Origin of the sequence: Micromonospora sp. M71_S20, assembly GCF_003664255.1 — a bacterium.
Classification (GTDB): Bacteria; Actinomycetota; Actinomycetes; order Mycobacteriales; family Micromonosporaceae; genus Micromonospora.
Window position 1 is genome coordinate 1 of the sequence record NZ_RCCV01000003.1, and the last position, 57,671, is coordinate 57,671.

General features: G+C 73.1%; 49 protein-coding genes, 2 rRNA genes and 1 pseudogene (1 of these 52 running past the window's edge). 39 read left to right on the forward strand and 13 right to left on the reverse strand.

The features are described from left to right. Window positions 1–1,533, forward strand: a 23S ribosomal RNA gene (locus tag DER29_RS25205); the annotation flags it as partial. A gap of 87 nt (window positions 1,534–1,620) precedes the next feature. Next, window positions 1,621–1,737: ribosomal RNA gene (gene rrf, locus DER29_RS25210) — 5S ribosomal RNA — on the forward strand. 146 nt (window positions 1,738–1,883) lie between these two features. Here rrf and DER29_RS25215 read toward each other — a convergent pair. Then, window positions 1,884–2,567: a hypothetical protein gene (locus tag DER29_RS25215; RefSeq protein WP_121400180.1), complete on the reverse strand. Its 684-nt coding sequence runs from the start codon at window positions 2,565–2,567 to the stop codon at window positions 1,884–1,886. Window positions 2,568–2,636: 69 nt separating this feature from the next. Here DER29_RS25215 and DER29_RS25220 point away from each other — a divergent pair, with 69 nt between their 5' ends. From DER29_RS25220 to DER29_RS25230, 3 genes are read left to right on the forward strand one after another with little or no spacing between them, the layout of a single operon-like run. Further along, entirely contained in the window at window positions 2,637–5,255 is a 2,619-nt protein-coding gene (locus tag DER29_RS25220; protein WP_121400181.1) for a valine--tRNA ligase, read from the forward strand. Continuing rightward, a complete protein-coding gene (locus DER29_RS25225) occupies window positions 5,252–6,586 on the forward strand; it encodes a folylpolyglutamate synthase/dihydrofolate synthase family protein (RefSeq protein WP_121400182.1) in 1,335 nt (444 codons plus the stop codon). Before DER29_RS25220 ends, DER29_RS25225 begins: the two co-directional genes overlap by 4 nt. Next, entirely contained in the window at window positions 6,583–7,002 is a 420-nt protein-coding gene (locus DER29_RS25230) for a DUF4233 domain-containing protein (protein WP_121400183.1), read from the forward strand. Before DER29_RS25225 ends, DER29_RS25230 begins: the two co-directional genes overlap by 4 nt. A 4-nt stretch (window positions 7,003–7,006) precedes the next feature. On the opposite strand, the gene DER29_RS25235 is transcribed toward DER29_RS25230, so the two are convergent. Beyond that, window positions 7,007–8,377 carry a VOC family protein gene (locus tag DER29_RS25235; RefSeq protein WP_121400184.1) on the reverse strand — a complete coding sequence of 457 codons (1,371 nt, stop codon included), beginning with the start codon at window positions 8,375–8,377 and terminating at the stop codon, window positions 7,007–7,009. Between the two features lie 143 nt (window positions 8,378–8,520). On the opposite strand from DER29_RS25235, the gene ndk reads away from it, so the two are divergent. Continuing rightward, window positions 8,521–8,946, forward strand: a complete 426-nt coding sequence (gene ndk / locus DER29_RS25240; RefSeq protein WP_121400185.1) for a nucleoside-diphosphate kinase — start codon at window positions 8,521–8,523, stop codon at window positions 8,944–8,946. Between the two features lie 65 nt (window positions 8,947–9,011). Here the strand turns inward: ndk and DER29_RS25245 are convergent, their stop codons facing one another. Together DER29_RS25245 and DER29_RS34265 are read right to left on the reverse strand one after the other, a co-directional pair. Next, a complete protein-coding gene (locus tag DER29_RS25245; protein ID WP_121400186.1) occupies window positions 9,012–9,452 on the reverse strand; it encodes a carboxymuconolactone decarboxylase family protein in 441 nt (146 codons plus the stop codon). Between the two features lie 295 nt (window positions 9,453–9,747). After that, window positions 9,748–9,924, reverse strand: coding sequence for a hypothetical protein (locus DER29_RS34265; RefSeq protein ID WP_158619080.1), 177 nt, complete (start codon window positions 9,922–9,924; stop codon window positions 9,748–9,750). A gap of 316 nt (window positions 9,925–10,240) precedes the next feature. Here DER29_RS34265 and ileS point away from each other — a divergent pair, with 316 nt between their 5' ends. Together ileS and DER29_RS25255 are read left to right on the forward strand one after the other, a co-directional pair. After that, window positions 10,241–13,387, forward strand: a complete 3,147-nt coding sequence (gene ileS, locus DER29_RS25250) for an isoleucine--tRNA ligase (RefSeq protein ID WP_121400187.1) — start codon at window positions 10,241–10,243, stop codon at window positions 13,385–13,387. A 160-nt stretch (window positions 13,388–13,547) separates the two neighbouring features. Beyond that, a complete protein-coding gene (locus DER29_RS25255; RefSeq protein WP_121400188.1) occupies window positions 13,548–14,243 on the forward strand; it encodes a 1-acyl-sn-glycerol-3-phosphate acyltransferase in 696 nt (231 codons plus the stop codon). Window positions 14,244–14,318: 75 nt separating this feature from the next. On the opposite strand, the gene DER29_RS35580 is transcribed toward DER29_RS25255, so the two are convergent. After that, window positions 14,319–15,503, reverse strand: coding sequence for a hypothetical protein (locus tag DER29_RS35580; protein ID WP_370040763.1), 1,185 nt, complete (start codon window positions 15,501–15,503; stop codon window positions 14,319–14,321). Between the two features lie 669 nt (window positions 15,504–16,172). Between DER29_RS35580 and DER29_RS25265 the strand changes: the two genes are divergently transcribed. The 8 genes and pseudogenes from DER29_RS25265 (at window position 16,173) to DER29_RS25300 (ending at window position 25,828) form a co-directional block, all read left to right on the forward strand. After that, entirely contained in the window at window positions 16,173–18,158 is a 1,986-nt protein-coding gene (locus DER29_RS25265) for a TIGR03960 family B12-binding radical SAM protein (RefSeq protein ID WP_121400189.1), read from the forward strand. 165 nt (window positions 18,159–18,323) lie between these two features. Beyond that, window positions 18,324–19,058 carry a TIGR03936 family radical SAM-associated protein gene (locus DER29_RS25270; RefSeq protein WP_199729546.1) on the forward strand — a complete coding sequence of 245 codons (735 nt, stop codon included), beginning with the start codon at window positions 18,324–18,326 and terminating at the stop codon, window positions 19,056–19,058. Window positions 19,059–19,189: 131 nt separating this feature from the next. After that, window positions 19,190–22,276 carry an Rne/Rng family ribonuclease gene (locus DER29_RS25275; protein WP_121400190.1) on the forward strand — a complete coding sequence of 1,029 codons (3,087 nt, stop codon included), beginning with the start codon at window positions 19,190–19,192 and terminating at the stop codon, window positions 22,274–22,276. A gap of 117 nt (window positions 22,277–22,393) precedes the next feature. Beyond that, window positions 22,394–22,894, forward strand: coding sequence for a hypothetical protein (locus DER29_RS25280; RefSeq protein WP_121400191.1), 501 nt, complete (start codon window positions 22,394–22,396; stop codon window positions 22,892–22,894). Window positions 22,895–23,060: 166 nt separating this feature from the next. Further along, a complete protein-coding gene (rplU, locus tag DER29_RS25285; protein WP_088975625.1) occupies window positions 23,061–23,375 on the forward strand; it encodes a 50S ribosomal protein L21 in 315 nt (104 codons plus the stop codon). Window positions 23,376–23,386: 11 nt separating this feature from the next. Continuing rightward, window positions 23,387–23,641, forward strand: coding sequence for a 50S ribosomal protein L27 (gene rpmA / locus DER29_RS25290; protein WP_088975624.1), 255 nt, complete (start codon window positions 23,387–23,389; stop codon window positions 23,639–23,641). Window positions 23,642–23,733: 92 nt separating this feature from the next. Continuing rightward, window positions 23,734–25,176: pseudogene (obgE, locus tag DER29_RS25295) on the forward strand (GTPase ObgE); the annotation flags it as partial. A 202-nt stretch (window positions 25,177–25,378) separates the two neighbouring features. After that, window positions 25,379–25,828 (forward strand): GNAT family N-acetyltransferase, encoded by a 450-nt coding sequence (locus DER29_RS25300; RefSeq protein ID WP_121400192.1) that lies wholly within the window; start codon window positions 25,379–25,381, stop codon window positions 25,826–25,828. Window positions 25,829–25,842: 14 nt separating this feature from the next. Here the strand turns inward: DER29_RS25300 and DER29_RS25305 are convergent, their stop codons facing one another. Next, the gene (locus DER29_RS25305; RefSeq protein ID WP_121400193.1) at window positions 25,843–26,502 is read right to left on the reverse strand and encodes a DUF6766 family protein; all 660 of its coding nucleotides are present in this window, start codon (window positions 26,500–26,502) and stop codon (window positions 25,843–25,845) included. Window positions 26,503–26,579: 77 nt separating this feature from the next. Continuing rightward, window positions 26,580–27,059 (reverse strand): DUF4383 domain-containing protein, encoded by a 480-nt coding sequence (locus DER29_RS25310; RefSeq protein ID WP_121400194.1) that lies wholly within the window; start codon window positions 27,057–27,059, stop codon window positions 26,580–26,582. Between the two features lie 260 nt (window positions 27,060–27,319). Between DER29_RS25310 and DER29_RS25315 the strand changes: the two genes are divergently transcribed. Genes DER29_RS25315 through DER29_RS25325 form a run of 3 tightly spaced genes read left to right on the forward strand, consistent with a single transcriptional unit; the run spans window position 27,320 to window position 29,263 of the window. Continuing rightward, complete coding sequence (locus DER29_RS25315; protein ID WP_121400195.1) at window positions 27,320–28,099, forward strand: hypothetical protein; 780 nt, start codon at window positions 27,320–27,322, stop codon at window positions 28,097–28,099. Window positions 28,100–28,130: 31 nt separating this feature from the next. Next, window positions 28,131–28,583 (forward strand): phage holin family protein, encoded by a 453-nt coding sequence (locus DER29_RS25320; RefSeq protein WP_088998863.1) that lies wholly within the window; start codon window positions 28,131–28,133, stop codon window positions 28,581–28,583. Then, window positions 28,580–29,263: a DUF3618 domain-containing protein gene (locus tag DER29_RS25325; RefSeq protein ID WP_121400196.1), complete on the forward strand. Its 684-nt coding sequence runs from the start codon at window positions 28,580–28,582 to the stop codon at window positions 29,261–29,263. Before DER29_RS25320 ends, DER29_RS25325 begins: the two co-directional genes overlap by 4 nt. A 118-nt stretch (window positions 29,264–29,381) precedes the next feature. On the opposite strand, the gene DER29_RS25330 is transcribed toward DER29_RS25325, so the two are convergent. Both DER29_RS25330 and DER29_RS25335 read right to left on the reverse strand, forming a co-directional pair. After that, on the reverse strand, window positions 29,382–30,428 hold the full coding sequence (locus DER29_RS25330; protein ID WP_233600152.1) for a glycosyltransferase family 2 protein: 1,047 nt from the start codon (window positions 30,426–30,428) through the stop codon (window positions 29,382–29,384). Then, on the reverse strand, window positions 30,425–31,162 hold the full coding sequence (locus tag DER29_RS25335; RefSeq protein WP_121400197.1) for a class I SAM-dependent methyltransferase: 738 nt from the start codon (window positions 31,160–31,162) through the stop codon (window positions 30,425–30,427). The genes DER29_RS25330 and DER29_RS25335 overlap by 4 nt, the downstream gene beginning before the upstream one ends. A gap of 144 nt (window positions 31,163–31,306) precedes the next feature. Between DER29_RS25335 and DER29_RS25340 the strand changes: the two genes are divergently transcribed. Both DER29_RS25340 and DER29_RS25345 read left to right on the forward strand, forming a co-directional pair. Then, complete coding sequence (locus DER29_RS25340) at window positions 31,307–31,942, forward strand: cyclase (RefSeq protein ID WP_121400198.1); 636 nt, start codon at window positions 31,307–31,309, stop codon at window positions 31,940–31,942. Further along, a complete protein-coding gene (locus tag DER29_RS25345) occupies window positions 31,939–33,111 on the forward strand; it encodes a zinc-dependent alcohol dehydrogenase (protein ID WP_121400199.1) in 1,173 nt (390 codons plus the stop codon). Before DER29_RS25340 ends, DER29_RS25345 begins: the two co-directional genes overlap by 4 nt. A 56-nt stretch (window positions 33,112–33,167) precedes the next feature. Here the strand turns inward: DER29_RS25345 and DER29_RS25350 are convergent, their stop codons facing one another. After that, a complete protein-coding gene (locus DER29_RS25350) occupies window positions 33,168–34,415 on the reverse strand; it encodes a cytochrome P450 (protein ID WP_121400200.1) in 1,248 nt (415 codons plus the stop codon). 293 nt (window positions 34,416–34,708) lie between these two features. Here DER29_RS25350 and DER29_RS25355 point away from each other — a divergent pair, with 293 nt between their 5' ends. The 3 genes from DER29_RS25355 to DER29_RS25365 all read left to right on the forward strand — a co-directional run bounded on the left by DER29_RS25355 (window position 34,709) and on the right by DER29_RS25365 (window position 38,994). Continuing rightward, the gene (locus tag DER29_RS25355; RefSeq protein WP_121400201.1) at window positions 34,709–35,122 is read left to right on the forward strand and encodes a hypothetical protein; all 414 of its coding nucleotides are present in this window, start codon (window positions 34,709–34,711) and stop codon (window positions 35,120–35,122) included. Window positions 35,123–35,518: 396 nt separating this feature from the next. Continuing rightward, window positions 35,519–37,417, forward strand: coding sequence for a hypothetical protein (locus tag DER29_RS25360; protein WP_121400202.1), 1,899 nt, complete (start codon window positions 35,519–35,521; stop codon window positions 37,415–37,417). A gap of 206 nt (window positions 37,418–37,623) precedes the next feature. Further along, window positions 37,624–38,994: a cellulase family glycosylhydrolase gene (locus DER29_RS25365; protein ID WP_121400203.1), complete on the forward strand. Its 1,371-nt coding sequence runs from the start codon at window positions 37,624–37,626 to the stop codon at window positions 38,992–38,994. Window positions 38,995–39,064: 70 nt separating this feature from the next. Here the strand turns inward: DER29_RS25365 and DER29_RS25370 are convergent, their stop codons facing one another. Beyond that, on the reverse strand, window positions 39,065–39,283 hold the full coding sequence (locus DER29_RS25370) for a DUF397 domain-containing protein (protein WP_088992395.1): 219 nt from the start codon (window positions 39,281–39,283) through the stop codon (window positions 39,065–39,067). A gap of 69 nt (window positions 39,284–39,352) precedes the next feature. Between DER29_RS25370 and pepN the strand changes: the two genes are divergently transcribed. From pepN to DER29_RS25415, 9 genes are all read left to right on the forward strand, one after another. Beyond that, on the forward strand, window positions 39,353–41,869 hold the full coding sequence (gene pepN / locus DER29_RS25375; RefSeq protein ID WP_121400204.1) for an aminopeptidase N: 2,517 nt from the start codon (window positions 39,353–39,355) through the stop codon (window positions 41,867–41,869). A gap of 71 nt (window positions 41,870–41,940) precedes the next feature. Next, the gene (nadD, locus tag DER29_RS25380; RefSeq protein WP_121400205.1) at window positions 41,941–42,537 is read left to right on the forward strand and encodes a nicotinate-nucleotide adenylyltransferase; all 597 of its coding nucleotides are present in this window, start codon (window positions 41,941–41,943) and stop codon (window positions 42,535–42,537) included. Between the two features lie 110 nt (window positions 42,538–42,647). Continuing rightward, a complete protein-coding gene (rsfS, locus tag DER29_RS25385; protein WP_121400206.1) occupies window positions 42,648–43,058 on the forward strand; it encodes a ribosome silencing factor in 411 nt (136 codons plus the stop codon). Continuing rightward, entirely contained in the window at window positions 43,055–43,681 is a 627-nt protein-coding gene (locus DER29_RS25390) for a histidine phosphatase family protein (protein ID WP_121400207.1), read from the forward strand. The genes rsfS and DER29_RS25390 overlap by 4 nt, the downstream gene beginning before the upstream one ends. Before the next feature lie 39 nt (window positions 43,682–43,720). Beyond that, window positions 43,721–44,581, forward strand: coding sequence for a DegV family protein (locus tag DER29_RS25395; RefSeq protein ID WP_121400208.1), 861 nt, complete (start codon window positions 43,721–43,723; stop codon window positions 44,579–44,581). A 281-nt stretch (window positions 44,582–44,862) separates the two neighbouring features. After that, on the forward strand, window positions 44,863–45,783 hold the full coding sequence (locus tag DER29_RS25400; RefSeq protein ID WP_121400209.1) for a ComEA family DNA-binding protein: 921 nt from the start codon (window positions 44,863–44,865) through the stop codon (window positions 45,781–45,783). Then, complete coding sequence (locus DER29_RS25405; protein WP_233600153.1) at window positions 45,780–48,209, forward strand: ComEC/Rec2 family competence protein; 2,430 nt, start codon at window positions 45,780–45,782, stop codon at window positions 48,207–48,209. The genes DER29_RS25400 and DER29_RS25405 overlap by 4 nt, the downstream gene beginning before the upstream one ends. A gap of 123 nt (window positions 48,210–48,332) precedes the next feature. Next, window positions 48,333–49,313, forward strand: a complete 981-nt coding sequence (gene holA / locus DER29_RS25410; protein ID WP_121400210.1) for a DNA polymerase III subunit delta — start codon at window positions 48,333–48,335, stop codon at window positions 49,311–49,313. Further along, a complete protein-coding gene (locus tag DER29_RS25415; RefSeq protein WP_233600154.1) occupies window positions 49,310–49,831 on the forward strand; it encodes a hypothetical protein in 522 nt (173 codons plus the stop codon). Before holA ends, DER29_RS25415 begins: the two co-directional genes overlap by 4 nt. Window positions 49,832–50,323: 492 nt before the next feature. Here the strand turns inward: DER29_RS25415 and rpsT are convergent, their stop codons facing one another. Further along, entirely contained in the window at window positions 50,324–50,590 is a 267-nt protein-coding gene (gene rpsT, locus DER29_RS25420) for a 30S ribosomal protein S20 (protein WP_088998874.1), read from the reverse strand. A 134-nt stretch (window positions 50,591–50,724) separates the two neighbouring features. Further along, window positions 50,725–51,711: a phosphotransferase gene (locus tag DER29_RS25425; RefSeq protein WP_233600155.1), complete on the reverse strand. Its 987-nt coding sequence runs from the start codon at window positions 51,709–51,711 to the stop codon at window positions 50,725–50,727. Between the two features lie 125 nt (window positions 51,712–51,836). On the opposite strand from DER29_RS25425, the gene DER29_RS25430 reads away from it, so the two are divergent. The 6 genes from DER29_RS25430 to DER29_RS25455 all read left to right on the forward strand — a co-directional run. Beyond that, window positions 51,837–52,373, forward strand: a complete 537-nt coding sequence (locus DER29_RS25430) for a DUF4240 domain-containing protein (RefSeq protein WP_121400212.1) — start codon at window positions 51,837–51,839, stop codon at window positions 52,371–52,373. Window positions 52,374–52,543: 170 nt separating this feature from the next. After that, window positions 52,544–54,421, forward strand: a complete 1,878-nt coding sequence (gene lepA, locus DER29_RS25435) for a translation elongation factor 4 (protein WP_121400213.1) — start codon at window positions 52,544–52,546, stop codon at window positions 54,419–54,421. Window positions 54,422–54,755: 334 nt separating this feature from the next. Next, on the forward strand, window positions 54,756–55,043 hold the full coding sequence (locus tag DER29_RS25440) for a GlsB/YeaQ/YmgE family stress response membrane protein (protein ID WP_121400214.1): 288 nt from the start codon (window positions 54,756–54,758) through the stop codon (window positions 55,041–55,043). Window positions 55,044–55,313: 270 nt separating this feature from the next. Further along, window positions 55,314–55,601: a GlsB/YeaQ/YmgE family stress response membrane protein gene (locus tag DER29_RS25445; RefSeq protein WP_121400215.1), complete on the forward strand. Its 288-nt coding sequence runs from the start codon at window positions 55,314–55,316 to the stop codon at window positions 55,599–55,601. A 227-nt stretch (window positions 55,602–55,828) separates the two neighbouring features. After that, entirely contained in the window at window positions 55,829–57,118 is a 1,290-nt protein-coding gene (locus DER29_RS25450; protein WP_121400216.1) for a sugar ABC transporter substrate-binding protein, read from the forward strand. Then, window positions 57,115–57,671 carry the 5' portion of a carbohydrate ABC transporter permease gene (locus DER29_RS25455; RefSeq protein WP_121400217.1) on the forward strand. 430 nt of this gene lie beyond the right edge of the window, so only the first 557 of its 987 coding nucleotides appear in the window; the start codon lies at window positions 57,115–57,117; the stop codon falls past the right edge of the window. Before DER29_RS25450 ends, DER29_RS25455 begins: the two co-directional genes overlap by 4 nt.

Here is a 57,671-nt window from a genome sequence, read left to right on the forward strand (position 1 = left end):
TCTTCGGACCAAACTGGGGGAGCGTGGGAACCTGGCGGGTAGTAGTCAAGCGATGGGGTGACGCAGGAAGGTAGCTGAGCCCGGCCGGTGGTTGTGCCGGGGTAAGCGTGTAGGCCGTGTTGTAGGCAAATCCGCAACACATGAAGGCTGAGACGTGATGCCGAGCCGATTCAGGTGAAGTCAGTGATCCTATGCTGCCGAGAAAAGCCTCTAGCGAGTTCTTAGCGGCCCGTACCCCAAACCGACACAGGTGGTCAGGTAGAGAATACCGAGGCGATCGGGCGAACTGTGGTTAAGGAACTCGGCAAATTGCCCCCGTAACTTAGGGAGAAGGGGGGCCGGAGACGTGAAGCCCCACGCGGGTGGAGCGTTGTATGGCCGCAGAGAGCAGGGGGAAGCGACTGTTTACTAAAAACACAGGTCCATGCGAAGAAGTAATTCGATGTATATGGACTGACGCCTGCCCGGTGCTGGAACGTTAAGGGGACCTGTTAGCTCTTCGGGGCGAAGCGGAGAACTTAAGCGCCAGTAAACGGCGGTGGTAACTATAACCATCCTAAGGTAGCGAAATTCCTTGTCGGGTAAGTTCCGACCTGCACGAATGGCGTAACGACTTCCCCACTGTCTCAACCACAGGCCCGGCGAAATTGCATTACGAGTAAAGATGCTCGTTACGCGCGGCAGGACGGAAAGACCCCGGGACCTTTACTATAGCTTGACATTGGTATCCGAATTAGCTTGTGTAGGATAGGTGGGAGCCGGTGAAGTCCATACGCCAGTATGGGTGGAGGCAATCTTGAAATACCACTCTGGTTGATTTGGGTATCTAACTTCGGACCGTTATCCGGTTCAGGGACAGTGTCTGGTGGGTAGTTTAACTGGGGCGGTTGCCTCCTAAAGGGTAACGGAGGCGCCCAAAGGTTCCCTCAGCCTGGTTGGCAATCAGGTGTTGAGTGCAAGTACACAAGGGAGCTTGACTGTGAGACTGACAGGTCGAGCAGGGACGAAAGTCGGGACTAGTGATCCGGCACTTGCGAGTGGAAGCGGTGTCGCTCAACGGATAAAAGGTACCCCGGGGATAACAGGCTGATCTTCCCCAAGAGTCCATATCGACGGGATGGTTTGGCACCTCGATGTCGGCTCGTCGCATCCTGGGGCTGTAGCAGGTCCCAAGGGTTGGGCTGTTCGCCCATTAAAGCGGTACGCGAGCTGGGTTTAGAACGTCGTGAGACAGTTCGGTCCCTATCCGCCGTGCGCGTAGGATACTTGAGAAGGGCTGTCCCTAGTACGAGAGGACCGGGACGGACGAACCTCTGGTGTGCCAGTTGTCCCGCCAGGGGCACGGCTGGTTAGCTACGTTCGGAAGGGATAACCGCTGAAAGCATCTAAGCGGGAAGCTCGCTTCAAGATGAGGTATCCCACCCACCTTGGTGGGGTAAGGCCCCCAGCTAGACGACTGGGTTGATAGGCCGGAAATGTAAGCCCGGTAACGGGTTCAGTTGACCGGTACTAATAGGCCGAGGACTTGACTACTAAGCTGCTACGCGTCCACTGTGCAACTCTCGATGAACGAACAACAGACCACGCGTGTTGTGGTGTTGTTTGACATGTCGATAGAGTTACGGCGGTCATGGCGGAGGGGAAACGCCCGGTTACATTCCGAACCCGGAAGCTAAGCCCTCCAGCGCCGATGGTACTGCACTCGGGAGGGTGTGGGAGAGTAGGACACCGCCGGACAATCTTTCGGTTCAGGGCCACCCTTCGGGGTGGCCCTGAACTGCGTTACGGACCTTTTCGCGGCCCGGCCGGCAGTGTCGAAGTCTCACGTTCGGCTGCCGGCCGGCCCGCAGCGGGAGCGGCGCGGGCGGGCTCGGCGGAAGGCGTCAGCCGCGGGTCTGGATCTCCTCGCGCATGGCGCGGAACAGGCCGCCGGCGTCGTCGACGGAGCGGCCCGGGAACATCGCCATCACCACGCTGCCGTGGTCGGCCCACCCGCAGACCGCGAAGTCGCCGCCGTCGCCGCTGGTGATGCCGCACTTCATCACGCCGCCCAAGCGTCCGGCGGGCACCCCGCGCAGCCCCGTCACCTTGCCGGTCTCGTCGGTCAGCAGGCCGAAGAGGCTGTCCAGGTCCCGTTCCGGCTGCCAGAGCAGGGTCGTGCCGCCGAAGACGAGCACCGAGCGCTTGCCGTCGGCGGGATCCCGGTAGACGGTGCCGAAGCTGCTGTCCAGGTCGATGTCGGCGGCGAATCCGCTGCGCAGGTAGTCGGAGGTGCTGCGGGCCCGGTCGCTGTCGTCGCGTACGAGGCCCGCCACCCGGTCCGGGGTGGCCAGGTCGGCGTCCTTCTGCTGGGCGACCCGCCAGCCGGCAGTGCCCAGCACCGCGGCCCCCGCGAGCCCTACCACCGCCGCCACGGCCCACGCCACCCGCCGGCGACGCGACCGCGTGGCCCGCCGCTCCGGGGCGTTCTCCGGCTCCCGGTTGCTGAGCTGGATGGGCTCGTCGGTCAGGTCGATCGGTTCGGGCCCGTCGTCGACCGGGCGATCGGTGAGATGTGCGTCGGACATAGCCGACACCGTACGCGAACGGCAGGTGGCGCACGTCGGGTCCCGGGAAGCGCTCCGTAGACTTTCAGGGTGACCGAGAGACTGGATGCCCGACGCCCCGACGCCCCGACCCTTGCCGGCCAGTACCAGCCCGGCGAGGTGGAGCAGCGACGGTACGAGCAGTGGGTAGCCGCCGGCCACTTCCGGGCGTCGGCGGACAGCGACAAGCCCCCCTTCACCATCGTCATCCCGCCGCCCAACGTCACCGGCTCCCTGCACATGGGCCACGCGTTGGACCACACCGTCCAGGACGCGCTGGTGCGGCGCAAGAGGATGCAGGGCCACGAGGCGCTGTGGCTGCCGGGCATGGACCACGCCGGGATCGCCACCCAGAACGTGGTGGAGCGGCAGCTCGCCCGCCAGGGCCTGTCCCGGCACGACCTGGGCCGGGAGGAGTTCGTCGAGCGGGTGTGGCAGTGGAAGGCCGAATCCGGCGGCGCGATCCTCGGCCAGATGCGCCGCCTCGGCGACTCCGTCGACTGGGACCGTGAGCGCTTCACCATGGACGAGGGCCTGTCCCGGGCCGTCCAGACCATGTTCAAGAAGCTCTACGACGACGGGCTGATCTACCGGGCCAACCGGATCATCAACTGGTGTCCGCGCTGCCTGACCGCGCTGTCGGACATCGAGGTGGAGCACACCGACGACGACGGCGAGCTGGTCTCGATCCGCTACAGCGACGACGTCGTGGTCGCCACCACCCGGGCCGAGACGATGCTCGGTGACACCGCGGTCGCCGTCCACCCGGACGACGAGCGCTACCGGCACCTGATCGGCACCGAGGTGGCCGTGCCGTTGACCGACCGGCGGATCCCGATCGTGGCCGACGAGCACGTCGACCCGAGCTTCGGCACCGGCATGGTCAAGGTGACCCCCGCGCACGACCCGAACGACTTCGAGATCGGCCAGCGGCACGGCCTGCCGTCGCTGACGATCATGGACGAGCGGGGCGTCGTCACCGCGCACGGCCCGTTCCAGGGCCTGGACCGGTACGAGGCCCGTCCCGCGATCGTCGCCGCGCTGCGCGAGCAGGGCCGGATCGTCGCCGAGAAGCGGCCGTACGTGCACGCGGTGGGGCACTGCTCCCGGTGCAGGACGACCGTCGAGCCGCGGCTGTCGCTCCAGTGGTTCGTCAACACCACCCCGCTGGCCGAGGCGGCCGGCGACGCGGTGCGCGACGGCCGGGTGAAGATCGAGCCCGCGGAGCTGGCCAAGCGGTACTTCGCCTGGGTCGACAACATGCACGACTGGTGCATCTCCCGGCAGCTCTGGTGGGGCCACCGCATCCCCGTCTGGTACGGCCCCGAGGGCGAGATCGTCTGCGTCGGCCCGGACGAGGAGCCGCCGACCGGCGAGGGCTGGCACCAGGACGAGGACGTGCTGGACACCTGGTTCTCCAGCGGCCTGTGGCCGTTCTCCACGCTCGGCTGGCCGGAGCAGACCCCCGACCTGGCGAAGTTCTACCCGACCAGCGTGCTGGTCACCGGCTACGACATCCTCTTCTTCTGGGTCGCCCGGATGATGATGTTCGGCCTGTACGCCATGGACGGCCGGCCGCCGTTCGAGACGGTGGCCCTGCACGGCATGGTCCGCGACCAGCACGGCAAGAAGATGTCGAAGTCGTTCGGCAACGTGGTCGACCCGCTGGACTGGATCGACCGGTACGGCGCCGACGCCACCCGGTTCACCCTCGCCCGGGGCGCCAACCCGGGCGGGGACGTGCCGGTCAGCGAGGACTGGTGCCAGGGCTCCCGCAACTTCTGCAACAAGCTGTGGAACGCCACCCGCTTCGCGCTGCTCAACGGCGCGCACACCGAGGGGCCGCTGCCGGCGGCCGACACGCTGTCGACGGTCGACCGGTGGATCCTGTCCCGACTGGCGCACGTCACCGCCGCGGTGGACGAGCAGTTCGAGGCGTACGAGTTCGCGAAGGTCTGCGACCTGCTCTACCACTTCGCCTGGGACGACGTCTGCGACTGGTACGTGGAGCTGACCAAGCCGGTGCTCGCCGAGGACGGGCCGGCCGCCGAGGCCAGCCGCCGGGTGCTCGGGCACGTGCTGGACCAGCTGCTGCGGCTGCTGCACCCGGTGATCCCGTTCGTCACCGAGGAGCTGTGGACCGCGCTCACCGGCGGCGAGACGGTGATGACTGCCGCCTGGCCGGTCGCCGACCGTACCGGAGTCGACGACGCCGCGGAGGTCGAGGTCGGCACCCTCCAGCGGGTGGTGACCGAGATCCGGCGGTTCCGTTCGGACCAGGGGCTGCGCCCGACGCAGCGGGTCGCCGCGCGGCTCGACGGCCTCGCCGCCGCCGGCATCGCCGCGCACGAGCCGCTCATCCGGTCGCTGGTGCGGCTGGACCCGGCCGGCGACGGTTTCCAGGCCAGCGCGACGCTCGCCATGCCCGGCGAGGTGAGCGTGGCCCTGGACACCCGAGGGTCGATCGACGTGGCCGCCGAGCGGGCCCGGCTGACCAAGGACCGGGCCGCCGCCGAGAAGGAGGCCGCGCAGGCCCGGGCGAAGCTCGGCAACCCGGCGTTCGTCGGCAAGGCGCCGGAGCCGGTGGTCGCCAAGATCCGCGACCGGCTCGCCGTCGCCGAGGCCGACCTCGTCCGCATCGACGCTGCTCTGGAGGCGCTGCCCTCGTGACCGACCGCACCGATTTCGCCGCCGTCGAGGCCGAGCTGGCCGGCCGCGGGTTCACCCGCATGGCCTTCGAGCTGGACAAGATCGAGTCGCTGCTGGACCTGCTCGGCAGCCCGCAGCGGGCGTACCCGTCGATCCACCTGACCGGCACCAACGGCAAGACCTCGACGGCCCGGATGATCGACTCGCTGCTGCGGGCGTTCGGGCTGCACACCGGCCGCTACACCAGCCCGCACCTGGAGAGCGTCCGGGAGCGGATCAGCCTGGACGGCGAGCCGGTGGACGAGGGGCGGTTCGTCGCCACGTACCGGGAGATCGAGCCGCTGGCCCGGCTGGTCGACGAGCGCTCGGCGGAGCCGCTGACGTACTTCGACATGACGACCGCGCTGGCCTTCGCCACCTTCGCCGACGCCCCGGTGGACGTGGCGGTGGTCGAGGTGGGCCTGGGCGGCGCCGAGGACGCCACCAACGTGATCCAGGCCGGGGTGTGCGTGCTCACCCCGGTCGGGCTGGACCACACCGAGTGGCTCGGCGACACCATCCAGGACATCGCGCTGGCCAAGGCGGGCATCATCCACAAGGGCGCGACGGTGATCTCCGCGGCGCAGGAGGAGGAGGCCGCCGGGCCGATCCTGGAGCGCTGCGCCGAGGTCGGCGCGACCATCGCCCGGGAGGGCGCCGAGTTCGGGGTGCTGCGGCGGGCGGTCGCCGTCGGCGGGCAGGTGCTCACCCTCCAGGGTCTCGGCGGCGTCTACGAGGAGGTGTTCATCCCGCTGCACGGCGCCCACCAGGCGCAGAACGCGGCGGTGGCGCTGGCGGCGGTCGAGGCGTTCCTCGGCGCCGGGGCGAAGCGGCAGCTCGACGTCGAGGCGGTCCGGGAGGGCTTCGCCACCGCCAGCTCGCCCGGCCGGCTGGAGCGCGTACGTAGCGCGCCGACCATCCTGCTCGACGGGGCGCACAACCCGCACGGGATGGCGGCCACGGTCGCGGCCCTCCAGGAGGAGTTCGCCTTCAGCAAGCTGGTCGCGGTGGTCGGCGTCCTCGCGGACAAGGACGCGGGCAGCCTGCTGGAGCTGCTGGAGCCGGTGGTCGACCAGGTCGTGGTGACCCGCAACAGCTCGCCCCGGGCGCTGCCGGCCCGGGAGCTGGCCGCGCTGGCGGCGGAGGTCTTCGGACCCGAGCGGGTGGAGGTGGCCGAGGAGATGCCGGACGCGATCGAGGCGGCGGTGGCGATGGCCGAGGAGGACGTACCGGGGGAGCTGAGCGGGGTCGGGGTGCTGGTCACCGGGTCGGTGGTGACGGTGGCCGACGCCCGTCGGCTGCTGAAGCGATGACCGGGCCGGAGCGGGTCACCGAGGGCGACGACCGCCCGGCCGGGGCGGCCGACGGCACCCCCGGCGGGCGACCGCCGCGCCGTTCCGGGCTGCGCAACCCGGAACGGGCGGTACGTGGCCTCGGCGCCGGCACCCTCAGCCTGGAGGCGCTGGTGCTGGTGCTGGCCATCCAGCCGATCCGGGTGGTCGGCGGCGACCTCGGTGGTGCGGCGATCGGAGCGGTGGTGGCGCTGGCCGTGGCGGCGGTGCTGCTGGCCGGCATGATGCGCCGGCCGTGGGCCTGGCACGCCGGCACCGCCCTGCAGGGGCTGCTGATGCTGGCCGGCCTGCTGCACTGGTCGCTGCTGGTGCTGGGCGTCGTCTTTGCCCTGGTGTGGGCCTACGCCCTGCACGTCCGCCGGGTCATCCTGGGCTGACGGGTCAGGCCTCGGCGCGTTCCCGCCACTGGGTGAGGGCGATGCCGTGGCCGTCCGGGTCGCGGAACGCCGCCGCCCACACCTCCAGCTTCGTGCCCCGGTTGACCACCCGGGGGGCGTACGTGAACCGGACGCCCGTCCCGCGCAGTCGCTCGTACGCGGAACCGATGTCGTCGACCTCGAGGTTGACGTGCACCAGCCGGCGGCTGATCGGCGCCGCCTCGGTCACCTCGCGCAGCACCAGACGGGTCGTGCCGGAGGCGAGCACCGCGTTGCCGGAGCCCCGGTCGACCTCGGTGAAGCCCAGGTCGCGATAGAAGTTGAGCGAGCGGGGCAGGTCGGTGACCAGCAGGGTCAACCCCACTCCGGCGATCGGCGCCCCGAACTCGTCGCCGGCCGCCGCGGTCTCCCCGGCCTCCTCGTCGACGTCGGTCGCCGGGCCCGGACCGAAGATCGCCTCGTCCAGTTCCTCCGGGCTGATCCGCTCGTCGCGGACCCGGTCGCGCGGCGGGGCGGGATCGTCCAGGGGCAGGTCGAGCGGATCCGCCGGCGCGGGCGCGTCGAACCGCTCCTCGGCGGGCGGGCGGGGCGTCGGCGTGGCCCGGCGCGGCAGGGTGCCGGTGGCGGGCTGCTCGACGAGCGTGCCCTCCAGCACGACCGGCCCACCCGGACGCTGGTGCATCACGACGGGCTCGCGCTCCTCGGGCCGCCCGACCCGGTCCCCACCGAGCGGATCGCCCAGCGGATCCCCGACGGGGTCGCCCAGCGGATCGCCCACCGGCGCCCGGAAGTCGTCCCGGAAGTCGTCGCGGTAGTCCTCCCGGAAGTCGTCGTCCGGCGCCCGGTCCGCCCACGGCGGGGCCTCCTGCTGGATCAGCACGTCGTCCAGCGGCTCGGCACCCGCGTACTCGGGCGGCAGGTCGGCCGCGACGGCGGCGGCGGTCTCCGCGTGGGTGGGCACGTCGTCCCAGAGCACCCGGACGTGGCGCTGGTCGTCGAGGGCCACCCGGATCGGCAGCGTCTGACCCAGCGACGGCCACTTCGCCACCGGCACCCGCGGCTCGATGATCTTCTTCGACCGGGGTGGCAGCCCCGGGGCGTCGATCACCAGCTGGAGCTCGCAGCGGCCGAAGGCGTACTGGGTGGGGGGCTCGGAGGCGCTGTGCACGTGCCCGACGCCGACCACCCAGGTGCGACCGCCCCCGCGCACCGTGGCCAGCGCGATGGCCAGCACCAGCAGGGCGACCCCGAGCGCCACGATCGCCCAGCTGGTCATGCCGAGGCCGAAGAGGACGACGAAGGTGGCCACGGTGCCCAGCACCGCGGCGATCAGCTTGCGTACCGGTGCGATGGGCCGGTTCCCGCCATTCGCCACAGTGGACCTCCCGAGGGTCAAGGGCCAGGCTAGGCCGGATCGGCCGCCGGAGGAAGGACCGGCCGCCGCGCCGGTGCCGGGACCGGGTCGCTAGGCTGACCGTACCCAGCCCGGCCGCCTTCCGCGCACAGGAGGAACCCAGCGTGTCCAGCAGCAGCCCCGATGAGCGCACCCTCGTACTGATCAAGCCCGACGCGGTCCGCCGCGGGCTGGTCGGCGAGGTGATCTCCCGCTTCGAGCGCAAGGGGCTGCGGATCGACGCGATGGTGTCCCGGACGATGGACGGCGCGCTGGCCGACGAGCACTACGCCGAGCACGTCGACAAGCCGTTCTATCCGCCGCTGAAGGACTTCATGACCGGCGGCCCGCTGGTGGCGCTGGTGCTCTCCGGCGACCAGGTCATCGACGTGGTGCGCGGGCTCGTCGGCGCGACCGACGGGCGGCGCGCGGCGGCCGGCACGATCCGCGGCGACCTGTCGCTGTCCAACCGCGAGAACCTGGTGCACGCCTCCGACTCGCCGGACAGCGCGAAGCGCGAGATCGCGCTCTGGTTCCCCGAGCTGGTCTGACACACCCGCCGCCGCGGGCCGGTGCGCGTCGAGCGCACCGGCCGCCTGCGTCGCGTGGCGGATTGTCACGCCTCCGTCGGGAGGTCGGTGCGGCAGGTCACGGCGATCCGGTTCCACACGTTGATGGTGGCGATCGCCATCAGCAGGTCGGCGAGTTCCTTCTCGGACCACACCTTCGCCGCCGCGTCCCAGACGTCGTCGGGCACGCCGTGCTCGCCGAGCCGGGTCACCGCGTCGGTGAGCGCCAGCGCGGTCCGCTCCCGCTCGTCGAAGAACGGCGCCTCCCGCCAGGTGGCGACGGCGAAGAGCCGCCGGTCCGACTCGCCCGTCGCCAGCGCGTCGCGGCTGTGCATGTCGACGCAGAACGCGCAGCCGTTCAGCATCGACGCCCGCAGCTTCACCAGCGCCAGCACGGTGTGCCCGACGTTCGCCCGGACGTACTTCTCCAGCCCCAGCACGGCCTGGTACGCCTGCGGTGCCACCTCGGCCACGTTGATCCGTTGCATGACGGCCCTCCTCGGTCCGGTCGGTGTTGACACCCACACGACGGTGCGCGCTGGCGCGGCGTGACACCGGCGGACGTGAGCCCGGTCACGCCGGGTCGGCCTCGCCGGACGGCCAGGGGAGTCCCGCGGTGGCACCGGGCGCGACGGACCGGCCCCGAGCCGCCGACGGACCTCGTGGGCCTGCCTTACGACATCGGGCAGGCTCACGAGGTCCGCCGGCGGTTGGGACGAGCGCCGCGCGGGTCCAGCGGTGTCAAGGTGGTCTCGTCGGTGCCGGTCGGTCCGAGCGGGCCGATCAGCCTCCCGAGGCGACGACAGGCTCGTCGCCCACCAGCTGGACGAGCGCCAGGCCGGCCGGTTCGAGGCTGTACAGCAACCGACGGCGGTAGAGGCTGGTCCACACCTCCCGGAGCGGGCTGATCGCGATCCGGGTGCGCGCGAGCGTCGGCTCGTCCAACCTGATCCGGATCACCCGTCACCCTAGGCACCGGTCGCCGGGCGCGGGTTTACTCGGCGGCGATCTTTCCAGGTGGTCGGGTAACCTTGACGGTCGTAAGGCGATGACCCGGCCATCACCGGTGAGCCTCCGGAAGAACAGCCGGTTCGCCGGCCCAGTAGAACCGGACGGGTCCGGCCCGTCACAGCCGGCCAACGAGCGGGCGGTCAATCCTGGCCGCCAAGCGGGGTGGTACCGCGGGCCTGCCCGGGGGCGCCGTCGAGGCGTACCCGAGAAGGCTCGTCCTCGCAGACCCACACGACAGTGAGCTGCGCGAGGAGAGCGACCCCCGATGGTCTATCCGTTGCACGACCCGACCGCCGCCGGCGTCCCGGCGAGCCCGGACCTGCCCGCGGTCGAGCGCCGGGTCCTGGAGCACTGGACGGCCGACAAGACCTTCGAGGCCTCCGTCGAGGCCAGGCCGGCCGGCGACCAGGGCAAGAACGAGTACGTCTTCTACGACGGCCCGCCGTTCGCCAACGGCCTGCCGCACTACGGCCACCTCTTCACCGGCTACGTGAAGGACGTGGTGCCGCGCTACCAGACGATGCGCGGTCGCCGGGTGGAGCGGCGCTTCGGCTGGGACTGCCACGGCCTGCCCGCCGAGGTGGTCGCCGAGAAGCAGCTCGGCATCACCAGCAAGGCGGAGATCCTCGACCTCGGCGTGGCCCGGTTCAACGAGGCGTGCCGCTCCTCGGTGCTGGAGTTCACCCACGACTGGGAGCGCTACGTCACCCGGCAGGCCCGCTGGGTCGACTTCGCCGACGACTACAAGACCCTCGACCTGGACTATATGGAAAGCGTCATGTGGGCCTTCAAGACCCTGCACGACAAGGGCCTGGTCTACGAGGGCTTCCGGGTGCTGGCGTACTGCTGGCGCTGCGAGACGCCGCTGTCGAACACCGAGACCCGGATGGACGACGTCTACCGGGACCGGCACGACCCGACGCTGTCGGTCTGGTTCGCGCTGACCCCCGACGAGAGCGCCCCGGAGCTGGTGCGCGGGCCGGTGCGGCTCGGCGTCTGGACGACCACGCCGTGGACCCTGCCGTCCAACCTGGCGCTCGCCGTCGGCCCCGACATCGAGTACGCGGTGCTGGAGCGCGACGGTCAGCGGTACGTCGTCGGTGCGGCGCGGCTGGCCGCGTACGCCAAGGAGCTGGAGGGGTACGAGCAGGTCGGCACCGTATCCGGCCGCGACCTCACCGGGCGCCGCTACACCCCGCTGTTCGACTTCCTCGTCGAGCAGGCCGGCCCGAACGCCTACCAGGTGCTCGGCGCGGAGTTCGTCACCACCGAGGACGGCACCGGGATCGTCCACCTGGCCCCGGCCTTCGGCGAGGACGACCAGAACGTCTGCAACGCGGCCGGCATCCCCACCATCGTGACGGTGGACGACCACACCCGGTTCACCGGGCTGGTGCCGCCGTACCAGGGCGAGCAGGTCTTCGACGTCAACAAGCCGGTGATCCGGGAGCTCAAGGAGCGGGGGGTCGTCCTCAGGCAGGACACCTACACCCACTCGTACCCGCACTGCTGGCGCTGCGACACCCCGCTGGTCTACAAGGCGGTGTCGTCGTGGTTCGTCGCGGTGACGAAGTTCAAGGACCGGATGGTCGAACTGAACCAGCAGATCAACTGGACGCCGGGGCACATCAAGGACGGCTCGTTCGGCAAGTGGCTGGCCAACGCCCGGGACTGGTCGATCAGCCGGAACCGGTTCTGGGGCTCGCCGATCCCGGTGTGGAAGTCCGACGACCCGAACTACCCGCGGGTGGACGTCTACGGCTCGCTGGAGGAGATCGAGCGCGACTTCGGCGTACGCCTGAGCGACCTGCACCGGCCGGCGGTGGACGACCTGGTCCGCCCCAACCCGGACGACCCGACGGGGAAGTCGACGATGCGCCGGGTGCCGGAGGTGCTGGACTGCTGGTTCGAGTCCGGCTCGATGCCGTTCGCCCAGGTGCACTACCCGTTCGAGAACCGTGACTGGTTCGAGCACCACTACCCGGGCGACTTCATCGTCGAGTACATCGGCCAGACCCGCGGCTGGTTCTACACCATGCACGTGCTGGCCACCGCGCTGTTCGACCGGCCGGCGTTCCGCAACTGCCTCAGTCACGGCATCCTGCTCGGCTCCGACGGGCGCAAGATGTCCAAGAGCCTGCGCAACTACCCGGACGTCTACCACGTGTTCGACGCCTACGGCTCGGACGCGATGCGCTGGATGCTGATGTCCTCGCCGGTGCTGCGCGGCGGCGACATGGCCGTGACCGAGCCGGGCATCCGCGACGCCGTCCGGCAGGTGCTGCTGCCCCTGTGGAACGTCTGGTACTTCTTCTCGCTCTACGCCAACGCCGACGGGCACACCGCACGGCGTAGGACGGACAGTACCCACCTGCTCGACCGGTACGTGCTGGCGAAGACCAACGAGCTGGTGTCGACGGTCCAGGAGCAGATGGACGCGTACGACATCTCCGGCGCCTGCGCCACCGTGCGGTCCTACCTGGACGCGCTGACCAACTGGTACGTGCGCCGCTCCCGGGACCGGTTCTGGTCCGGCGACGCCGACGCCTTCGACACCCTGTGGACGGTGCTGGAGACGCTGTGCCGGGTGGTGGCGCCGCTGGCGCCGCTGACCGCCGAGGAGATCTGGCGCGGCCTCACCGGCGAGCGGTCGGTGCACCTGACCGACTGGCCGTCCGCCGGGGAGTTCCCGGCCGACCACGACCTGGTCGCCGCGATGGACGCCACCCGGGAGGTCTGCTCGGCGGCGCTGTCGCTGCGCAAGGCCAAGGGCCTGCGGGTGCGCCTGCCGCTGTCGACGCTGACCGTGGCCTCGCCCGTCGCGGCGCAGCTGCGGCCCTTCGGCGACCTGGTCGCCGACGAGGTCAACGTGAAGGCGGTGCAGTTCACCGACGAGGTGTCCGCGTACTGCCAGCAGGTGCTGACCGTGGTGCCGCGCGCGCTCGGCCCGCGGGTCGGCAAGCAGGTGCAGCAGGTCATCAAGGCGGTCAAGGCGGGGGAGTGGGAGCTGGTCGACGGCGCCCCCGTCGCCGCCGGCGTGACCCTCGCCGAGGGCGAGTACGAGCTGCGCCTGGTCGCCGCCGACGCCGAGCACTCCGCGCCGCTGCCCGGCGGCGAGGGCGTGGTGGTGCTGGACACCGAGGTCACCCCCGAGCTGGCCGCGGAGGGGCTGGCCCGGGACGTCGTGCGGGTGGTGCAGCAGGCCCGCCGCGACGCCGACCTGGACGTCTCGGACCGGATCGTGGTGACGGTGTCGGCCGCCGAGGAGGTGCGCGCGGCGGTGGCCGCGTACACCGACTTCGTGGCCCGGGAGGTGCTGGCCGACTCCGTCGACTTCGCCGACGGGGTGGACGGCTTCACCGGGGAGGTCGGCGAGGGCGAACGGGTGACCGTGGCCGTCCGCAGGGTATGAGTCGGTGAGACGGGGTGGTCCGGCGGTGCGCCGCCGGACCACCCCCACCGGCCCCGACACGCCCGCTCACCAGGCGGTCGACCCGCCACCCCGACGACGCCCCGTGGACCCGTCGGTTACCGTGACACCGCCTGTTCGCACACACTCCGCCGGAGGACCAGTGCCCCTGCTCTACACCATCGGCAAGCTCACCGTGGCGCCCGCGCTCCGGCTGGCCTTCCGTCCGACCGTGGAGGGGCTGGAGCACATTCCGGACGCGGGGGGCGCGATCTTCGCGGGCAACCACCTCTCGGTCGCCGATGAGCTGTTCCTCGGCACCGTGGTTCCCCGGCACCTGGCGTTCTGGGCCAAGTCGGAGTACTTCAAGGGCACCGGCCCGAAGGGCGCCCTTTCCAAGTACGTGCTCACCGGCCTGGGCGCCATCCCGGTCGAACGGGCCGGCGGTCGCGCGGCCCTGTCCGCGTTCGACGCCGCCATCCCGGTGCTCAAGGCCGGCGACCTGGTCGCGGTCTATCCGGAGGGGACCCGGTCGCCGGACGGTCGGCTCTACCGGGGGCGCACCGGCGCGGCCCGGCTGGCCGTGGCGGCCGGCGTGCCGATCATCCCGGTCGGCATGACGGGCACCGACAAGGCCCAGCCCATCGGCACCCGGGTGCCCCGTCCCGGCCGCGCCAAGATCACCATCCGGTTCGGCAAGCCGCTGGACTTCACCGGCCGGCCGGACGACCGCACCTCGCTGCGCGAGATGACCGACGAGGTCATGGCCGAGATTCAGAAGCTCACCGGCCAGGAGTACGTGCCCCGCTACGCCCCGCCGCGCGCGCACTCCGCCACCCCGGGCGACGCCCCGGCCTGAGCCGGCCTCGGGGCGGCCGGAGCCGCCCACGCTGCTCCGGTGTCGACGGCGTGGAGCCGGTCGGGCCGCGAGGACCTACTTCTGGTTGGTCGTGACCATCTGCTCCCGCAGGGTGCCGAGCAGGGTGGCGCTGTCGTCGAGGGAGAGTCGGGTGAAGACCGCGGTGGCGATGCTGCCGTGGTCGACCGAGGTGCACACCACCACGTCCTGGCCGTCGGCGCGGCCCACCGCGCAGCGCTGGTGCCGGCCGCGCACGCCGGTGTCGACCACCTGGGCCTCGCCGAGGGAGTACTGCCCGGTGAGCCGGGTGATCTCGTCCTCCGCGTCGGACTCCGGGGTGAACCGGAAGCCGGTGCCGCCGAAGATCGTCACCCGCTTGCCGGCGGGCGTGGCGTAGACGCCGGCGAAGGTGTCCTCGGCCAGCCAGTGCGCCTTGCGCACGTCCGCCTCCAACTGCTTGGCGGTGGCCTTGCTGGTGTTGTCGTCGCGCAGCCGCAGGTCGGCCACCTCGGCCGGCAGGCTGGCCTCGGCCGGGTACTGCGACGCCATCGGCACCCCGTAGTAGGCCGGGCAGCCGCAGCAGCAGGCCAGCATGAGCAGCATGACCCACGGCCAGCGGCGACGCTTGCGGGCGGGCGTGGGGGCGTACCCCCTGGGGGCCTGCTGGCCGGGCGGGGGCCCGGCCGGCGGCGCCGTCGCCCGACGCTGCCTCGGCGGCGCGGGCGGCGGAGGCGGGGGAGGCGCCGGACGGGCCGGGGCGGGCGCCCGGGAGACCGGCGGCGGGGAGACGGGGTACGACGCCACGGGCGGCGGGGAGACGGGGTAGGCCGGCGGCGGGGCGGCCGGGTACGCGACCCGGGGCGGCGTGGGACGCGGTGGCTCCGGCGGCGCGGGGGACTGCACGGGCGGCGACGGCGGCCCGGAGTACGGCCGGGTCGACGGCGCGGCGGGGTAGGGCAGCGTCGGCGGGGGCGGCGGGGGCGGCGGGGGCGGTGGCAGGTCCCACCCGCCGGTGTCCGCGCCCGCCCACGGGTCGACCGGGGTGAGGTGCTCGGGCTGCTCGGGCGGGGGCGCCGGCGGAGGCGCCGGCACCGGGGGGATCTCGGCCGACTCACCCCAGGCCCGCTTGCGCGGCTTCGGTGGGGGAACCGCCGCCGAGCCGCTCCACCGGGGCGCGGACGGCTCGGCCGGGCGCTCGTCGGCGGGGAACATCCGGGTGCCCTGCGGCCCCACGGCCGGCGGGGCGTCGCCGGGGAACATCCGGGTGCCCTGCGGCCCCACGGCCGGCGGGCCGTCGTCGGGCAGCAGGCGGGTGCCCTCCGGGCCGGTGCCGGCCGGCCGCCCGGGCCCGGTGTCGCGGGTGCTCTCCGTCCCGGTGTCGTCGGCGTCCCGCGGCGCGGCGGCGTCGCCCGAGCCCTGCGGCGCGGTGGCGTCGCCGGTGTCCGGCCGTGCGGCGGCCTCACCGGCGGCGTGCGGCCCGGCGTCGTCCGCGTCCTGCGCGACGTCGGTCGTCGCGGTCGGCCCGGGGTCGTCGGTGGGCAGCTCACGGGTGCCCTCCGGGCCCGTGCCGCCGGCGGGGGCGGGTGCTGCGGGGGAGGTCGGGGGCTCCTCGGTGACCGCCGGATCCGGACCCTGGTCCTGACCCGGGGGGCTCCCGTCGGCCGGCCGGTCCGTGCCCGGCTGCGGCTGCGGCATCGCGGCAATCTCCTCTCGCGCCGGTCCGAGGTTAGTACCGACGCGCCAGCGGGGCGATTCCGGCCACCGTCGTCGCCGGCACCGGGAGGGGCCGGACGGGCCCCGCGCGCGGGACCGCGACGTGCCCGGGACGGCGGTGGCCGGCGTGCCGGGGGCGCGGTTACGGGGGACCCGGGGGCGCGGTGACCGGCGTGCGCGCGGTGGCCGCCGCCGGGCCGCGTACCCTTGGGCATCATGAGCGTCCCGTCCACCACGCCGCGCCCCGCCGCGGCCAATTCGGTCTGGCCCCGGCTGGAGCCGCTGCTGCCCCAGGTGACCAAGCCCATCCAGTACGTCGGTGGCGAGCTGGGCGCGGTGGTCAAGGACTGGGACGCGGCGGCCGTGCGCTGGGCGCTGATGTATCCCGACGCCTACGAGGTCGGCCTGCCCAACCAGGGCGTGCAGATCCTCTACGAGGTGCTCAACGAGCTGCCCGACGTGCTCGCCGAGCGGACCTACGCGGTCTGGCCGGACCTGGAGAAGCTGATGCGCGCGCACGGCGTGCCGCAGTTCACCGTCGACGCGCACCGCTCGGTGCGCGACTTCGACGTCTTCGGCGTCTCCTTCTCCACCGAGCTGGGCTACACCAACCTGCTCACGGCGATCGACCTGGCCGGCATCCCGCTGCTCGCCGCCGACCGCACCGACGCCGACCCGGTGATCGTGGCCGGCGGCCACGCCGCGTTCAACCCGGAGCCGATCGCCGACTTCGTCGACGCCGCCGTGCTCGGCGACGGCGAGGAGGCGGTGCTGGAGATCACCGGGATCGTGCGGGAGTGGAAGGCCGAGGGCTCCCCGGGCGGGCGCGACGAGCTGCTGCTGCGCCTGGCCCGCACCGAGAGCGTCTACGTGCCGCGCTTCTACGACGTGGACTACCTGCCCGACGGCCGCATCCAGCGGGTCGTGCCGAACCGGCCGGACGTGCCGTTCCGGGTGCACAAGCGCACGACCATGGACCTGGACGCCTGGCCGTACCCGAAGAAGCCCCTGGTGCCGCTCGCGGAGACCGTGCACGAGCGGTACGCGGTGGAGATCTTCCGGGGCTGCACCCGGGGCTGCCGGTTCTGCCAGGCCGGCATGATCACCCGGCCGGTACGTGAGCGCTCCATCACCACCGTCGGGCAGATGGTGCGGGAGGGGCTGGAGTTCTCCGGCTTCCACGAGGTGGGCCTGCTGTCGCTGTCGTCGGCGGACCACTCCGAGATCGGCGACATGTGCTCCGGCCTGGCCCAGCAGTACGAGGGCACCAACGTCTCGCTCTCGCTGCCGTCGACCCGGGTCGACGCGTTCAACATCGACCTCGCGCAGGAGCTGTCCCGCAACGGTCGGCGCACCGGCCTGACCTTCGCCCCCGAGGGCGGGTCGGAGCGGATCCGCAAGGTCATCAACAAGATGGTGTCGAAGGAAGACCTGATCCGCACCGTCGTGACCGCGTACACGAACGGCTGGCGGCAGGTCAAGCTGTACTTCATGTGCGGCCTGCCCACCGAGACCGACGAAGACGTCCTCGAGATCGCGGACATGGCCCACGAGGTCATCAAGGCCGGCCGGGCCGCGACCGGCTCGAAGGACATCCGCTGCACGGTCTCCATCGGCGGATTCGTGCCGAAGCCGCACACCCCGTTCCAGTGGGCGCCGATGGAGCGGCCGGAGGTCATCGACGGCCGGCTCAAGATGCTCAAGCAGGCGATCAACGCGGACCGGTCGCTCGGCCGGGCGATCGGCTTCCGCTACCACGACGGCGAGCCGTCGCTGATCGAGGGCCTGCTCAGCCGGGGCGACCGGCGGGTCGGCGCGGTGATCCGCCGGGCGTGGGAGAACGGCGGCCGGTTCGACGGCTGGAGCGAGCACTTCTCCTACCAGCGCTGGGTGGAGGCGGCGACCGAGGTGCTGCCGACCTTCGGGGTCGATCTCGACTGGTACACCACCCGCCGGCGCGACGAGCTGGAGGTCCTGCCCTGGGACCACCTGGACTCGGGCCTGGACAAGGACTGGCTCTGGCAGGACTGGCAGGACGCGCTCAGCGAGTACGAGCAGGACGACTGCCGGTGGACCCCGTGCTTCGACTGCGGCGTCTGCCCGTCGATGGACACCGAGATCCAGATCGGCCCGACCGGGAAGAAGCTCCTCCCGCTCACCCCGATCAACGGTCTGAAGCTCCCCACCGGCGCCCAGCAGTAGCCCTCGGCGCACGGCGGGTGCCGCCCGCCGTGCGCCGGGTCGATCATGTGGTCATCGTCAGCGGCACGCGAGTCGCGAGCAGTGCCGCCACGATCAACCGGTTCCGACACGAGGAGCACGACGATCAGTAGGAAACCACAGCCAGAGGGCGGCCAGGCACCCGTCGTGCAGCGGGTCCGGATCCGGTACGCCAAGCGCGGCCCGCTGCGTTTCACCTCGCACCGGGACTTCGCCCGGGCGTTCGAGCGGGCGCTGCGCCGGGCGGGCGTGCCGATCGCCTTCTCCCAGGGCTTCACCCCGCACCCCAAGATCTCGTACGCCAGCGCGGCCCCGACGGGCGTGGCGAGCGAGGCCGAGTACCTGGAGATCGGTCTCCGCGAGCAGGTGGACCCGGCGGAGCTGCGCGCCGCGCTCGACGCCGCCCTCTCGCCGGGTCTCGACGTGCTCGACGCCGTCGTGGCCGCCGGCGGGAGCCTTGCCGACCGGATCGAGGCGTCGCACTGGCGCATCGAGCTGCCCGAGGTCGACCCGGCCGTCCTGCAACGGGCGGTTTCCGCCTTCACGGCCGCCGAGGAGGTGCTGGTCGAGCGGATGACCAAGCAGGGCCGGCGCACCTTCGACGCCCGGGCCGCAGTGATTCGCATCGATGTGATCGCGTCGCCGGAGACGCCTTCCGGGGCACCGGCCGTACCGTGTGCGATACTCGAACTGGTCGTGCGGCAGGTCACCCCCTCCGTGCGGCCCGATGACGTCCTTTCCGGCCTCCGCGTGGTGGCCGACCTGGAGCCGCCGGTCTCGCCGAGGGTGATCCGGCTGGCACAGGGCACGCTGACCGCGCAGGATGCGATCGCGGATCCGTTGGACGCGGACCGCGACGGGGCAACCATCGGTGAACGCTGACCGTCGGTCGACGTTCAGGTAGGCAGACTTCGGCGGTCGCGCACCGTGCGCGCCCGGCGGAAACACTTTTGCGGCGACCCTGCGTGGCAGCGCTCACCCGCGCCCGGGGCAGCCAGAACTGGAGAACGTCCATGCTCGAGAACGAGCCCGAGGGCGGCGAACGGACCGGTTCACAGCCGGCCGACGAGACCGCCGACAACAGCACCGTCGAGAACGCCGCCGGGGCGGAGAACGCCGGGGCCGGCGGGGCCGAGCAGGCCCCGGCCGCGCCGGTCCGACGGCGTACGACCCGGCGGCGGGCCACGCCGCTGAACCAGCCGGAGCAGACCGAGGTGCCGGTCGAGGCGTCCACGGCGCCCGTGCCGGGCAGCGGCGAGGCGCCCCAGGCCGAGGTGTTCGCCCCCGTCTCCGGCGACCTCGACGCCGCCCCGAAGGCGACGCGCCGCCGCCGCAAGGCCACCACCGCGAAGGCCGCCGAGGACACCACCGTGCCGTCCGACGAGGCCGCCGGGCAGGCCCCCGAGGTCACCGCGCCGCCCGCCGCAGAGGCGCCGGTCGCGGCGGACCAGGCACCCGCCGAGCCGGCCGCTCCGCCGGCCAAGGCGACGCGTACCCGCCGGAAGAAGGCCGCCCCCGCCGCGGCCGAGCCGGCCGCGGAGACCCCGACCGACGTCGCCGGGCCGACCGGCGCCACGCCCGCGGAGCAGCCGTCGGCCGCCGCCGGGATCGAGTCGGAGGCGGGCACCGGGTTCGGCGCCGCCGCCCCGCCCGCCGCCGTCAGCGGCGCCGAGAGCCGTTCCGGCGAGGTCCCGCCGGGCGTGGCGGTGACCCCGCCCGCCGAGGAGGAGCCGACCGAGGAGGTCGAGCCGGTCGTCGAGCCCGAGCCGGTCGTCGAGCCCGAGCCGCGCACCCGCCGTCGGCGGGCCGCGCTCTCCGCGCCCACCGTGCTGTTCATGGCCCCGCAGCCGGAGGACGTCCCGGTCGCCCGGGTCGTGGCCCCGGTCCCGGAGCCGGAGCCGGAGGAGCCCGCCGCCGAGGAGCCGGCCGAGCCGGCGCGCCGCCGCCGGCGCGGCCGCCGCGACGTCGAGGCGGTCGAGGCCGTCGAGCCCGAGGAGCCGACCGAGGAGGCCGAGGAGGCCGCCGAGGACGAAGACGAGGACGAGGACGAGAGCGCCGCGGCCCGCCGCCGGCGCCGCCGTGGTCGCCGCGGCCGTGGCCGGGGCAAGGGTGGCGCGGAGGACGCCGAGGACGAGGAGTCCGAGGAGGCCGCGCAGGCCGAGGCGGAGGAGCCCGAGGGCGACGAGGACGAGGAGGCCGAGGGCGGCGACGCCCTGACCCGTCGCCGTCGCCGTCGCCGCCGCCGGGGCGCCGGCGACGTCGAGGCGGGCGCCGACGACGGCGTGCCGACGGTCGTCAAGATCCGCGAGCCGCGCAAGACCGTGGACGAGGTGCAGGGCGTCTCCGGCTCCACCCGGCTGGAGGCCAAGCGCCAGCGCCGCCGCGACGGCCGCGAGCAGCGCCGGACCCGGCCGCCGATCCTCAGCGAGTCGGAGTTCCTGGCCCGCCGGGAGGCCGTCGACCGGGTGATGGCGGTACGCCAGCGCGGCGACCGGACCCAGATCGCCGTCCTGGAGGACGGGGTGCTCGTCGAGCACTACGTCACCCGCAACTCCTCCGGCACCATGGCCGGCAACGTCTACCTCGGCAAGGTGCAGAACGTCCTGCCCAGCATGGAGGCGGCGTTCGTCGACATCGGGCGCGGCCGCAATGCCGTCCTGTACGCCGGCGAGGTCAACTGGGACACCACCGGCCTGGAGGGGCGCGCCCGCTCGATCGAGCAGGCGCTGCGCTCCGGCGACTCGGTGCTGGTGCAGGTCACCAAGGACCCGATCGGTCACAAGGGCGCCCGGCTGACCAGCCACATCGCGCTCTCCGGCCGGCACCTGGTCTACGTGCCCCACGGCAACGCCTCCGGCATCAGCCGCAAGCTGCCCGACACCGAGCGCAAGCGGCTGCGGGACGTGCTGAAGAAGCTGGTGCCGGACGGCGCGGGCGTGATCGTCCGGACCGCCGCCGAGGGCGCCAGCGAGGACGAGCTGGCGCGCGACGTCAAGCGGCTCCAGGCGCAGTGGGAGGACATCCAGGCCAAGGCGGCCGAGGGCGGCGCCCCGGTGCTGCTCTACGAGGAGCCGGACCTGGTCATCCGGGTCGTCCGGGACCTGTTCAACGAGGACTTCCGCGAGCTGGTGATCGAGGGCGAGCAGTCGTACGACATGGTCGAGTCGTACCTGTCGCACGTCTCGCCGGACCTGGTCGCCCGGCTGCGCCGGCACGTCGGCGCGGCCGACGTCTTCGCCGAGTACCGGATCGACGAGCAGATCATCAAGGGGCTGGACCGTAAGGTCTTCCTCCCCTCGGGCGGGTCGCTGGTGATCGACCGGACCGAGGCGATGACGGTCATCGACGTCAACACCGGCAAGTACACCGGTTCCGGGGGCAACCTGGAGGAGACGGTCACCCGGAACAACCTGGAGGCGGCGGAGGAGATCGTCCGCCAGCTCCGGCTGCGCGACCTCGGCGGCATCGTCGTGATCGACTTCATCGACATGGTGCTGGAGTCCAACCGCGAGCTGGTGCTGCGCCGGTTGACCGAGTGCCTGGGCCGGGACCGCACCAAGCACCAGGTCACCGAGATCACCTCGCTCGGCCTGGTGCAGATGACCCGCAAGCGGATCGGCGCGGGCCTGCTGGAGGCGTTCAGCGAGACCTGCGAGTGCTGCAAGGGCCGGGGCCTGATCATCCACACCGAGCCGGTGCCGGAGAAGCCGCGCTCCGGCGGCGGCGCGGGGGAGAAGGTCAAGGCGGTCGCCTCGGCCGTGGCCGCCCCGGCGGTGGCCGAGCAGGGCGCCGGCTCGTCCCGGCGGCGGGCGCGCAAGAGCGCGCCGGCCGAGCGCACCGTGGCCGAGGTCACCGAGATTGACGCCGACGCCGGCCCGGAGACCGAGTACCACGACACCATGGGCTACGACCTGTCCCGCTACGAGGCGGACACCGCCGCCGCCGGAGAGGTCGCCGACAGCCAGACGGGCGAGTCGGCCCGGCTGGCCGCCCCGGACGACCCGGACGCGCTCTCCGACGCCGACGGCGACGAGTCGGAGGGCGGCTCCGGCCGGCGCCGCTCCCGCCGCAGCGGCGCGCGGCGGCGTACCCGGCCGTGACCGGCTGACCGACCCGACGTGTGACAGGGCCCCTTCCCGGTGATGTCCGGCGGGAGGGGCCCTGTCGTATGGTCGATCCCCGGCCACGATCGGCCGCCTGCGGTCAGGAGAAGAACGATGCGCCGTCTGCTCGCCGTCACCGCGCTCACCGCTGCCCTGCTCGCCGGCGCCGGGTGCGCGGCCGAGCGCCCGGAGCGGGCCGGCCCACCCGGCGACGCGCCGACCGGTGGCGCCACGCCGGTCGGGCCCACCGGCACCGGGCCGGGGGCCGGCAGCGGGGCGGCCGGCGGCAACGCGCCCGAGGTGTGTGCCGCGGCACAGCGGGCCGGCGAGACGGCCGTGCGGACGTACGTCGAGGAACTCGGCAAGATGGTCGCGGCGGTCGGGGCGGACGACGCCACGGCGGCCCGGACCGCCCGGGACCGCATCTCCACCGCGCTGACCGACTGGCGCAGCACGCTGCGGCGCGAGTCGACCCGGGCCGAGGACGCGCAGCTCAAGACCCTTCTCGCGGACATGGCGGCGGAGGTCGGCACGCTGGGCACCGACGTCGACTCGATCGACGAGACCGAGCTGGACCGGCTCCGGCAGCGCCTCGACCAGCTCTGCGCCCGCTGACCGGCGGGGCCCGGTTTGGGCGTCGGCCCTCCGATGGCGTACGCTGGCCTGCGGTGCACTTTGGTGTACCGAGTTCTCGCGTGCCCGCGCCGCCGTGCCTCTGCTACCCGGCGAGCCGCCGCGGGAACACCCGCCAGCAGCCTCAACGACAGGGAGTCCGCCTCCGATGTACGCGATCGTCAAGACCGGCGGCAAGCAGTACAAGGTCGCCGAGGGCGACGTGATCGAGGTCGAGAAGCTCGTCGGTGCCCCCGGCGACGCGGTGAAGCTCACCGCGGTGCTCCTCGTCGACGGTGACGACCTGGTGACCGACGCGGCGAAGCTTGCCAAGGTCGCGGTGTCCGGCGAGATCGCCGCGCACACCAAGGGCCCGAAGATCCGGATCCACAAGTTCAAGAACAAGACCGGCTACCACAAGCGCCAGGGTCACCGCCAGCCGTTGACCCAGGTCAAGGTGACCGGCATCTCCAGCGGGAAGTAGGTCGTCCTCAGATGGCTCACAAAAAGGGTGCGTCCAGCTCGCGCAACGGTCGTGACTCCGCGGCCCAGCGGCTCGGCGTGAAGCGCTTCGGTGGTCAGGTCGTCAGCGCGGGTGAGATCCTCATCCGTCAGCGTGGCACCAAGTTCCACCCCGGTGACCTGGTCGGCCGCGGCGGAGACGACACGCTCTTCGCGCTGGCCGCCGGTGCGGTCCAGTTCGGCACCAAGCGCGGTCGCAAGACCGTCAGCATCGTGCCGCAGCAGTAGTCTTCCGGCGAAGCGGGCCGCGGACCTCGTGTCCCGGCCCGCTTCGCCTTTTCTCGTGCGGGGCGTGACCCTCGCTGGAAGGATTGACGCCCGTGGCGACGTTCGTTGACCGGGTCGTCCTGCACCTGCAGGCCGGCGATGGCGGGCACGGTTGTGCCTCGATCCACCGGGAGAAGTTCAAGCCGTTCGGTGGCCCCGACGGCGGCAACGGCGGGCACGGCGGCAGCGTGTCCCTGGTGGTCGACCCGCAGGTGACGACGCTGCTCGACTTCCACTTCCGCCCGCACGTGAAGGCCGAGAACGGCAAGGGTGGCGCCGGCTCGAACCGGGACGGCGCCAACGGGCGCAACCTCGTGCTCAAGGTGCCGAACGGCACCGTGGTGCAGGCCCCCGACGGCACGGTCCTGGCCGACATGGTCGGTGAGGGCACGACCTTCGAGGTGGCCCGGGGTGGGCGCGGCGGCCGGGGCAACGCGTCGCTGGCCAACGCCCGGCGCAAGGCCCCCGGCTTCGCCGAGTTGGGCGAGCCCGGCGAGCAGCTCGACGTGGTGCTGGAGCTCAAGAGCGTCGCCGACGTCGGGCTGGTGGGCTTCCCGTCGGCCGGCAAGTCGTCGCTGATCTCGGTGATCTCCGCCGCCAAGCCGAAGATCGCCGACTACCCGTTCACCACCCTGGTGCCCAACCTGGGCGTGGTCCGGCTGGACAACCACACCTTCACCGTCGCCGACGTGCCCGGCCTGATCCCCGGGGCGGCCACCGGCAAGGGCCTCGGCCTGGAGTTCCTGCGGCACATCGAGCGCTGCGCGGTGCTGGTGCACGTCATCGACACCGCCACCCTGGAGCCTGGCCGGGACCCGGTCGCCGACATCGACACCATCGAGGCCGAGCTGGCCGAGTACGGCGGCCTGGCCGACCGTCCCCGGCTGGTGGCGCTCAACAAGGTCGACGTGCCGGACGGCCGGGACCTGGCCGAGATCGTCCGCCCCGACCTGGAGGAGCGCGGTTTCCGGGTGTTCGAGGTCTCCGCAGCGACCCGGGAGGGGCTCAAGGAGCTCATGTACGCGATGGCGGAGCTGGTAGAGCAGGGCCGCAGGGCCGCGCCGCCGGCCGAGGCGACCCGGATCGTGATCCGGCCCCGGGCGGTCGACGACGCCGGCTTCACCATCGAGGCCGCCCCGGACGGCGCCTGGGTCGTGCGCGGCGTCCGTCCCGAGCGGTGGGTGCGGCAGACGAACTTCGACAACGACGAGGCCGTCGGCTACCTGGCCGACCGGCTGGCCCGCCTGGGTGTCGAGGAGAAGCTGGGCAAGGCCGGCGCGGAACCGGGCGACCTGGTCCGGATCGGCGAGCGGGAGTTCGACTGGCAGCCGACCCTCTACGCCGGGGCCGACTTCATTCCCGGCAACCGGGGCACCGACGTCCGGCTGGAGGAGAAGTCCACCCGGGCGTCCGCCGCGGAGCGGCTGGCGGCCCGCAAGGCCCGCCGGCAGCGCCCGGAGGACGAGTTCGAGGGCACCGACGCCGACGTCTCGGACGACGCCGACCTGTCGGACGGGGACGGCTTCGACGACGCCGGCCCCTCGCGCGAGGCCGGCCCGTCCCGTGACGCCGGCCCCTCCCGTGACGCAGGCCCGTCCCGTGCCGCCGTGGAGGACGACGCCGGATAGCCGGTCGCGCTCCGTGAGCGGGTCGACTGCCGGAAACCTGTCCGAAATCCCCGCCGCCTAGCGTGGCCTGATGCTGATCGAGTCCCGCCCCGCCACCGATCCGGAGATCGACGTCCTGGTCACCGCCCAGCAGCGCGAGCTGCGGGTGGCCGACGGCGGGCTGGACGGCCAGGCGACCGTCACCCACGACGACATCCGCTACCTGGTGGTGGTCGCCGACGGGCGGGCGGTCGCCTGCGGCGGGATCCAGGCGCTCGACGCCGGCACCGGCGAGGTGAAGCGGATGTACGTCCGCCCGGCGTACCGGGGGCGGGGCATCGCCCGGCAGTTGCTGACCGCGCTGGAGGAGCTGGCCTTCCAGCAGGGGTACGGGGTCCTCCGCCTGGAGACCGGCACGTACCTGCCGGCCGCGATCGGGCTCTACACCTCCAGCGGCTACGAACCGATCCCGGTCTACGGCGAGTACGTCGGCAACCCGTACAGCGTCTGCTTCGCCAAGCGGCTGCGCGTGCCGGCCTGACGGCGGCCGGGCGGTCAGTCGCCGGTGTGCGCGTGTTCGGCGGTGACCGGCTTCGACTCCGGCGACGCGTGCTGACGCAGGAAGATGCTCAGCACGATCAGCGTGCCGACGGCGAGGAACTCGCTCTGCCAGTTCTGCATCGACTGGAACCAGAACTCGCTCGTGCCGAGGAACTCCCACGCGCCGATCGGCGGCGCGCCGCTCTGCAACGCCTGCTGCTCGTTGTAGTCGGCGGTCCCGCCGAGCAGGTGGCCGACGAACGAGCCGGCGAAGATCAGCAGCAGCGCGATGGAGAGGCTGTTGCGGTAGACCACCAGGGGCAGCCCGCCGGCGCGTACCGGCCAGGGGGAGTCCGGGGTGGCCCGCCGCTCGTCGTCCTCGGGCCGGTCGGTCTGCCCCACCGGCTTCGACTCCGCCGAGCCGCGCTGCACCAGGTAGGCGGTGAGCAGGACGTAGCCGCCCATCTGGAGGAACTCCGACTCCCAGTTCTCGAAGACCGACTCCATGAAGTGCCCGCTGCCCAGGTACGCCAGCCAGCTGGTCGGCGCGGCCCCGAACTCGGCCAGCTCCTCGTTGTGCGTCTGCCAACCGAACACGCTCTGCAACACCAGGAAAACGAGGAACGCGCCGAACATCGCCACGGTCAGCGCGTTGTCCCGCAACCACCTCGGCATGACGACCTCCTCGTCGACGGGCCTCCGACATCCGTGCCCGAAGGTCGCGGCGGGCAAACGCCGCGACGCGGTGCCGGTCAGGGGCGGTCGAAGGGGTCGTCCAGCCGGGTGCCCGTGCCCACCTGGTTGGAGAGCAGCAGCCCGAGGGCGAGCATGCCGAAGCCGAGGACCAGGTGCAGCCAGTTGTCGGCGTCGTTGACCGGGATGAAGTTCGCCGCGCTCTCCCGGTCGATCGCGAAGCCGTACAGCCACAGGCCGAGGTAGAGGGCGCCGCCGCCGGCGAGGAAGATCCGGGCCCCGGCGACGCTGCGGGCCAGCACCAGGCCGGCCAGCCCGAAGCCCAGGTGCAGCGCGTTGTGCAGGATCGACACCTGGAACAGGCCGAGCAGCCGGGCCTCGGAGTGGTGGCCGGCGAACGTCATGTCGTCGTAGCCGGTGGTGATGCCGGGGATGAATCCGAGCACCCCGATCAGGGCGAAGACCCCGGCCGCGGCCACGGCAGCGAGCTGCACCTTCGGCTTCGGGCCCGACGGGCCGCCGCGTGCGTTCCGTGCCATCGATTCACCTCCGTGGACCCCGCGGAACGCCCTGCCCGCGGCGCCGGCCGCGAGAGAGGCGTCGTCGCTGTGCGCGACGGCATCGTCACCCAGCCCGACGATCCTCCATCTTGTACCCCCGCGGCGGCGGGGCGCAGGAGAAGTCACGAACGAGGTATGGAACCGGCGACGCAGGGTAGGTCAAGAGATGCGACGGCAGGAACGGCCGACGCATCCCCCCAGCACAGACCCGCGGAGACTTTCCGAGCGGAAGGGAAATCATGACCTACGATCTGTCACCCACGACTTCCACGTACGGGCAGGAGTCGAGCAACGGCGGCGGCGTCCGCGAGCAGGCCCGTCAGGTCGGCTCGGAGGCCAAGCAGGCCGGCGGCGCCGTCGCCGAGACGGCCAAGGAGCAGGGCCGGGAGGTCGTCGGCGAGGCGAAGCTCCAGGCGCGCAACCTCTACGGCGAGGCCCGCAGCCAGCTCGCCAGCCAGGCCGGCGACCAGCAGCGGCGTGCCGCCGGCGGGCTCCGCTCGCTGGCCGACGAGATGCGCTCGATGGCTGAGCAGGGCGGCCAGGCCGGCCCGGTGAGCGAGATCGCCCGCCAGGCCGCCGACCGGGTGCACGGCGTGGCCGGCTGGCTGGAGCAGCGCGAGCCCGGCGACCTCATCGCCGAGGTGCGCGACTACGCGCGACGCAACCCGGGCACCTTCCTGGTCGGCGCCGCCGTGCTGGGTGTGCTCGCCGGCCGGCTGACCAAGAACATCTCGGCCGCCGGCGACAACCAGGGCGGCAACGGCTACCCCGCGTACGGCTCGGGCGCCGGCTACGACCCGGAGCGGACCGCGGTCATCCCGACCCCGCCGGCCCCGCGTGCGGTGCCGGACGCCGTACCGCCGGGCGGCTACCTCGACCCGACCCCGGGCGCGTACGCCGACCCGCAGACCACCACCAGCTACGCCGACCCCGCCGGTGGCGTCGGCCAGCCGCTGCCGCCGGTGAGCCAGACCGACCCGCTGCCGGGCGTGCCGTCGACCGGGACCACCCGTCCGTGAGCCCACGAACCATCCGAAGGGAGGCGGCGGCATGAGCATGCCGACGCAGGGGGCGGGGCTCGACTCCGGTTACCACCCCCACGACGCGGACGAGGTCAGGGGCAGCTCGATCGGTGAGCTGATGCGCCAGGTCACCAGCGACCTGTCGACCCTGATGCGGCAGGAGGTCGAGCTGGCCAAGGCCGAGATCCGCCAGGAGGGCAAGAAGGCGGGCAAGACCGCCGGCTTCTTCGGCGGCGCCGGCTTCGGCGGCTACATGGTGGCCCTCTTCCTCTCGCTGGCCCTCTGGGCCGGGCTGTCCAACGTGATGGACGCCGGCTGGGCGGCGCTGATCGTGGCCGTCATCTGGGGCGCGATCGCCGCGGTCCTCTACTCGAAGGCCAAGAAGAGCGCGGAGCACATCCGCGGCCTCAAGCAGACCAACGACAGCGTGCAGCGGATCCCCGACGCGCTCAAGCCCCACCCGCAGGAGGTCACCCGATGAGCACCGACCCGGACCAGATCCGCCGGGAGATCGAAGCCACCCGGAACAACCTGAGTTCCGACGTGGACGCGCTGGCGTACAAGGTCAGCCCCGCCCGCATCGTCGACGACCGCAAGCAGCGGGCCCGCAACGCACTGCAGAATGTGAGGGACAAGGTGATGGGAAGCGCTTCCGACCTGGGTCACAGCACCAAGCACGGCGCCCACGCGGTGGGCGACCACGCCTCCTCGGCGGCGTCCACCGTGAGCGACAAGGCCCACTCGGCCGCCTCGACGGTCAGCGACAAGGCGCACTCGGCGGCCTCGACGGTCAGCGACGCCGCGCAGCGGGCGCCGCACGTGATCCGGCAGAAGTCCGAGGGCAACCCGCTGGCCGCCGGCCTGATCGCCTTCGGCGTCGGCTGGCTCGCCTCCTCGCTGATCCCGGCCACCAGCCGCGAGCAGCAGGTGGCGTCGCAGGTCAAGGAGAAGGCCGGCGAGCACGCCGGGGTGGTGAAGGAGAAGCTGGGCGAGGTCGCCAGCGAGCTAAAGGAGGAGCTGCGCGAGCCGGCGCAGCACGCCACCCAGTCGGTGCGCTCCACGGCCCAGGACGCGGTGCACGCCGTCAAGGACGACACCCGGTCGGCCGCGCACGACGTGAAGGACCACGCGCAGCAGTCGCGCGAACAGGTGCGGTACTGACCAGCCCGATCACCGTACGCCGCAGCTCGCGGCCACTCCCGGAGCATCCTCCGGTCAGTGGCCGCGAGCTGTCGTGTGCGTCCCGGGCGCGTCCCGTCGTGGGCGGGGGCGCGGGCCGTCAGCGCAGGTGACGGCGGAGGGTGCGTTCGAAGTGGGCGGCGCGCCGCACCCGTCCGCCGGCGTAGCGGACCCCGCCGAAGAGCAGGCGCCGGCCGACGGCGAGCCAGCCGCACACGCCACGTTCCAGCACCCAGAACGGGGCCGCCAGGGCGGTGGCCGGCGGGAAGACCGCGCCGCCCCCGCCCCGGCGCCGGCCCGCCTCGGCGAGCGCCACCGTGGTCGCGGCCGCCCCGAGCAGCAGCCCCGGTCGCCGGGTCGCGACCGCCGCCGCCAGTGCCGGCAGGACCGCGAGCGAGGCCACCAGGCGGGCCGGCTGGGCCAGGTCGTCGTACGCCTGGCGGACCCGCTGGCCCAGGAAGTGGGCGGTGTCGGGCGGCAGCCGGCGTACGTGCAGCCAGGCGGGTGCCGCCTCGGTCCCCCCGTACGCGCGCACGGTGCGGATCAGCTCCAGGTTCTCGAAAAGCACGTCCGGGTCGTACCCGCCCATGGCGAGGAAGGTGCTCCGGCGTACCGCCAGGGTGCCGGGGTAGTCGGCGCCGAGCGCCCGGTTGAGCAGGGTGCGCCCGGTGTCCCACCACGCGTGCCAGGGCAGCGGGTCGAAGTAGTTCTGCGGCCGGACCAGGTCCACCCGGTCGAGCAGCCGGTGCACGGCGAGCAGCCCCGCCTCGTCGTAGCGGACATCGTCGTCGGCGATCACCACGTGCTCGTGCCGGGCGGCGCCGACGCCGGTGAGCACCCCCGTCACCTTGCCGTTGACGCCGCGCAGGGCGGGATCCGGCCGCAGGTGCCGGACCAGGCCGCGCCAGGCCCGCGCGTGCCGGGCGAACAGTTCCGGGGCCGACCCGTCGACCACGGTCACGTCGACCCGGGCGCTCAGCCGGCGCAGGTATCCGGTCAGCTCGGCCAGGCCGGCGTCGTCGGTCCAGCGCAGCGGCAGCACGTACGCGAGGGGAAGCCGGCGGTCTTCGGTGTTTCCGGCCGTCGGCGCGCCGGTGCCGCGGTCCTCGCCGGGAGCGGCGCCGGCCGGGCGGGCCGGGGCGCTCACGCCTGCTCCGGGCGGCGGTAGACGGACACGTGCTCGCGGCTGTGGTCGGTGAACGGCCGGCCGCCCCAGTCCTCCCACCGGTGCTCGCGGCGCAGCCCGGCCAGCTCGGCCATCAGGTCCAGCTCCGCCGGCCAGGCGTAGCGGTGGTTGGCGGGCAGCAGGTGCACGCCGCCGTTGGTGAAGCGGACCTTCGTGGTGGTCATCCGCTGCTCGGCGGGGTGCAGCAGGGCCGCCTCCAGCAGCACCACGTCCTCCGCCACCCGCACCGGCCGCAGCGCGCCGCCGGCGCGGAAGGCACCCGGGTCGGGCACCCACGCCTCGACGACGAACCGGCCGCCGGGGCGCAGGTGGGCGGCGGCGTTGCGGAAGACGGCCACCTGGGCGGCCTGGTCCGGCAGCGCGAAGATCGTGTTGAACGCGAGCACCACCAGGGCGAACTCGCCGGGCACCCGGGTCTCGGCGAAGTCGCCGACGGCCACCTCGACGGCGTCCCCGCCGGGCTTGGCGCGCAGCCCGGCGGCCATCTCCGGGGAGCCCTCGATGCCGGCGACGGTCAGTCCCCGCGCGACCAGCGGCAGGGCGAGCCGGCCGGTGCCGATGCCGAACTCGCACACCGGGCCGCCGTCGGCGAGCGCGGCGAGGCGCTGCACCGCCGCGTCCGGTGTCAGGTGCGCGTACGTCTCGTCGTAGACGTCCGCGGCGTGCCGGCCGTACTCGCTGGCGTCGAAGGACACGGTGCCTCCCGGTGGTGGTGGGTGCCCGCAGCAGGTGCCCGGTTATCGGCCGGGCAAACCGGTGCGTCGTTTCGGTCGGGCGGTCCCGGGTAGCGCAACTGGTGCGGGTGGTCCATCCCCGGGCACCCGGGTGGAGGAGACGTGATGACCAGCAACGGAACGAGGTGGGCGCTGCTCGGCGCCACCACCGTGACCGTGGTCGGCGTCGGCCGGGCGGTGGCCCGTCGACGACGCCGGCGCCAGCCCGAGCGCCGCGACGGGTGGTACGTGGTGCGGCGCGGGGTGACGATCGACCGGCCGGCGGAGGCGGTGATCGGCTTCTGGACCGACCGGGAACGGATGGACCGGGCGTTGGCCGAGTGGGCGACGCTGGAGCAGCTCGGCGACGACCGCTGGCGCTGCGTGGCGCGGGACCCGGCCGGTGGGGGCACCGAGTGGCGGGCAGAGATCACCGTCGAGGGCCCCGGGCAGCTGCGCTGGCGGGTCACCGACGGGCCTGAGCAGGAGGGCACGGTCCACCTGACACCGGCGCCCCGGGACCGGGGCACGGAGGTCCGCGCCGAGCTGCGGTGGCGCTCCGGGCCGCTGCGCCGGGCGTTCGGACTCCTCGGCGGCGACGACCCGGACCTGGCCCTGCGGGACGTGCTGCGTCGGGTGAAGGCGCTGGTGGAGTGCGGCCAGGTCATCGACACCCGGCGGGACCCGTCCGGGCGCGGGCCGGCCCAGGAGAAGGCGACCGACAAGGTGCGGGAGAAGCTGAGGACGGGAGGACGGGCGTGAGGGCGCTCTGCTGGGAAGGCGTCGGCAAGCTGGCCGTACGCGACGTGCCGGAGCCGCGGATCCGCGCCGAGGGCGACGTCATCGTCAAGGTCGGCGCCAGCAGCGTCTGCGGCTCGGACCTGCACCTGATCAACGGCTTCCTGCCGGCGATGCGGGAGGGCGACGTCCTCGGCCACGAGTTCATGGGCGAGGTCGTGGAGACCGGCCCCGGCGTACGGCGGCTGCGCGTCGGCGACCGCGTCGTGGTCGGCTCGGTGGTGGCCTGCGGCGGCTGCTGGTACTGCCGCACCGAGCAGTACTCGCTCTGCGACAACTCCAACCCGCAGCCGGTCTTCACCGAGAAGCTCTGGGGCCACTCGCCGGCCGGCATCCTCGGCTACTCGCACGCCGCCGGGGGCTACTCCGGCAGCCACGCCGAGTACGTCCGGGTGCCCTTCGGCGACATCGGGGCGTTCACTGTTCCCGACGGGGTGCCCGACGACTCGGTGGTGTTCGCCTCCGACGCGATGCCCACCGGCTGGATGGCCGCCGACTTCTGCGCGCTGAAGGGCGGCGAGGTGGTCGCGGTCTGGGGCGCCGGCGGGGTCGGCCAGATGGCGGCCCGGTCGGCGCAGCTCCTCGGCGCCGAGCGGGTGATCGTGATCGACCGGCTGCCGGAGCGGCTCGCCACCGCCGCCGACCGGCTCGGCGTGGAGACGGTCAACTACGCCGAGACCGACGTGCTGGAGGCGCTGCGGGAGATGACCGCCGGCCGGGGGCCGGACGCGTGCATCGAGGCCGTCGGCATGGAGTCGCACGACGTCGGGCCGGTGTACGCGTACGACAAGGCGAAGCAGACCGCCCGGATGCAGACCGACCGCCCCACGTCGGTCCGACAGGCGATCATGGCCTGCCGCAAGGGCGGCACGGTGAGCATCGTCGGCGTCTACGCCGGCCTGGTGGACAAGTTCCCGCTCGGCGCGGCGATGAACAAGGCGCTGGTGCTGCGGATGGGGCAGATGCACGCGCAGCGCTACATCCCGATGCTGCTGGACCGGATCGCGGCCGGGGAGATCGATCCCGGCTACCTGGCCACCCACCCGATGCCGCTGGAGCAGGGCGCGCGGGGCTACGAGATGTTCGAGAAGAAGGAGGACGGCTGCCTGCGCAGCGTCCTGCACCCGGCCTGAGCGCGCCACGACCGCACCGCCCCGGGGCCGACGAGGTCCCCGGGGCGGTGCCGTGTTCAGGCCGTGCGGCGGACGTTGGTGATCAAAAACCCGCTCGGCGGCAGCGCCGGCATCCGGTGCAGGCTCACCGCCAGGTCCTGCGGCGGCACGTCGTACCGCATCGTCGTGGTCAGGTTCGTCACCGCCCGTTTCATCAGCTCGATCGTGATCCACTCGCCGGCGCAGCGGTGACCGGTCAGGTGCTCGCCGCCGCCCTGCGGCACGGGGGCGAACGGGTCGCCCCGCCAGCCGGTGAAGCGCTCCGGCCGGAACCGCTCCGGCTCCGGCCAGAGCGCCGGGTGGTGGTTGGTGCCGTACAGGTCGAGCAGCACCCGCCGGCCGCGCGGAAAGTGGTAGCCCTGCCAGTCGAACGGGCGCCGGACCCGGGCGGCGGCCACCGGGAAGAAGGGGTAGTAACGGCGTACCTCCTGCACGAAGCTCTCGGTGGCCTCGTCGCTCTCCCGGACCCGTTCCCGCCAGGCCGGGTGGTCGTGCAGGGCCAGCGCGGCGAAGACGACGAAGCGGTCGACGGCGACCGTGGGGCGCAGCACGTTGAGCAGCTCGACGGCCGCGATCCGCCGGGGGAGCAGCCGACCGTGGGCGTCGCGGTGCTCGGCGATCACCCGCAGCGCGCTGCCCTCGGGGGCGGGGAGGGTGTCGGCGCGCTCCCGGTCGACGACCCGGCCGATCCAGCGTTCGCCCCGGCGGCGGCCCCACAGGCCACGCCAGTGCTGGGGGCCGAGGGCCGCCGGCCCTTCGATCATCGCGTGCAGTTCGGCGGTACGCCGGTCCACCTCGCTGTCCGCGAGCGGTACGCCGGCCCAGGCGCAGACCGCGCGGGTCAGCATCCGGCCGACCTCGTCGTAGAGCACCACCGGCCCGCCCGACTCCCAGGACGGGACGCGGGCCCGCCACTCGTCGTCGAAGAGCTGCGCGAGCTGCCGGACCGCGGTCGGCGTCATGATCGACATGAACATGGCCTTGCGGTCGGCGTGGTCCGTCCCGTCGAGGCCCTGCACGCCACCGCGGCCGGTGAGGGTGCGCTGCGCCCGCTTCGGCATGGCGCCCGCCCGGACGAAGCGCTCGGTGTCGTAGAAGAGCTCCGCCGCCGGCCGGCCGCGCAGGCAGATGGTGGGCTCCAGCAGCAGTCGGGCCTGGAAGATGTCGGTGCCGTGGCGGTCGCAGCGTCGGCCGACGAAACGGTAGCCGTCGCGCAGGAACGCCATGGAGCTGTCCGGGCTGCGTTCCGTCGGGATGGTCGCCATCGGGCCTCCTGGCCGGGGTGCGGCCGTTGCCGGCCGGGTCCTGTCCGTGCCTCTGCGTCTACCCAGGCCGGCGTGGCTGAACCCCGTGCCCGCGTCGGGCGGGCGGCGCAGAGGGGGCGGGGAGGGGCCAGCGGACGACGCGTCAGCTGGCCCCTCCCAGGGACGCGGAGAGCTGGTTTTCTCGGGGGAGCGGTCCGTCGGTCCGCCGCCGGCAGGACGCCGGCGGCGGCCGGGACGGAACGCGGGCGGCGCACCGGAGGACGAGGCCGCCCACGATCGCCACGGGAGGACAGATGCGTGACAACAGGCCGGCGTACTGGCGGCAACGGCAGGCGCGGGAGGCGCTCGGCACGGCCGGGGAGGTCGCCGGCGCGTCGTTGATCGCGCCGCCCCGCCGCTCGGCCCGGCCGGACCGGTTCTTCACGGTGCATCTCGGCTTCACCGCCGCCGACCTGGCGCCGGCCCGGGAACTGGCCGTCGGATACGCGGAGGCGCTGAGTCTGTTGCGGCCCGAGGTGGCCCTGGGCGCGTCGGCGCTGTCGCCGGCCGAGGCGTGGCAGCAGGCCGAACGGTTGTTCTGCGGCGCGTCCGGCCCGGACGGCGAGCGCTGCGCCGACGTCGCCGGCCATCCCGGCTTCCATCACGCGCCGGGGCCGGGCGGGCTCGGCTGGGGCGACGGCGACCAGCCCGCCATTCGAGATCATTGATGCGACAGCCGCGCGTGCGGGCGATTGGGCCCCGTCACCCGTACGCGCGACTGTCGGATATGCGTCGGGAGCCTGGATCCGGGAGCGGCCATCGCATTTGCCGGGTCACCAAAAAAGTGCTGTGCCGGGAATCCCGCGTACGGCTAATTCGAAACGGCGATCCCCTGCGGAGAAATTGATCTCAAATCCCGCGCTGGAGCAACCCGATCGTCGATCGTCCGTTTTGTTGTCATTTAAGGGCCCAATTCGTGCCGTCGTCAGCGCCGAAAGGTCAGACCCGATCACCAATGCCGGAAGTGCTTCGTTTGTTCACCGAGGCAACCGCGCCAGGTGGCCGGGAGGTTGACTCCCCACCAGGCGGAAACGACCGCTCCTGCGAGTTCGGGGGAATCGCACATGCACGTGATGCTGGCCTGGTTCGCCGACGACAATCTGTCGGAGAGCGCCCGGCGCGCCGCGAGACATCGCTTTGAATCGGCCGTCGCCGATGTGGCGCCCGACAGTTTCGTACGACACGAATTCGGGGCCGACGACTGGGGCGTGACGGTCCTGCACCGCAGCGATCAGGGCCACTACCGGTGGCCGGTCGTCGACACCGTCGGGCCGGTCACCGCCGTGTCGCTCGGGCTGCCCGTGGGTGTCGACGTGACGGGCGGCCCGGCGGCGCTGGCCGGACGCCTGCTGGCCGGCGAGGACGTGCACCGCGAGGTGGTGCCGCCGTTCGGCCTGCTGGCCCTCGACGCGGGCGGGAACTTCGCCCTGCAACAGGACTGGATCGGCATGTGCCGGGTCTTCACGGGCGGGTCGGGCGGCCTGACGGCCTTCTGCACCCGGCCCAACCTGCTGGCCGCGTTCCTGCACGGTGACCCGCAGCCCGACCTGGACGGCTGGATGTCGTACACCCTCTGCGGGCACTTCGGCGGCGACAGCTCCCCGGTGCGGGACGCCCGACTGCTCGGCCCCGGCGAGCGGGTGACCGGCCGCCGGCGCGACGGCGGCGGGTGGCAGCTCACCACCACCACGAGGTACGCCACCGACGACGTGGTGCGGGACGGACTGGCGGCGCAGGGTCGACCGGTGACCGAGCTGCTCGACCGCGCCGCCGACGCCATCACGGCCACCGCCGCCAGCATCCACAGCCTGTACGACGAGGACATCACCCTCGGGCTGTCGGGCGGGAAGGACTCCCGGCTCATCGCCGCGTCGCTGATCGCGGCCGGCCGGACCCCCAGGTTCCTGACCAACGAGGACACCCGCGCCGAGGGCGAGGTCGCCCGCGAGCTGGTGCGGATCCTGCGCGACAAGCGGGGACTGCACCCCGAGCACACGCTCCGGCTCGCCGGGGCGCGGGCCAACGTGCTCGGGACCGGCCTGCACGAGCGGGCCCGGCGACTGCAACGGCTGACCGACCACCAGTTCCCCTCCAGCTACCTGGTGCGCCCCGCCGGCCCCGGACGCCTGGTCGACCAGGCCGGCCCGGCCACCTTCACCGGTGCCGCCGGCGAACTCGCCACCGAGTACTGGTATCCCCCGACGGACGACGACGGCGGCCCCTCCCCGCAGGAGACCGCCCTGGCCCGGCTGCTGAACGCCGTACCGACGGGCGTCGCCGACGCGGCCGTGGTCACCGCGGAGCGGGAGAGGATCGGCGGCCTGCTCGACCACGGCAGCGGGCTCGGCCTGCACGATCTGCGCCTGGTCGACTACATCTACCTGGTGGAGCGGGTCCGCCGCTGGTACACCTCCGCCTACGCGATCGGGATGGTCACCCCGTTCCTGTCGCCCGGCTTCGTCGCCGCCACCTTCGCGTTGACTCCGCAGCAGAAGCGCGAGCGGCTGATGCACACCGGGCTGATCGCCCGCCTGGTGCCCGAGTGGGCGCAGGTCCCGTTCGTCAGCGTCTCCACCGGCCCGTCCACCGCCACCCGGGTGTGGGAGGGCGACGGCCTCCAGGCCATGGCGGAGCTGCTGGACACCGCGCACGGCCCGCTGACCCGGCTCGTCCGCCGGCCCGCCGTGGAGAAGGCGCTCCGCACCGCGGCCCGCGGCGGCCGACCCGACCAGCGGACGCTGCAACAGTTCACCTGGCTGGCGCTCGCCTCCGAGCAGCTCGAACCGGGCACCACCCGGCCCGCCACCGGCGCCGCGTACGCCCGGATCACCGCGCCCCCGCAGCAACGCCAACCGGCCGGCGGCGCGGTCGCCCGACTGCGCTGGATCAAACGGGCCCCGTTCGGTGACCGGCTCTGGTCGGCGGTGGCCAGGCGGGTACGTCCACGGCGACCGAGCCAGTGAGCGGGCCGGGGGAGTAGCCGACCCATCGACGATGTCCTATTGCGAAGCCTGCGTGACCACGAGTAGCTTGGCACCGTCGCAGAGCCGAGCCGGCCTCGCACCCGTACGTCGCACTCGTCACGAGCGCGCCGCGCACCGCCATCCGCGTGCGCCTGGGCAGGCGTGCCTGTGCCCCGATCTGTCGGGGCCTCACCCTGAGGTAGGCCATGAAGAGAAGACTGCTCTCCGTCGGCGCCGCGCTGCTCGCCGTCGCCGCGTCCGTCCTGGTGTTCGTCAAGCCGGCGGACGCGGCCGTGGGACTGCACGTCGACGGACGCAACATCGTCGAGGCGAACGGCCAGCCGTTCGTCATGCGAGGTGTCAACCACCCCCACGTCTGGTACACGGGCGAGACCGACTCGTTCGCCGACGTCAAGGCGCTCGGCGCCAACACCGTCCGGGTGGTGCTGGGCAGCGGCAAGCGCTGGGGTCCGTCCACCGACGTCGCCGACGTGATCTCACTGTGCAAGCAGAACCGGCTGATCTGCGTGCTGGAGGTCCACGACACCACCGGCTACGGCGAGGAGGGCGCCGCCGCGTCGCTCGACGAGGCGGTCGACTACTGGATCAGCCAGAAGAGCGCCCTCGTCGGCCAGGAGAACTACGTCGTCATCAACATCGGCAACGAGCCGATCGGCAACGTCGACGCCGGCCAGTGGACCGCCGCGACCACCGCCGCGATCACGAAGATGCGCGCCAGCGGCTTCGAGCACCTGCTCATGGTCGACGCGCCCAACTGGGGTCAGGACTGGCAGTACGTCATGCGGGACAACGCGCAGGCGATCCTGGACGCCGACAGCCGGCAGAACACCGTGCTGTCCATCCACATGTACGCGGTGTTCAACACGGCCACGGCCATCACCGACTACCTGGACCGGTTCGAGGACAACGGGTGGCCACTGGTCATCGGCGAGTTCGGCTGGCGGTTCAACGCCAACGAGGTCGACCACGAGACGATCCTGGCCGAGTCGCAGGCCCGTGGTCTGGGCTACCTCGGCTGGTCCTGGAGCGGCAACACCGACCCGATCCTGGACATGGCCACCAGCTTCGACCCCGCGCGGCTCACCACCTGGGGCGAGCGGATCTTCAACGGCGCCAACGGCATAAAGGCCACCGCCAGGGAGGCCACGATCTTCGGCGGTGGGCCGAGCCCCACCGCGACGGTGACGCCCACGGTCAGCCCGACGGTCTCGCCGACCCCGACGGACCCGCCCACCCCCACCCCGACCAGCGGCGACAAGTCCTGCACCGCCGCCTACCGGATCGTGGGCCAGTGGCCGGGCGGCTTCCAGGGGGAGATCCGGATCACCGCCGGGAGCGCGGCGATCAGCGGCTGGATCGTGACGTGGGCCCTCGCCTCAGGCCAGGCCGTCAACCAGGCCTGGAACGCGACGGTCACCACCAGCGGATCCACCGTCGCCGCGCGCAACGTGAGCTACAACGGCAGTCTCGGCCCGGGTGCCGACACGGTCATCGGCTTCCTCGGCTCGTGGAGCGGCACCAACCCCGTTCCGCCGCTGACCTGCACCGCCACCTGACGGCCGACCGTGCGGGCCGGGCGTGGTCAGCCCGGCCCGCACGATCGGGCAGGCAGCGGTCAGCCCGGCCTCAGTCCAGGTCGAACTCGCCGTCCTGGGCGCCGGCGACGAAGGCGTCCCACTCGGCCTGCGTGAAGACCAGGACGGGGCCGTCCGGCTCGGCGGAGTTGCGCATGCCGATCAGGTCGTCGACGAAGGCGACCTCGACGGCGCTCTCGGAGGTGTCACCCTCGGCCCGCTGCCAGACCGCCCGGGAGAGGTCGAAGTCGCCCTTGGGGTGCGAAGCCATCGTTCAGTCCTCCAGTGCCACGGGTCATGGGGGAGACACGTACGGTTCCCCATCGGGCAGGATAAGCGGATGCCGAGCCTGACCCGTGTAGAGGCGACCGCGCGTGGCGCGGCGATCACCGTCGAGTCCTATCAGGTGGACCTCGACCTGAGCGGCGACGGCGAGCGGTTCCGCTCCGACGTCACCATCCGCTTCCGGGCGACCCCCGGCGCGGAGACCTTCGTCGAGGTCCAACCCGCGAAACTGCTGGCGGTACGCCTCAACGACCGCGACATCGACCCGTCCACGCTGGACGACAACCGGCTGCCGCTGACCGGGCTGGCCGAGGCCAACACGCTCACCGTCGCCGCCGAGATGGCGTACTCGAACACGGGCGAGGGGATGCACCGCTTCGTCGACCCCGCCGACGGCGAGACCTACCTCTACGCGATGTCGTTCCTGGACAACGCGCAGCGCCTCTTCGCCGCCTTCGACCAGCCCGACCTGAAGGCCCCGGTCACCATGTCGGTCACCGCCCCGCCGCACTGGGTCGTCGCGGCCAACGGCCAGCTCGCCGCCACGCCGCGCCCCGGGCGCTGGGAGTTCGCCCCCACGGCGCCGCTGGCCACGTACTTCGTCTCGCTGATCGCCGGCCCCTGGCACGTCCGGCGCGACGAGCACGACGGCATCCCGCTCGGCGTCTACTGCCGGCGCTCCCTCGCGGCGCACCTGGACGCCGACGCCGAGGAGATCCTCACCGTCACGAAGCAGTGCCTCGACCGGTTCCACCAGCTCTTCGCGGAGCGCTACCCGTTCGGCAAGTACGACCAGGCGTTCGTGCCGGAGTTCAACGCCGGCGCGATGGAGAACCCGGGCCTCGTCACCTTCCGCGACGACTACGTCTTCCGCTCCGCGGTCACGGACACCGAGCGGGAGCAGCGCGCCACCACCATCGCCCACGAGATGGCGCACATGTGGTTCGGCGACCTGGTCACCATGCGCTGGTGGGACGACCTGTGGCTCAACGAGTCCTTCGCGGAGTACCTCGGCACCCGGGTGACCGCCGAGGCGACCCGCTTCGAGGCGGCCTGGACGACCTTCGCCCTGCGGCGCAAGGCCTGGGGCTACGCGGCCGACCAGCGCCCCTCCACCCACCCCGTGGCGCCCGAGGAGGTCGCCGACGCCGCCGAGGGCCTGCTCAACTTCGACGGCATCTCGTACGCCAAGGGCGCCAGCGTCCTGCGGCAGCTCATCGCCTGGCTCGGCGACGACGCCTTCCTCGCCGGCCTCAACGCCCACTTCGCGAAGCACCGGTACGGCAACGCCGCCCTGGCCGACCTGCTCGGCAGCCTCGCCGCGGCCAGCGGGCGCGACCTGTCCGGCTGGGCGGAGCGCTGGCTGCGCTCGGCGCAGGTCAACACGCTGCGCGCCGAGGTCACCGTCGACGCGGACGGCCGCTACACCGAGGTGACCATCGGGCAGACCGCGCCCGCGTCGCACCCGGTGCTGCGCCCGCACCGCATCGGAGTCGGCCGGTACGCCGCCGACGGCACGGTCGTCCGGACGGAGGTCGACCTCGACCCGGACACCGACGGCGGCCGTACGGTGCTCACCGGGCTGGCGGGCGAGCCGGCGGCCCGGCTGCTGCTGCCCAACGACGGCGACCTGACGTTCGCCAAGATCCGGCTCGACCCCGCGTCGGCGGACGTGGTGCCGCTGGTGCTGCCCGGCCTGGCCGACCCGCTGGCCCGGGCGCTGCTCTGGGGCGAGGCGCTGGACGCCGCCACCGACGGGGAGCGGCCGGTCGCCGGCCTGGTGGCCCTGATCGCCGCCGCCCTCCCCGTCGAGACCGAGGTGATCATCGCCGAGGACGTGCTCGCGCTCAGCCGCTCGCTGGTCGACCGGTACCTCGACCCGCTCGCCCGCGAGGCCGCCCTGGCGCAGGTCGCCGGCGCCTGCGGGAAACTGCTCGACGGCGCCCCGGCCGGCGGCTCGTTGCAGCTCGCGGCGGCCCGGGGCTGGATCGCCGCCAGCACCGACGCCGACCGGCTGGCCGGCTGGCTCGCCGGCCGGGACGTCCCGCCGGGGCTGGCGGTCGACGCCGAGCTGCGCTGGGCGCTGCTGCTCCGGCTGGTGGTGCTCGGCGCGGCGGGCGCGGCGGAGATCGCCGCCGAGGCCGCGGCCGACCCGAGCGCCGCCGGCGCCGAGCGGGCCGCCCGCTGCCGCGCGGCGCTGCCCGACGCGGAGGCCAAGCGGGCCGCGTGGGAGATCGTCGTGTCGAACACCGAGCTGTCGAACCGGCTCGTCGAGGCGACCGCGGAGGGGTTCTGGCAGCCCGAACAGGCCGAGCTGACCGCCGGCTACGTGGCGCGCTACTTCGCCGACATGCCGACCGCCGCGCGGTCGCGTACGCCCTGGGTGGTGGAACAGGTCGCGAAACTGGCCTTCCCCCGCTACGCCGTGGCGCAGCCCACCCGGGAGGCGGCCGCGGCGCTGCTGGCCCGCGACGACATCACCCCCGGCCTGCGCCGGGTGGTCACCGACGCTGACGACGACCTGCGCCGCGCCCTGGTCGCCCGGACGGCGGTCGCCGCGGCGGCGGCCTGACGCCGCCCGCCGGGCGGGACGGTCCGGCGGCCCCCCGGGGCCGCCGGTTCCGCCCGGCCTAGGATCGCGGGGTGGAGGAAGACATCCGGCGGGTCGGCATCATGGGCGGCACCTTCGACCCGATCCACCACGGGCACCTCGTCGCGGCCAGCGAGGTGGCGGACCGGTTCGGGCTGGACGAGGTGGTCTTCGTCCCCACCGGCCAGCCGTGGCAGAAGGCGGACGAGCCGGTCAGCCCGGCGGAGGACCGCTACCTGATGACGGTCATCGCCACCGCCTCCAACCCCCGCTTCCAGGTCAGCCGGGTCGACATCGACCGGGGTGGGCCCACCTACACCGTCGACACCCTGCGCGACCTGCACGCCGAGTACGGCCCGAAGGTGCAGCTGTTCTTCATCACGGGGGCGGACGCGCTGGAGCGGATCCTCTCGTGGAAGGACCTGGACGAGATCTTCGAGCTGGCCCACTTCATCGGCGTGACCCGGCCGGGCTTCGAGCTGACCGCCGCGCACCTGCCGGCCGACACGGTGAGCCTGGTGCAGGTCCCGGCCATGGCCATCTCGTCCACGGACTGCCGGGCCCGGGTCGCCCGGGGGGAGCCGGTCTGGTACCTGGTGCCGGACGGTGTGGTGCAGTACATCGGCAAGCGACGCCTCTATCAGCCGTGATTCAGCCCGGTATGGGATGGTCCGGGCGGGTAACGGGCCAGAACTGACGAGTCGGGATTCCACCGGGTGTGAGACGCTTGGAGGATCGCACGGTTGATCGAAGGAGAACGGTGACAATTTCCGAACGCGCCCACGAGTTGGCCATCGCCGCCGCCCAGGCCGCGGCCGACAAGAAGGCGCAGGACATCGTCATCATCGACGTGGGCGACCAACTCGCCATCACCGACGCGTTCCTGCTCGCCGCGGCTCCCAACGAGCGTCAGGTGCTCGCCATCGTCGATGCCATCGAGGAGCGGCTGCTCGAGCTGCCGGAGAAGGCCAAGCCGGTCCGGCGCGAGGGCGAGCGGGGCGGCCGGTGGGTGCTGCTCGACTACGTCGACATCGTGGTGCACGTCCAGCACACCGAGGAGCGCGAGTTCTACGCCCTCGACCGGCTCTGGAAGGACTGCCCGACGATCCCGTTCGTCGACCGCGACCTCGTCGACGCCGAGTCCGGCACCGGCTCCACCACCGCGGAATGACCCGCCTGATCATCTGGCGGCACGGCAACACCGACTGGAACGCCGCCAGCCGGGTCCAGGGGCAGACCGACGTACCGCTGAACGACCTCGGCCGCGAGCAGGCCCGCACCGCGGCGCCCCTGCTGGCCGGGCTGAGCCCGGACGCCATCGTGGCCAGCGACCTGAGCCGCGCGGCGGACACCGCCGGCGCGCTGGCCGCGCTGACCGGGCTGCCGGTGCGCACCGACCCGCGGCTGCGCGAGCGGCACTTCGGGTCCTGGCAGGGGCTGGCCCTCACCGAGGCCGCCGAGCGCCACCCCGCCGAGTTCGCCCGCTGGCGGGCGGGAGACCCGGACCCCGGCGCCGGCATCGAGACCCTCGACGACCTCGGCAAGCGGGTCGGCGCGGCCCTGTCCGACGCCGCCGACGCCGTGCCCGGCGGCACCGTGGTGGTGGCCACTCACGGCGGCGCGGCCCGGCAGGGCTGCGGGCACCTGCTCGGCTGGGAGCACGCCGTCCTGCGCACCATCGGCTCGTTGCAGAACTGCCACTGGACCGAGCTGCGCCACGACGCCGCCCGGGGCTGGCACCTGCGGGCCCACAACGTCGGCCTGATCACCGTCCCGGCCACCGAGGCCGTCTGACCCGGGCGGCGCCCGGCGACATCGGCTAGCGTGCCGGGCATGCCCGTCGCGGTCGTCACCGACTCCACCGCCTATCTCCCGCCCGAGCTGCTGCGCGACCACCGGCTGACGGTGGTGCCGCTGGCTGTCGTGCTCAACGGCGCCGAGGGGCTGGAGGGGGTGGAGACCACCCCCGCCGACGCCGCCCGGGCGCTCGGCGGCCGGCGCGTCTCGGCGAGCACCTCCCGCCCCGCGCCGGAGCAGTTCGCCCGGACGTACCGGGAGCTGCTCGACGCGGGCGCCGACGGGATCGTCTCGGTGCACCTGTCGGCCGAGCTCTCCGGCACGGTCGAGGCCGCCCGGCTGGCCGCCGCCGGGTTCGACGACCGGGTCGCCGTGGTCGACAGCCGCTCGACCGGCATGGGCCTCGGCTTCCCCGCCGTCGCCGCCGCCACGGCCGCCGAGCGGGGCGAGGACCTGCCGGCGGTACGCGACGCGGCGGTCGACGCCATCGCCCGCACCAGCATCTGGTTCTACGTCGACACGCTGGAGTTCCTCCGCCGGGGCGGCCGGATCGGCGCCGCCGAGGCGCTGCTCGGCACCGCCCTGTCGGTCAAGCCGATCATGCACATGCCGGACGGCGCGATCGTCCTCAGGGACAAGGTGCGTACGGCCAGCCGGGGCGTGGCACGGCTGGTCGACCTGGCCGTCGAGGCTGCCGGGGACGCCGAGGTCGACCTGGCCGTGCACCACCTCGCCGCGCCGCAGCGGGCCGAGGCGCTGCTGGAGGCGCTGACGGTCCGGCTGGGTGACCGCCTGCACGACTCGTACGTCTCGGAGGCCGGCGCGGTGGTCGCCGCGCACGCCGGGCCCGGCCTGGCCTGCGTCGTCGTGCACCGCCGACCCTCGACCCCCGGCTAGCCGCGACCCGGCACTTCCCGCGCTCGACCCGGCACGCCCCGCGCCCGTCCGGGCGCGCCGGCGGGGCCGGCTGCGACGGTCCCGCGCCGACGGGGGCCTGTCGAGCTGCCCCGCCGGGCGGTCCGTGTTCGGGCCGGACCGGGAGGCGCACTGACCTGCGGCTGTTCGCCGCCCTAGCACATCGGCCCCTTGATCAGGCGGTTGTCCACAGGCGGCGCCGTCGTCCACAGCCGGGCGCCGACCGGCCCCGCGTCCCGTCGTCGCGGACCTAGCCTCGCGTCGTGTCAGACGACGAGGAGACGGTGGTCCGGGAACGACTGCGCCGGCTGGTGGCGGGCCGGCCGTCGACCGCTCCGCGGACGCACCCGGGCGGGTCGGCCGGCCCCGTGGGATGGTCCGACGAACCCGTCGGGCCGTCCGTCGACGATCCGGGCCTGGTCGGGGTGTCGGAGCCGGTCCCGTCGTCGCCCCGCGCACCGTCGTCGTCTCTCGCCGGCGCGGCGGAGCCGCCGGAACCCGACCCGCCGGCCCGCGCCCCCGAGGCCGGTGTGGCGCCCCGGTTGCCGGGGCCCGGGGCGTTCGACCCCGGGCGGCGGGGGGTGCGCGCGCTGGCCGCCGTCGCCGTCGTGGTGGTGCTCGTGGCCGGCTTCTGGGCCTGGCGGTCCCGACCACAGGCCGAGCCCGTCCGCCCGGTGGCCACCGCCGGGGCGTCCGATGCGGCGGTGACCGGCCTCGCGGAACCGGCCGCCACGCCGGCCGGCGAGCTGGTCGTCGCGGTCGCCGGAAAGGTACGCCGCCCCGGGCTGGTCCGGGTTCCGGCCGGCGCGCGGGTCGCGGACGCCGTGGAGGCTGCCGGCGGGGCGCTGCCGGGGGTGGACGTGGCCCTGCTCAACCCGGCCCGGAAGGTCACCGACGGCGAGCTGATCCTGGTCGGCGTCGCGGCACCACCGGGCGCGGCACCCCCGCCCGGGGCGGCTGCCGGCGGCGCGCCGGGGGCGCCCGGCGCGGGTGGCCGGCTCAACCTCAACACCGCGACGCTCGCGCAGCTCGACGCGCTGCCGGGCGTCGGCCCGGTGCTCGCCCAGCGCATCCTCGCCCACCGCGACCAGCAGGGCGGCTTCCGCTCGGTCGGCGACCTGCGCCAGGTCGACGGCATCGGCGACGCCCGCTACGAGCAGCTCAAGGACCTGGTGACGGTGTGACGGCGGGCGGCGTGCCCGGCCCGTCCGTCCCCGGGGCCTCCAGCGTCGACGCCGGGGGCGAGCGGGTCGCGGCGGCCATCGACCTGCGGCTGGCCGGCTTGGCGGTGGCCACCTGGCTCGCCGCGCTGGCCGGGCTGCACCTGACCGTCGGCGGGGCCCTGCTGCTGGCGGCGGTGGCCGCCGGGGCGGCGGGGCTGGGCGGGCTGCACCTGGCCGGCTTCCTCGGACGGCCGGCCGCCCCGGCCCGGCGGTACGGCTGGATCGCCGTCGCCGTGCTGCTCGGCGTGGTCTGCGGTGCGACGGCCACCGCCGCCCGGCTGTCCGTCCGCGACGCCGGACCGGTCCGCGCCCTGGTCGAGGAACGGGCCCTCGTCACCGCCGAACTGGTCGTCCGCGACGATCCCCGTCCCGTACGCGGCGTCGCCGGGCGCCCGGCCACCCTGCTCGTGCCGGCCGAGCTGACCCGGTTCACCGGCCCGGACGGGCGGCGGATCGCGACGCCGGCCCGGGTGCTGGTCCTCGCCACCGATCCCGGCTGGCGGGGGCTGCTGCCCGGGCAGCGGCTGACCGCCGAAGGACGGCTCGCCGCCCCGCGCGGCGGCGACCTGACCGCGGCGGTACTGAGCGCGGCCGGACCGCCGGCGCCGCACGGGGCCGCCCCGTCGTCGCAGCGGGCCGCCGGGTCGCTGCGTGCCGGTCTGCAACGCGCCTGCGCGCCGCTTCCCGACGAGCAGGGTGGGCTGCTGCCCGGTCTGGTGGTCGGGGACACGAGCCGGCTGCCGCCCACCGTGGAGGAGGACTTCCTCGCCACCGGCATGACCCACCTGAACGCCGTCTCCGGTTCCAACGTGGCCATCGTCGTCGGCGCGGTGCTGCTGTTGGCCCGCTGGGCGCGGGCCGGGCCCTGGCTGGCCGCCGGGATCTGCGGGCTGGCCCTGGTCGGCTTCGTCATCCTGGTCCGCCCCTCGCCCAGCGTGGTACGCGCCGCCACCATGGGCGCCATCGGGCTGGCGGCGTTGGCTGCCGGACGTCCCCGGGCCGCGCTGCCCGCCCTCTCCGCCGGGGTGGCCGTGCTGGTGCTGGTCGACCCGGAGCTGGCCGGCGACGCCGGCTTCGCGCTCTCCGTGCTGGCCACCGGCGGGCTGCTGCTGCTCGCCCCGAGGTGGCGCGACGGGCTGCGTCGTCGAGGGGTGCCGGCCGGGCTCGCCGAGGCGCTGGCCGTGCCGGCGGCCGCGCAGCTCGCCTGCGCCCCGGTGGTGGCCGGGATCTCGGGCACGGTGAGCCTGGTCGCCGTGCCGGCGAACCTGCTCGCGGTGCCGGCCATCGCGCCCGCCACGGTGCTCGGGGTGCTGGCCGCGGCGGTGTCGCCCGTCTGGCCGGCCGGGGCGGAGTTCGTCGCGTGGCTGGCCAGTTGGCCGGCCTGGTGGCTGGTCATGGTGGCGCGGCAGGGCGCGCGGCTGCCGGCGGGCACGCTGCCGTGGCCGGGCGGGGTGACGGGGGCCCTGCTGCTGGCCGGGCTGACCGTCGCGCTGCTGGTGGCCACCCGGCACCCGGTGGTCCGCCGGCTGGTGGCGGTGGTCGTCGTCGCCGTGGTGGCCGGCACGCTGCCGGTACGGCTGGCCGCCCCCGGCTGGCCCCCGGCGGGCTGGGTGGTCGCCGCCTGCGCGGTCGGCCAGGGCGACACCGTCGTGCTGCCGGTGGCGGCCGGCCGGGCGGTGGTCATCGACGCCGGGCCGGACCCGGGGGCGGCGGACGGCTGCCTGCGCCGGCTGGGCGTACGGGAGGTCGCGCTGCTGGTGGTCAGCCACTTCCACGTCGACCACACCGGCGGCGTCGCGGGCGTGTTCCGGGGCCGACCGGTGGGCGCGGTGCTCACCCCGCAGTGGCCGGAGCCCGCCGCCGGGCGGGAGCTGGTCCTCGCCGAGGCCGCGGCGCACTCCGTCGAAGTGGTGGCGGGCGCGGCCGGCTGGCGGTACCGGGAGGGTGGCGTCGAGTTCACCGTCATCGGCCCGCCTCGTCCGCTGCGCGGCACCCGGTCGGATCCCAACAACAACTCGCTGATGTTGCTCGCCACCGTCTCCGGCGTGCGGATCCTGCTCGCCGGGGACGCCGAGACCGAGGAGCAGCGGGCGTTGCTGGACGACACGGGGCCGGGCGGCGTGCGGGCCGAGGTGCTGAAGGTCGCGCACCACGGGTCGGCCTACCAGGACCCGGCCTTCCTGGACGCGGTGCGTCCCGTGGTCGCCCTGGTGCCGGTGGGGACGGGCAACACCTACGGGCATCCCAATCCGGCGGTGCTCGGGCGGCTGGCCCGGGGCGGGGCGCGGGTGCTGCGTACCGACACGGACGGCGACGTGGCGGCGGTGCTCGGCCGGGCCGGTCTCGGGGTGGTGACGCGGGGCACGCCGCCGGGACGACAACGGTAGAAATCGACACCGATTATCGGCTTTAGCGGTGGACTGAGGTAAATGTCTGGATTTGCGCTGAGTGCGGGCTCCGCACCCGCAGTGCCGACGAGCAGACTGGATCCGGCCGCCGGCCGTGCGAATATGGGCGGCGTGACCGCCGCCAGCCTCGCTCCTATTCTGCTCGTCCTCGGCGACGAGGAGCTGCTCGCCACGCGCGCGGTCACCGAAGCCGTCGCGAAGGCCCGCAGCGTCGACCCCGACGTGGACGTCCGCGAATACCAGGCCGGTGCCCTCGTCGTCGGCGAGATCGCCGAGATGCTCAGCCCGTCCCTCTTCGGTGGGCGCCGGGTGCTGGTGCTGCGCGCCGGCCAGGACGCCCGCAAGGACCTGGTGGCGGCTCTGCTGGCGTACGCGAAGAACCCCGACCCGGAGGTGCAGCTCATCGTGCTGCACCTCGGCGGGGCCAAGGGCAAGGCGTTCGCCGACGGGCTGAAGGCGGCCGGCGCGACGGTGGTGCCGGCGGCCAAGCTCAAGGGGCACCGCGACCGGGTGGCCTTCGTCCGGGACGAGATCCGCCGGGCCGGCGGGAAGTGCACCGACGACGCGGCCGAGGCGCTCATCGCGGCGGTCGGCAACGACCTGCGCGAGCTGGCCGCCGCGTGCTCCCAGCTGATGGCCGACACCGACGGGCGCATCGGCGCCGACACGGTCTCCCGCTACTACCGGGGCCGGGTCGAGGTGACCGGCTTCACCGTCGCCGACGCCGCCATGGTGGGCGACGTGCCTGCGGCGCTGGAGGCGCTGCGCTGGGCGCTGCACGTGGGGGTCGACCCGGTGCCGATCGCCGACGCGATCGCCGACGGCGTCCGCACCGTGGCCCGGGTCGCCGCCGCCGGTCGGGGCGACCCCTTCCAGCTGGCGAGCACCCTCGGCATGCCGGCGTGGAAGATCAGGTCCGCTCAGCAGCGGGCCCGTGGCTGGACGCCGGAGGGGCTGGTCCAGGCGATGCGGGCCGCGGCCGAGTGCAACGCGGCCGTCAAGGGCGGCTCGGACGACCGTGCGTACGCGCTGGAGCGGGCCGTGTTCTCGGTCGCCGCCGCCCGGCAGGGTGGCGCCAGGTGAGCGGAGCACCCCGTGGCTCGTGGGCCACGATCCCCGCCGACGAGGAGCGGTACCGGCCGCTCTACGCGCGCCTGCTCCGGCTGCGCTTCGTCAACCCGGGCGGGGTGCTCTGCTTCCTCTTCTTCGAGGGCGCCGTCGCGCTCGCCGCGCTGCTCGCCCTCGCCGAGCTGGTCACCTGGTGGGCGGTGCTCATCCTGCCCGCCACGGTGGCCGCGATGGTGAAGCTCAACGACATGGTCGCCGCGATGGTGGTCCGCTCCGCCGCCCTCGTGCCCGAGCAGGAACGGGACCGCTTCCGTCAGCAGATGGAGCCGGCGGTCGGGCGGGCCAGGGTCGACTGGGTCGCGCACACCGTGCCGGGCGTCGTCGTCACGGCGTCGCCGATGCCGCGCGCCGCGCGCGCCGTACGCGACCGGCAGGTGCACCTGGATCCGCGGCACGGCACGGGGGAGCGGGACGCCGCTCGCGCGGACGCCGAGTTCGGCCCGCAGCGCGCCCACCCCGATCCGCTGGGCTGACGATCCGCCGCCCGCCGCCCGCCGCCCGCCGCCCGCCGCCCGCCGCCCACTGCCCGCCGCTTGCTGCGGGTCCCCGGCCCGGCGTCGAGGCCTCCGACGTCGCTTGCTGCGGGTCGCCCCGGTTCAGATCTTGGAAGGAAACGGCCCGGTTGGGGGCCGGTTCTCGCCAATATCTGGCGCGGAACGACGGCGCGCGATCATGCCAATGGGCCTACCGGCGGCGTGATCCGTGCGGCCTCACCTGCGGCGTAATCCCATACGGCCTCGCCTGCCGGTGATCCGGGCGGCCACGGCGCGCGCCGGACCGCGTGCGTCACCGGCGACCCGCTTCACCTTCGGGACGGCAGGCGTTGCTTGTGCCTCCGGAGCCGGCGACGACGAAAACCCGGCGGAGGGGACCCCGGCCGGGTGGTGGTGCGGAACGCGGTACGTCAGACAGCCGGAAGCCCCGGGAAGTGCCCGGGGCTTCCGGTCAGGTCTGAGGTCGCCTCGTCAGGCGGAGAGCGACACCACGCGCTTGGCGATCGCGGACTTGCGGTTCGCGGCCTGGTTCGAGTGGATCACGCCCTTGCTGACCGCCTTGTCCAGCTTGCGCGAGGCGTCACGCATGAGGATGGTGGCCTTCTCGACGTCACCGGCCTCAGCAGCCTCGTTGAACTTCCGGACGGCGGTCTTCAGCGACGACTTGACCGACTTGTTACGCAGCCGGCGCTTCTCGTTCTGCCGGTTGCGCTTGATCTGGGACTTGATGTTCGCCACGCGACAGCCTCGTCTTGATAGCTCGGGTTGGTCTGCTTCCGCGCGCGACGAGCATGCGTCATCGCTGCGCGAAGAGCCAGGTTACCAGGTCGCCCGGGACGAGCCAAAACGGCTCGGTCCCCGCCCCGGTCCGGTCAGGTCCAGCCCTGCCGGCGGGCGAGCCAGCCGAGTGACTGCTCGCCGCTCCATCGCTGGTGCGCCGGGAGGTGCGGCGACGCGGTCCCGGGCGTCGCGGCGGCGGTGGTGAGGAAGTAGCCGGACAGGGCGGCGAGGGCGGCGTCCAGCGCGTCGGGAGGTGCGCCCGCCGATGCCGGGTGCCGGGCGAAGAGCGCGTCGGCGTCCAGGCCGTCGGCGTACGCGGTGAGCAGCAGGGTCACCAGGTCGAACCAGGCCGGCCCCTGGCAGAGCCACGTCCAGTCGCAGAACCAGGCCCGCCCCGCCCCGTCGATCAGCACGTTGTCCAGCCGCAGGTCGCCGTGGATCAGACCGGTCGCGCTGGCGGCGTACGCCGGGAGAAGGGACTCCAGCGCGACCAGGTCGGGCAGGCGGTCCCGGATCGGCGCGGGCAGCGGCGGTGCCGGCTCCCGGCCGGCGGCCACCTCGCCCCACCAGAGGATGTCGTCCCGGGCCAGGTCGGCGAGGTGGGGCAGCCCGAGTTCGCGCAGCCCGGCCGGGGCGTCGGCCAGCGCGGCGGCGACGTCGGCGTACCCGGTCAGGGTCGCGGTCAGCTCGGCGGGGTCCCAGGGCAGCCGGGGGGTGTGCCCGTCGACGGCGTCCAGGCAGAGCGCGAACCAGCCGGCCTCGTACAGCGTCCACCGGGGGCGGGGCGCCGGCAGCCCGTCCGGTAGCCGGTCGAGGATCGCGGCCTCCCGGGCGTACCAGTCGACCAGTCGCGGTTGCTCGACGGTGGCGGCGGCCTTGACGAAGGCCCGGCCCCCGGCGGCGGTGCGGAGCACGGCGGCGAAGCCGCGGGTGAAGCCGGCGCCGGCGACCCGGGCCGCGACCACGGGCGCGCCGAGCCGCTCACCGATGGCGGTACGCAGCGCGGCCGGCAGCGTCGCCCACTCCGGCCGGCGGGCGGTCGCGTGGTACGGCACGGGCGGCGGGGACGTCGGGGTCACGCCACCATGCTGCCGCGCGGCGGGTCGGGCCGCACCGCCACCGCCACCGCCTCCGGCGCCCGCGACCCGCCGGGCCCGCCGTGGCGGGGCCGGGGAGGGGGCGCGGTCTGCCAGACTGCCAGGCCATGAGGACCGACGACTTCTGGCAGTTGATCGACCGGGCCCGGGCCGGCGGCGGGGGAGAGCCGCACGCGGTCGCGGCGCGGGCCGTCGCCCTGCTCGCCGAGCGCGATCCGGAGGACATCGTCGGGTACGCCCGCCACCAGGCACGGGTGCTGTCCGCCTCGCACAAGGTCGACCTCTGGGGCGCCGCCTACCTGATCAACGGAGGCGTGTCCGACGAGGGCTTCCACCACTTCCGGGGCTGGCTGATGACCCAGGGGCGCGAGGTGTTCGCACGTGCCGTCGCCGACCCGGACTCGCTGGCCGGGCTGCCGCAGGTCAGGGCGGCCTCGCTCAGCGGCGAGGAGTTCTCGGCCGCCGAGATGCTGGCGGCGCCGTGGGACGCGTACCGCCGGGTCACCGCCGCCGAGCTGCCGGCGGACCCGGAGCCGGCCCCGGTGCCCGACCTCAACGACTTCTGGGACTTCGACGACGAGGAGGAGGCGAAGCGGCGGCTGCCGAAGCTCGCCGCCCTCTTCGTCGAGCCGCCCGCCGAGTGACCCCGCTCGCCCCTGCGCCGCCGGGCGCGGGGTGGGGTGGGGCGGTGCTCGCGGGGTGGTCCCGGCGGTGGGGATCGCCCGCACAGCGGACGCACGCCGGCGACGTGGGAGCATAGAGGGGGCCGGCGTCGTGCCGGCCCGCTCACGTCAGCCGACCAGAACGGACCGCTGTGCCTCCGACGCTCGATTCCGGCGCGAACGCTCCTGGTTCCACCGACCCGGCGCGCATCCGGAACTTCTGCATCATCGCCCACATCGACCACGGGAAGTCGACCCTGGCCGACCGGATGTTGCAGCTCACCGGCGTGGTCGACCCCCGGCAGATGCGTGCGCAGTACCTCGACCGCATGGACATCGAGCGCGAGCGCGGCATCACGATCAAGAGCCAGGCCGTCCGGATGCCCTGGACCATCCGGGAGGGCGACCGGGCCGGCGAGACCGCCGTGCTCAACATGATCGACACCCCGGGCCACGTCGACTTCACCTACGAGGTGTCCCGGTCGCTGGCCGCCTGCGAGGGCGCGATCCTGCTGGTCGACGCCGCGCAGGGCATCGAGGCGCAGACCCTGGCGAACCTCTACCTGGCGCTCGAGAACGACCTGCACGTCATCCCGGTGCTCAACAAGATCGACCTGCCGGCCGCCCAGCCGGAGAAGTACGCCGAGGAGCTGGCGCACCTCATCGGGGGCGACCCGGCGGACTGCATCCGGGTCTCCGGCAAGACCGGTGACGGCGTGCCGTACCTGCTCGACGAGATCGTCCGGCAGTTCAAGCCCCCGGTCGGCGACGCGGCGGCGCCCGCCCGCGCCATGATCTTCGACTCGGTCTACGACGTCTACCGGGGCGTGGTCACCTACGTCCGGGTCATCGACGGGCGGATCAGCGCCCGCGACCGGATCAAGATGATGTCGACGGCCGCCGTGCACGAGCTGCTGGAGATCGGCGTCATCTCGCCCGAGATGGTGAAGGCCGACGCGCTCGGCGTCGGCGAGGTGGGTTACCTGATCACCGGTGTGAAGGACGTCCGCCAGTCCCGGGTCGGTGACACGATCACCATCAACTCCCGGCCGGCGACGGAGGCCCTGGGCGGCTACAAGGACCCGAAGCCGATGGTCTACTCGGGCCTCTACCCGATCGACGGCTCCGACTACCCCAACCTGCGCGAGGCGCTGGACAAGCTCAAGCTCAACGACGCCGCGCTCGACTACGAGCCGGAGACCTCGGGCGCGCTCGGCTTCGGCTTCCGCTGCGGCTTCCTCGGCCTGCTGCACCTGGAGATCATCCGGGAGCGGCTGGAGCGCGAGTACAACCTCGACCTCATCTCCACCGCGCCGAACGTGGTCTACCGGGCCATCACCGAGGACGGCGAGGAGATCGTCGTGACGAACCCGAGCGAGTACCCCATGGGCAAGATCGCCGAAGTGTACGAGCCGGTCGTGCGCGCCACGGTGCTCACCCCGAACGACTACGTCGGCGCGGTGATGGAGCTCTGCCAGGGCCGCCGGGGCAGCCTGCTCGGCATGGACTACCTCTCCGCCGACCGGGTGGAACTGCGCTACACGCTGCCGCTCGCGGAGATCATCTTCGACTTCTTCGACCAGTTGAAGAGCCGTACCAAGGGCTACGCCTCGCTGGACTACGAGCCCTCCGGCGAGCAGGCGTCCGACCTGGTGAAGGTCGACATCCTGCTGCACGGTGAGCCGGTCGACGCGTTCAGCGCGATCGTGCACAAGGACAAGGCGTACAACTACGGCGTCACGATCGCGGCGAAGCTGCGCAACCTGATCCCGCGCCAGCAGTTCGAGGTGCCGATCCAGGCGGCGATCGGCAGCCGGGTGATCGCCCGGGAGACCATCCGGGCGATCCGCAAGGACGTGCTCGCCAAGTGCTACGGCGGTGACATCAGCCGTAAGCGCAAGCTGCTGGAGAAGCAGAAGGAGGGCAAGAAGCGGATGAAGATGGTGGGCCGGGTGGAGGTCCCCCAGGAGGCCTTCATCGCCGCGCTCTCCTCCGACTCCGGCGACGGCAAGGCTCCCGGCAAGAAGTGACCCGCCGCCGGTGCGTCCGGCGGATGACGACGTACGACGGCCGGCGCCCCGGCCGGGCTGTGGACCCCTCGGTGGTCCCGCCCGGCCGGGGCGCCGGCCGTTCGCGTCGAAGGAATTTTTCGGCCCCGCGGCCCCCGTGCTCCGCCCGCCGGACGGAAGGGCGCCACCTGCGCGAATGATCGCGCGGGGGCAATCGCCGCGCCATGTGCCATTGACGTACGACGTCGTCCTCGTCGGTCGGACCGGTTTGGGTTTTCGGCGGGTCGGGAACTTAGCGGTCACGACAGGAACACCACAGACAGTGGTACTGAATCTTTTAGAGAAGGAGGGCGACGTGGAGCTCACCGTTTGGGGCATCGTCACCGCGCTCATCGTTGGTCTTATCATCGGCGCTCTGGGTCGCCTGCTCGTGCCGGGCCGCCAGAACATGCCGATGTGGCTGCACATGCTGATCGGTGTGGGCGCCGCGCTGCTGGGCACCGTGCTGGCCCGGGCGATGGGTATCGCCACCGAGACCGCCGGCATCGACTGGGGCGAGCTGCTGGTCCAGGTCGTGCTGGCCGCGATCGCCGTGGCGCTGGTCGCCGGTGTGGGTCGTCGCCGCAGCGTCACCCACCGGTAATCCCCGTACCGCTCGACGGGCGTCCGACCGCACAGGTCGGGCGCCCGTTTCGCGTCCGCCCGATGCCCCTCGCGGGTAGGCCCCGACGTCCGTCCGTCCGGTCCCGGGCGGACGTGGCAGCGCAGCGGCGGTGCCGGAAGTCCGGTCTGGACATGTGTCGAACCGGTGCCCCGGAAAGTCGGTTTGGAATTTCGGCGGGTCGGGAACTTAGCGGTCACGACAGGAACACCACAGATCGTGGAACTGATTCTTCTCGAGGAGGAGGGCGACATGGAGCTCACCGTTTGGGGCATCGTCACCGCGCTCATCGTTGGTCTCATTGTCGGCGCTCTGGGTCGCCTGCTCGTGCCGGGCCGCCAGAACATGCCGATGTGGCTGCACATGCTGATCGGTGTGGGCGCCGCCCTGCTGGGCACCGTGCTGGCCCGGGCGATGGGTATCGCCACCGAGACCGCCGGCATCGACTGGGGCGAGCTGCTGGTCCAGGTCGTGGTGGCCGCGATCGCCGTGGCGCTGGTCGCCGGTGTGGGTCGTCGCCGCAGCGTCACCCACCGGTAATCCCCGTACCGCTCGACGGGCGTCCGACCGCACAGGTCGGGCGCCCGTTCGCGTACGCCCCGATCGTCTCGGTGCGCCCGGTTTCGCCCCCGCGCCCGGCCGCGCATGATCGATCTGCTGCGGTACCGTCGCCTCTCTTTCGCCGACCGCCCACTGTCGTAAAGGAATTTTTCCTACTAAGGTGCGGCGGAGAAGGTTAGTGCCAAGCGGCGCGAGGGAGATGTGGCGTGAACAGGTGGAAGCGGCTGGCCCCGGTCACCGCCGTCGTGGCCTCGGCCGCGATGGTCCTGGCCGGTTGCGGTGGCTCCGATGACGACAAGGCCGCCGACAACAGCAAGCTGACGGTCTGGATGATGGGCGAGGGCAGCGAGGCGCAGACCAAGTTCCTCGACGGCGTCGAGACCGAGTTCCGGCAGAAGCACCCGGACACGGACGTGGTGGTCCAGTACATCCCCTGGCTCGAGGCGCCGAAGAAGTTCCAGGCCGCGCTCGCCGGCGGCGAGGGGCCGGACGTCACCGAGCTGGGCAACACCGAGACCCAGGGCTGGGCGGCGCAGGAGGCGCTGGCCGACGTGACCGACCGGATGAACGGCTGGACCGAGGGCAAGGACATCCTCCCCGACCTGGTCAAGAACGCCCAGCTCGACGGCAAGCAGTACGGCGTCCCGTGGTACGCCGGCGTCCGGGGGATGTACTACCGCACCGACTGGTTCGCCGAGGCGGGCGTGAAGCCGCCGACCAACTGGGACGAACTGGTCTCCGCCGCCAAGACCGTGCAGGCCAAGAAGCCGGGCACGTACGGCATCGCGCTGCCGGGCAACTCCGAGCTGCCCTTCTACTCGTTCCTGTGGGGCGCCGGCGCGGAGATCGCGACGCAGCAGGGTGACTCCTGGAAGTCCGGCTACAACACGCCCGAGGCGCAGAAGGCCGTCAAGTTCTGGACCGACATGGTGACCGTGCACAAGGTGGCCCCGCCGGCCGCCGCGGGTTGGAACGAGATCGACGCCCGGACCCAGTTCGCCACCGGCAAGGCGGCGATGGCCTTCGGCGGCAGCTGGCAGCAGGGCGCCATCAAGAAGGACAACCCGGAGATCGAGAAGGTCTGGGGCACGTTCCCGATCCCCGGCCCCGACGGCAAGGCGGCGCCCGGCTTCGCCGGCGGCTCCGACGTCGCGATCTGGAAGGACAGCGAGCGGCAGGACCTCGCCTGGGACTACCTGACCGTGCTGCTGAACAAGAAGAACGACCAGGCCTTCGCCGACAGCCTCGGCTTCTTCCCGGTCTACAAGGACCTGGTTGGCGGCGACAAGTACGCCAACGACAAGATCATGTCGGCGTTCGCCACCACGATGCAGAACACCAAGCTCACGCCGCTCACCCCGAAGTGGGTGGAGGTCAGCCGGACCAAGACGGTGACCCAGGCGATGAACAGCTCGGTCATGAAGGGTCAGAAGACGGTCGAGAAGGCTACCGCCGACGCGGCCGCGGAGATGGAAAGCATCCTCAACGCCAAGTGACCACGCTGACCGAGGCGCCGGAGACGGCCGCCGCGCGGGAGACCCCCGCGCGGCGGCGTCGCCGGGTGGACCGCCTGCCCTACCTGCTGCTCCTGCCCTGCCTGGTGATTATCGGCGTACTGCTGCTCTGGCCGCTCGGCCAGGTGGTGGTGATGTCCTTCCACCAGCTCAACAACGTCCGACAGCTGCGCGGCGACCGCGAGTGGCCGTGGGTGGGCCTCGGCAACTACGCCGAGATCCTCAGCGATCCGTTCTTCCTGACGGTGCTGCGCAACACGGTCCTCTTCGCCGTGGCCAACGTCGCGCTCACGATGGTCCTGGGCACCCTGGTCGGGCTGCTGCTCAACCGGCTCGGCAAACGGATGGCCGCCTTCGTGGCCAGCTGCGTGATGCTCGCCTGGGCCACCCCGGCGCTGACCGGCACGATCGTCTGGAAGTGGATCTTCGACGACACCAGCGGCCTGGTCACCTGGCTGTTCAACGCGCTGCCCGACGGGCTGTCGCAGAGCCTCTTCGGGCGCAGCGACTGGACCGGCTACGGCTGGTTCAACTC

Excerpts from the sequence above, each read along its gene's own strand:
- DER29_RS25215 (WP_121400180.1), bottom strand. The coding sequence starts at position 2,567 with ATGTCCGACGCACATCTCACCGATCGCCCGGTCGACGACGGGCCCGAA.
- DER29_RS25230 (WP_121400183.1), top strand. The coding sequence starts at position 6,583 with ATGACCGGGCCGGAGCGGGTCACCGAGGGCGACGACCGCCCGGCCGGG.
- DER29_RS25245 (WP_121400186.1), bottom strand. The coding sequence starts at position 9,452 with ATGCAACGGATCAACGTGGCCGAGGTGGCACCGCAGGCGTACCAGGCC.
- ileS (WP_121400187.1), top strand. The coding sequence starts at position 10,241 with ATGGTCTATCCGTTGCACGACCCGACCGCCGCCGGCGTCCCGGCGAGC.
- DER29_RS35580 (WP_370040763.1), bottom strand. The coding sequence starts at position 15,503 with ATGTTCCCCGGCGACGCCCCGCCGGCCGTGGGGCCGCAGGGCACCCGG.
- DER29_RS25265 (WP_121400189.1), top strand. The coding sequence starts at position 16,173 with ATGAGCGTCCCGTCCACCACGCCGCGCCCCGCCGCGGCCAATTCGGTC.
- DER29_RS25275 (WP_121400190.1), top strand. The coding sequence starts at position 19,190 with ATGCTCGAGAACGAGCCCGAGGGCGGCGAACGGACCGGTTCACAGCCG.
- DER29_RS25280 (WP_121400191.1), top strand. The coding sequence starts at position 22,394 with ATGCGCCGTCTGCTCGCCGTCACCGCGCTCACCGCTGCCCTGCTCGCC.
- rplU (WP_088975625.1), top strand. The coding sequence starts at position 23,061 with ATGTACGCGATCGTCAAGACCGGCGGCAAGCAGTACAAGGTCGCCGAG.
- rpmA (WP_088975624.1), top strand. The coding sequence starts at position 23,387 with ATGGCTCACAAAAAGGGTGCGTCCAGCTCGCGCAACGGTCGTGACTCC.
- DER29_RS25300 (WP_121400192.1), top strand. The coding sequence starts at position 25,379 with ATGCTGATCGAGTCCCGCCCCGCCACCGATCCGGAGATCGACGTCCTG.
- DER29_RS25305 (WP_121400193.1), bottom strand. The coding sequence starts at position 26,502 with ATGCCGAGGTGGTTGCGGGACAACGCGCTGACCGTGGCGATGTTCGGC.
- DER29_RS25310 (WP_121400194.1), bottom strand. The coding sequence starts at position 27,059 with ATGGCACGGAACGCACGCGGCGGCCCGTCGGGCCCGAAGCCGAAGGTG.
- DER29_RS25315 (WP_121400195.1), top strand. The coding sequence starts at position 27,320 with ATGACCTACGATCTGTCACCCACGACTTCCACGTACGGGCAGGAGTCG.
- DER29_RS25320 (WP_088998863.1), top strand. The coding sequence starts at position 28,131 with ATGAGCATGCCGACGCAGGGGGCGGGGCTCGACTCCGGTTACCACCCC.
- DER29_RS25325 (WP_121400196.1), top strand. The coding sequence starts at position 28,580 with ATGAGCACCGACCCGGACCAGATCCGCCGGGAGATCGAAGCCACCCGG.
- DER29_RS25340 (WP_121400198.1), top strand. The coding sequence starts at position 31,307 with ATGACCAGCAACGGAACGAGGTGGGCGCTGCTCGGCGCCACCACCGTG.
- DER29_RS25350 (WP_121400200.1), bottom strand. The coding sequence starts at position 34,415 with ATGGCGACCATCCCGACGGAACGCAGCCCGGACAGCTCCATGGCGTTC.
- DER29_RS25355 (WP_121400201.1), top strand. The coding sequence starts at position 34,709 with ATGCGTGACAACAGGCCGGCGTACTGGCGGCAACGGCAGGCGCGGGAG.
- DER29_RS25360 (WP_121400202.1), top strand. The coding sequence starts at position 35,519 with ATGCACGTGATGCTGGCCTGGTTCGCCGACGACAATCTGTCGGAGAGC.
- DER29_RS25365 (WP_121400203.1), top strand. The coding sequence starts at position 37,624 with ATGAAGAGAAGACTGCTCTCCGTCGGCGCCGCGCTGCTCGCCGTCGCC.
- DER29_RS25370 (WP_088992395.1), bottom strand. The coding sequence starts at position 39,283 with ATGGCTTCGCACCCCAAGGGCGACTTCGACCTCTCCCGGGCGGTCTGG.
- pepN (WP_121400204.1), top strand. The coding sequence starts at position 39,353 with ATGCCGAGCCTGACCCGTGTAGAGGCGACCGCGCGTGGCGCGGCGATC.
- DER29_RS25390 (WP_121400207.1), top strand. The coding sequence starts at position 43,055 with ATGACCCGCCTGATCATCTGGCGGCACGGCAACACCGACTGGAACGCC.
- DER29_RS25395 (WP_121400208.1), top strand. The coding sequence starts at position 43,721 with ATGCCCGTCGCGGTCGTCACCGACTCCACCGCCTATCTCCCGCCCGAG.
- holA (WP_121400210.1), top strand. The coding sequence starts at position 48,333 with ATGGGCGGCGTGACCGCCGCCAGCCTCGCTCCTATTCTGCTCGTCCTC.
- DER29_RS25430 (WP_121400212.1), top strand. The coding sequence starts at position 51,837 with ATGAGGACCGACGACTTCTGGCAGTTGATCGACCGGGCCCGGGCCGGC.
- DER29_RS25445 (WP_121400215.1), top strand. The coding sequence starts at position 55,314 with ATGGAGCTCACCGTTTGGGGCATCGTCACCGCGCTCATCGTTGGTCTC.